Origin of the sequence: Streptomyces sp. NRRL S-244 (assembly GCF_000717915.1) — a bacterium.
Lineage (GTDB): Bacteria > Actinomycetota > Actinomycetes > Streptomycetales > Streptomycetaceae > Streptomyces.
In genome coordinates this window covers 288,142-345,812 of record NZ_JOCX01000004.1, presented here as the reverse complement: position 1 = coordinate 345,812, position 57,671 = coordinate 288,142, and the positions used below count along the sequence as shown (strand labels likewise).

The window sequence follows — 57,671 nt, the reverse complement described above, 5'->3', positions numbered from 1 at the left end:
CGGCGCAGGCTCAGCGGGCGCATGTCCGTCCATACCGCGGCGATGTGGTCCAGGCACTCCTGCCGGGCGCCCTCCGTGCCCTCGGCGTGCCAGCCGGCCGGGAGCTCCCGGTCCGCACGCCAGATGGAGTACTGCTCCTCGTCGTTGCGCACGACCCGGTAGCCGTTCTCGTCGTCGGTCGCGGTCATTGGTCCGGCCCTCCCCTTGTTGTTCGGTCATTCCGTGATGGGTCACAGCGTGCAGCGCCGGGGCGGGCCGCCATAGGGACAAACGCGCAGAAGGACCGGCGGTCGGTGCTGCCGCTCCTTCCCTGGTGGCGCCGGGGTGCGCGGCGGCAGTGTTCGGGGCAGCCAGGGTGGCGACCGAGAGGTACAGCGCCGCCGGCCACGTCACCCCATCAGGCTGGAAGGAGCTCCGCCATGTCGGACACCCCAGAGACCGTGCACCTGCCCACCGGCGGGTGGCGGTTGTGGGAGCACTTCGCACTCCGCGGTCCGGGTTTCCCGGCCGAGGGGGTCCTGCGCATGGCTCCGCCCGGACTCGCCCTCGCCGCCGACAAGTTCGGCCCGGGCGACGTCCTCGCCGGCCCGGACTGGGAGGCGTTCACCGGGGCCTTCGACACCGGCGCGGTCGCCACCGCCGAACTGCTCCAGGACATCGCCGCCTCGCCGCGCTTCCGGGCCGCCGTGGCCTGGCAGAACCCGGCCGTACTGCGCACCGGCATCGCCCCGTTCCTGAACTGGACGCCGACGGCCGCGAGCCGGACCAGCATGCCCCGCCAGCGCGAGGAGCTCGTCGCCCACTACTGGCAGCGGTTCTGCGTCAAGAACGACACCATCGGGTTCTTCGGGCCGGTCGGGTGGGGGCGCTGGGACCTCGCCACCGCTGGGGTGCAGGTCGATCCCGGCACCGGCGGGTTCCTCGCCGACTCGCGGGTCTACTTCGCCAGTTGGGCCATCGACGCCCTCGCCAAGTCGCTGAACGCCGACCCCGCGCTGCGGGCGTGGATACCGCCGCGCCGGGTGTCCTTCGTACGGGCCGAGGGCCTGTCCGTGCACCTGCCGGGCCGGCCGCCGCAGCCCATCGGCCAGACCGCCCGCGCCGTACTGGACCTGTGCGACGGGACCCGGCCGGCGGCCGCGATCGCCGAGGCGCTGGGGATCCCGGTGGCGGAGGCGACCGAGACGGTGCAGTGGCTGGTGGCCAAGCGGTGGGTGCACTGGCGCCTCGACGTGCCGACCGGCACCTACCCGGAGCGGGAGCTGCGGGCCGTCCTGGAGCGGATCGGCGATCCGGCCCTGCGGGAGCCGGCCCTGGAGAAGCTGGCCGTCCTGGAGCGCGGGCGGGACGCCGTCCAGGCGGCCGGCCTCGACGCCGAGGCGCTGACCCCGGCGATCGGCGCCCTGGAGGCGGACTTCGCGGCGCTGACCGCCACCGACGCCCAGCGTTCGAAGGGCGAGCGGACCGCGCCCTGCCGGGGGCTCGTGTACTCCGACGCCCGGCGCGCGGCGACGGCCACCCTCGGCACCGCCCTGCTGGACGAGCTGACCCCGCTCGCGCAGTGCCTGACCGCGGCGCGCTGGATGACGAACCGCTTCGCCGACCGGGTCCGGCCCCGGCTCCGCGAGGTGTACGAGCGGCTGCGCGCGGCCGGCCCGGTGGACCTGGGGGCGATGTGGCTGGGCTGCCTGCCCTCCCCGTACCCCGAGGCGGGCCGCGATCTCGACGCCGTCCAGGCCGAGCTGCGCGCGAAATGGGCGCGGATCCTGGCCGTGCCCGAGGGGGCGCGCCGGGTCCGGGTGTCCTCGGCGGACATCGCGGAGCGGGTGCGCGAGGAGTTCGACGAGCCCGGCGCGGGCTGGTCGCTGGCCCGCTACTTCAGCCCGGACGTACTGCTGCTGGCCGACAGCGCGGACGCCGTCGCCCGCGGGGACTTCGAGATGGTGCTGGGCGAGATGCACAGCGCGCTCAACACGATGGGCGCCTCCCTCTTCGTCCACCAGCACCCCGACCGCGAGGAGCTGATCGCCGAGACCACCCGCGACTTCCCCGGGCCGCGGCTGCTGCCGATGCTGCCCAAGGAACTGCCGCTCAAGTGGTCGACGCGCAGCAGGCCTTCGCTGGACCGGCCGCAGGACTACTACGTCTCGCTGGTCGACGACACCGGGGACCCGCACCGTCCGCGCACCGTCCTGTGCGCCGACGTGACCGTGGAGGACCGGGACGGGCTGCTGATGGCGGTCCTGCCCGACGGGGCCGCGTTCGACCTGCTCGACGTGTACGCGAACACCCTGACGCAGCGCGTCATGGACCGGTTCACGCTGCGTCCCGACGGCGACCACACCCCGCGCATCAGCATCGACAAGATGGTGGTGGCGCGCGAGACGTGGGCCTTCCCCGCCTCCGAACTCGCCTTCGCCGACGAGAAGTCCGAGGCCAAGCGGTACGTGGGGGCCCGGCACTGGAGGCAGGAACACGATCTGCCCCGCTTCGTGTTCGTGGTCTCGCCGACCGAACCCCGGCCGTTCTACGTGGACTTCGACAGCCCGGTGTACCTGACCATCCTGGCGAAGGCCGCGCGCCGGCTGGCCCGCAAGGACCCCGGGGCCAAGCTGAAGGTCAGCGAGATGCTGCCGACGCCGGAGCAGGCCTGGCTGACCGACGACGAGGGCGCCGCGTTCACCTCGGAGCTGCGCTTCGTCGCCGTCGACCAGACCGTCACCGACGTCTCGCGGCCCGCGCAGGAGCCCGCCGCGGACGGGAGCGCGTGATGCGGACCTTCGTCGACGACATCGCCGCGCACGCCGCCCTCGACCCCGGCCGGATCGCGGTGACCACACCGGCCGGCGAGGTGACGTACGGGGAGCTCATCGCCCGCATCGACGCGCTGGCGGCGGTGCTGCGGGCCCGGGGCGCCCGGCCCGAGACGGTGTGCGCGGTGGCCGTGGAGCGCGGGGTGGACGCCGTGGTCGCACCGGCCGCGGTGGTCCGCTCGGGGGCGGCCTTCCTGAGCCTCGACCCCGAGCAGCCGCCGGCCCGGCTGGCGGCGCTCGTCCGCAGCGGCGGCGCCGACATGCTGCTGACCTCCTCGGCCCTCGCCGGCGGGCTCGACCTGCCGGTCCCGGGGACCCCCGTACTGCTCGACCGCCCGGGAAGCCTGACCGGGGAGGGCCCCGGGCCCGGCGGGCCGCCCGGCGGGCGGGCCCTCGCGTACGTCAGCCACACCTCCGGGAGCACCGGCGAGCCCAGCGCCGTCCTGGTCGAACACGCCGGTCTGGACTCGTACTTGCGCTTCGTCGCCCGCGACTACGGGCTCGGTCCGGACACGGTGGCGCTCCAGGTGGCCCCGCTGGGCTACGACGCCTCCCTGCGGGACACCTTCGCCCCGCTGCTGGCGGGCGGGCGGCTGGTCGTGGTGCCGCGTTCGGCGCTGCTGCGGCCCGAGGAGTTCGGCGCCGCCGTACGGGAGCACGCGGTGACCGCGCTGCTGAGCGTGACGCCGTCCTTCCTGGCCTTCCTGGCCGGGCAGCCGGACGCGGACCGACTGCTGGCCGGGGTACGGGTGGTGGTGTCCAGCGGAGAGTCGCTGCGCCCCTTCCTGACGGCCGGCGGCCGGGCCCTGGTGCCGGGCGCGCTGGTCAACCAGTACGGGCCGACCGAGTGCACGATGACCTCGACCCGCCACGCCGTTCCGGCCGAGCCCGACGTCCTGACCGACATCGTGGGCACGCCGATCGACGGGGTCGTGGTCCGGCTGCTGGACGCCGCGCTGTCGCCGGTGCCCGACGGCTCCGTCGGGGAGGTCTGCATCGGCGGGACCGGGGTGGCCCGGGGCTACCGCGGGCGGCCCGCCCGTACGGCCGAGTGCTTCGTACCCGATCCGCTCGGGCCGCCCGGTGCGCGGATGTACCGGACCGGTGACCTCGCGACCCTGGGCCCGAACGGGCTGGAGTACCTGGGGCGCCGGGACCGCCAGGTCAAGATCCGCGGCTACCGGGTGGACCCGGCCGAGGTGGAGGGCGCGCTGCTGGCCCATCCCGGGGTCACCGGGGCGGTCGTCACCCCCGACACCGACGCGCAGGGGCGGGTGTTCCTGGTCGCGCACGTCACCGGGGACCTGACGGAGGTGAAGGACGCGGCGCTGCGCGCCCACCTGGGCGCCACGCTCCCCCCGCACCTGATGCCGCGCCGGTTCGCACGGCTGGCGCAGCTGCCCACCACCCGCGGCGGAAAGGCCGACCGCCGCGCCCTGTCGCAGACCGGAGGCCGGCCGTGACCACCGCACCGAGCGCGCCGCGCGCACCCCGGACGTCCATCGCGCTGCCCGGACCGCGCGCGCCCATGACCCCCAGGGCGCCGGCCTCATCGACCGTATCCGCCGCACCCGCCACACCCGCCACACCCGCCGCATCCGCCAGGGGCGTCCCGCTCGGCCGGTCCGACGTGGAGGCCGCGGCGGCGCGGATCGCCGGCCACGTACGGCGCACCCCGCTGCTCGCGGGGCTGCCCGGGCCCGAGCTGCGCCGGACCGGCCGGGGGCTGCTGCTGAAGGCCGAACACCTCCAGTACGGCGGGTCGTTCAAGCTGCGCGGGGCCGCCAACGCCGTCCTGGCGCTCGGCGCCCGCCGGATCGTGACCGGCTCCTCCGGGAACCACGGCATCGCGCTGGCCCGGCTGGCCGCCCCGCTCGGCGCCGAGGTGACGGTGGTGCTGGCCGGCGGGGCGCATCCCGCGAAGATCGCCGTGATCAAGGCCCTCGGCGGGCGTACGGTCCGCGTACCGGGCGGGGTCGCCGAGCGCGACGCCCGGGCTCGGGAGCTGGCCGAGGAGACGGGCGCGGTGCTCATCCCCTCCTCCGACCACGAACTGGTGGTCGCGGGGCAGGGCACGGTCGGTCTGGAGATCCTCGCCGAGGCGCCCGACACGGAGACCGTGTACGTGCCGACCGGCGGGGGCGGGCTGCTCGCCGGGGTGTGCCTCGCCGCGTACGGGCACCCGGTGCGGGTGGTGGGCGTCGAGCCCGCCGGCACCCCCCGCTACGCCCGGTCCCTGGCCGCGGGGCACCCCGTACGGCTGGCGCCCGGTGACACCGTCGCCGACGGGCTGCGCGGGCAGCAGCCGGGGGCGGTGCCGTATCCGATCGTCCGGGACCGGGTCGACGACCTGGTCACCGTGTCCGACGCGCAGATCCTCGACGCGGCCGCGCTGTTGCGCCGGCGCGGGTTCGAGGCCGAGCCGTCCGGCGCGGTCGCGCTGGCCGGGGCGATCCGCGCGGGCCGCACCACCGGGTGCTCCGTCGCCGTCGTCTCGGGCGGCAACACCAAGGCGGCGCTGATGGCGGCCGCCGCGGCGGCCACCCCTTCCCGTACCCACTGCACCACCTGAACCACCTGAACCACAGACACGACCCGCACCAGCGACGCCACCACCCACACCACACGTCCGCTCCTGGAGGAGAACCCATGACCACGACCGTGAACGAGACCGCGAACCTGACCGCGCAGCTGACCTCCACCGCCCTGACCGAGCTGGTCGTCTCCATCTACCGCGAGACCCTGGGGGTCGCCGAGCTCGACGAGCAGAGCGACTTCTACGAGTGGGGCGGCGACTCGCTGACCGCCTTCCGGATCACCGCACGGCTCGAGGAGGCACTCGGGGCAGAGGTCCCGGTGGCCCTGGTCTTCGCCTACCCCTCGCCCGCGGACCTCGCCGACGTCGTCCACGCCGACTTCGTCCAGGCATGAGGGGCCGGTCATGACGGACACCTACGTACCCGGCGGCCGCTGGCGACTCTGGGAGCAATTCGCCCTGCGCGGCGCGGGATTTCCGGCCGGGGGCGTACTGCGGCTGGCCCCGGACGGGCTGGCCTCGGCCGCCGACAAGTTCGATCCCGGCGAGGGCCCGGCCGCCCTGGCCGGTGAGCGGTGGGGGGAGTTCACCGCCCTGTTCGCCGAAGCCCAGGTGGAGACGGCGCACACGCTCCAGGAGATCGCCCGGATGCCCGCCTTCCGGGAGGCGGTGGCCTGGCAGAACCGCCCGGTGCTCGCCTCCGGGATCACGCCCTTCCTGAACTGGACGCCGACCGCCGCGGGCCGGACCAGCATGCCCCGCCAGCGCGAGGAGCTGGTGGCCCACTACTGGCAGCGGTTCTGCGTCAAGAACGACACCATCGGGTTCTTCGGGCCCGTCGGCTGGGGCCGCTGGGACCTCTCCGCGGACGCGGCGGACGGCGTCCGCGTCGACCCCGGCACCGGCCTGATCGCCGGATCGGAGGTGTACTTCGCCAGCTGGGCCATCGACGCCCTCGCCGCGCGGATCGACGCCGATCCGGCGGTACGGGAGTGGGTGGCGCCCCGGCGCGTGCCGTTCGTCCGCCAGTCCGGGACGGACGTGACGGTGCCGGGCCGGCCGCGCCAGGCCCTCGGCGAGGAGGGGCGCGCCGTGCTCGCGCTCTGCGACGGCGTACGCCCCGCGCGGGAGATCCGCGCCGCGCTGCCGGGCGTGGACGTGTCCGCCGTACTGGCCGACCTGGTCGCCCGCCGGTGGGTGGTGTGGAAGCTGGAGGTGCCCGCCGACGCCCGCCCCGAGCGGCACCTGCGGGCCTGGCTGGACCGGGTCGGGGACGCGGGGCTGCGCGAGCCCGCCCTGGCCGCCCTGGACGCCCTGGAGCGGGGCCGGGACCGGGTGGGCGAGGCGCGGGGGCCCGAGGCGCTGGTGGCCGCGCTGACGGAGCTGGAGGGCGAGTTCGTCGCGCTGACGGAGACCGCCGCCGTACGCGAGAAGGCGGCCGGTACGGCGCCCTGCCGGGCGCTGGTGTACTCCGACTGCCGCCGGGCGGCGACCGCCGCCCTCGGGCGGACCGTGCACGAGGCCCTCGCCCCGCTGGATCCGCTGCTGACCAGCGCCGGATGGCTCACCGCGCGGCTCGCCGACGCCGTGATGGCCCGGGCGCGGGAGGTGTACCGACGGCTGGCCGGGCAGGGTCCGGTCGACCTGGCCGGGTTCTGGTTCGCCTGCATGCCGATCCTGCACGGCGCCGCCCGCGCCGAGTCCGCCGGGCTCCAGCAGGAGTTCCGCAGGCGCTGGGACGCGATCCTGGCGCCGCCGCCGGGCACCCGCCGGGTCAGGCTGCCGCTGGAGGCCGTCGCGGGGCCCGTCGCCGAGCAGTTCGGCGGTCCGGGCGGCGGCTGGACCGCCGCCCGCTACCTCAGCCCCGACATCATGATCGCCGCCTCCGGGGAACAGGCCGTCGCCCGCGGCGACTTCGAACTGGTCCTCGGCGAACTGCACGTCGCCGCCAACACCTTGGGCTCCTCGCTGTTCGTCAACCAGCACCCGGACGCCGGCGAGCTGCTCGGGCTCACCGGCCGTGACCATCCCGGTCCCCGGCTGCTGCCGCTGCTGCCCAAGGAGCACCGCTCCCGGCTCTCCGCGCGGACCCGGCAGGTCCTGGTCCGCCCCGAGGACTACTACGTCGCCCTCGTCGACTTCACCGCCGACCCGGGCCGGCCCCGTACGGTGCTCAGCGCCGACGTGGCGGTGACCGAGCGGGCCGACGGCGAGCTGGCGGTGGTGCTGCCCGACGGGTCCGAGTTCCCGGCGGTGGACGTGTTCTCGCACGTCCTGACCACCCTCGCGATGGACCTGTTCCAGATCCTGCCCGACGGGGCCGACCACTCCCCCCGGGTCACCGTCGACCGGCTGGTGGTGGCCCGCGAGACCTGGCGGCTGCCCCCGTCCGACATGGACTTCGCCGAGGAGAAGGACGAGGCCCGCCGTTTCGTACGGGCCCGGCAGTGGCGGGAGCGGCGCGAACTGCCGCGGTTCGTGTTCGTCGTGCTGCCGACCGAGACCCGGCCGTTCTACGTGGACTTCGACAGCCCGGTCTACGTCAACATCCTCGCCAAGGCCGTCCGCAGGATGGCCCGCAAGGAGCCCGGGGGCCGGGCCGTGTTCACCGAGATGCTGCCGAGCCCCGAACAGGCCTGGCTGACCGACGACCAGGGCGGGGCCTACACCTCCGAGCTGCGCTTCGTGGCGGTGGACGAGGGCTGAACAGGCTGACGGGAGCGGCACGGCCACACCCACGGAGCGACGCGTACCGGCGGCGCGCACGGCAGAGCAACAGGCCGTGCGGGGCCGCCGTTGCGCGTTCTACCCCCCGGCGGCTGCGTGCGCAGCTGCGTCTTCTTCCCTACTGACGGATCTCCGCAGACAGCAGTGTTGAGGAAAACACCGCTTGGAGGCCCACAGTGAAGGTTGTCGCAGCGCACGGCGGACCGGCGAGGCACGGCAGCGAAGCCGGCGACGTCGTACGTGACGGTGACGGAGTGTCGTTCGCGCAGCGGAGGCTGTGGTTCCTCGACCAGCTCAGCGGAGGCTCCGCCGAGTCGCTGCTCCCGCTGGCCCTGCGCATCCGCGGCCCCCTCGACGTCCCGGCCCTGGAGCGCTCGCTGGCCGGCATCGTGGACCGGCACGAGGTGCTGCGCACCCGCTTCACGGCCGTCGACGGGGAGCCCGTACCCGTGGTGGACCCGGCGGGCCGCACCCGGCTGGCGCGGACGGAGGCGGGCAGCACCGAGGAGCTGTTCGACCGGGAGCTGGCGCGCCCGCTGGACCTGGCGAAGGAGCACCCGCTGCGGGCCCTGCTCGCCCGCCTCGGGCCCGACGAGCACGTGCTGCTCCTGGTGGTCCACCACATCGCGGTGGACGGCTGGTCCTGGGACGTGCTGCTGCGCGAACTGGACGCCGGCTACCGGGGCGAGGCCGTGGACGCGCCGCCACTGCAGTACACCGACATCGCCCGGACCGAGGCCGAGCGCCTGAGCGGGCCGCGGATGGAGCGGCTGCTCGGCTACTGGCGGGAGCGGCTGGCCGGGGTCGCCCCGCTCGCGCTGCCCGCCGACCGGCCGCGGCCGGCGTTCTGGGACGGCTCCGGCGACGTGGTCCGCTTCGAGCTGCCGGCCGGGCTGGTCGCCGAGGTGGACCGGGTGGCCCGCGAGCAGCGCGCGACCCGGTACATGCTGCTGCTCGCGGTGTACCAGGCCCTGCTCGGCCGGTACTCCGGCCGCTCCGACATCGCCGTGTGCACCACCCTGGCCGACCGCGGGCGCGCCGAAGTGGCCTCTCTGATCGGCCCGTTCGTGAACACGATCGTGCTGCGCACCGACCTGTCCGGCGATCCGACCTTCGCCGGCCTGCTGGGCCGGGTACGGTCGGGGGCCCTGCGGGACTTCTCGCACTCCGAGGCCCCGTTCGACCGGGTGGTCGGCGAGATGGTCACCGAGCGCGACCTGTCCCGCCACCCGCTCGCGCAGGCCTCCTTCACCCTGCTGAACACCGTCCCGTCGGCGGCCCGACTGGACGATCTGGACGTCGGCCTGGTGCGGACCCCGCTGACGGGCACCCCGCTGGACGTGTTCCTCGACCTGAGCCTGCGCGCCAATGGCGACATCGCGGCGCGGCTCCAGTTCTCCACCGCCCTGTTCGACCGGAGCTCGATGGTCCGCTTCACCGAGGGGTACGTGGAGCTGCTGCGCGCCGTGACGGCCTCGCCGCAGACCCCGGTGGCCGAACTCGCCGGACGCCTGGAGCCGTTGCCCGGCAAGGAGCGGGCCCGCCTGGTCGGGATGGCGGGCTCGGCTCGCCCCGCACCGGCCGCGGAGCCGTTCACCGTGGCGGGCGAGCCGAACGCGGTGGCCCTGGTGTGCGGGGAGAAGATCCTGCGCTACCGCGAGCTGGACGCCCTCGGCGGCGGGCTGGCCACCGCCCTGCGCGCGGCGGGCGTCGGCCCGGGGACCCCGGTCGGCGTGTGCGTCGGGCGCGGGGTCCGGTCCGTGGTCGCGATGACCGCGATCTGGCGGGCCGGCGGGGTCTACGTACCGCTGGATCCGGCGCTCCCCGAGGAGCGGCTGCGGTTCATGGCCGGGGAGGCCGGGCTGGCCTGCGTCCTCGCCGATGGGACGACCGCGGAACTGGCCGGCGCGCTCGGCCCGCAGGTGCTGCGGGTGGAGGACGCCGGATCCGATGCGGGCGCCCCGCACCACACCCCCGACCCGCGGGACCTCGCGTACGTCATCTTCACCTCGGGCTCCACCGGCCGTCCCAAGGCCGTCGGCATCGAGCACGGCGCGATCGACGCGCATGTCGCCGCCGCCCGCGAGGAGTTCGGGATCACCGCCCGGGACCGGGTGCTCGCCTTCTCGTCCTTCTCGTTCGACGCCTCGCTGGACCAGCTGCTGACCGCGCTCGGCTGCGGGGCCACCCTGGTGGTCCGGCCGGACGAGCAGTGGCTGCCCGCGCAGATCCCCCTGGTGGTCGAGCGGTACGGGATCACCGTCTTGAACCTGCCGCCGACGTACTGGGCGGAGCTTGCCTTCTCGCTCACCGACCGCACCGCCGCCTCCCTCGCGTCGCTGCGCCTGCTGATCCTCGGCGGGGAGTCCGTCCCGGCCGCGGCGCTGGCCGCCTGGCAGGCGCGGGCGGCGCACGTACGGGTGCTCAACGCGTACGGCCCGACCGAGACCACGGTGACCGCCCGCCCTCACCGCCCAGAAGTTCATACCCGACCCGTACGGCCAGGACGGCGGACGGCTCTACCGCACCGGCGACCTGGTACGCCGACTGCCCACCGGGGAGCTCGAGTTCCTCGGCCGCACCGACGACCAGGTCAAGATCCGCGGCTTCCGCATCGAACTCGGCGAGGTCGAGGCGGCGTTGGGCGAGTGCCCCGGGGTGGTGGCCGCCGCGGTGGCCGTCGGGGCGGACGCCCAGGGCGGCAAGAGCCTGACCGGCTACGTGGTGGCCGGGCCCGGCGGCCCGGTGGAGCCCGCCGTACTGCGGTCCTTCTGCGCCGGCCGGCTGCCGCACTACGCCGTGCCCGCGGACTTCGTGGCGCTCGACGCGCTGCCGGTGAACGCCTCCGGCAAGCTCGACCGGGCGGCCCTGCCCGCCGCCCGGCCGGACGGAGAGCGGGCGGAGCGGGACCGGGCGGCCGCGGGCGGCGCCGAGTTCATCGCGCCGCGCGACGCCACCGAGCAGGTCGTCGCCGCCATCTGGGCGGAGGTCCTGGGCGTCGACCGGGTCGGCATCGACGACGGGTTCTTCGACCTGGGCGGCCACTCCCTGCTCGCCACCATGGCCGTCTCCCGGATCGCGGAGCGGCTCGGCCGCGAGGTGGAACTGCGCACCCTGTTCGAGAACCCCCGCATCCGCGAGTTCGGCCCGCTGGTGGCCGCGGCCCGGCAGGCGGGCGCCGCCACCGTCGTCCCGGTCGACCGCTCGGGACCGCTGCCGCTGTCCTTCGCGCAGGAGCGGATGTGGTTCCTGGACCGCATGTCCGACGTGGGCGACGAGTACGTGCTCTGGTTCTCGTGGCGGATGCGGGGCGGGCTCGACCGCGACGCCTGGCAGGGCGCCCTCGACGAGGTGGTGGCCCGGCACGAGGCGCTGCGCACCGCTCTGGTCGAGGTGGACGGCCGGCCGGCGCAGCGGGTGGTCGACGGGGTCCGCGTACCGCTGGTGTGGCAGTCGGCCCCGCCCGGGGACGACGAGGCCGTACGGCTGGAGCGGCTGCGCGCGGTGGCCGTCCCGTACGCCACCCGCCGCTTCGACCTGGCCGGGCCACCGCTGCTGCGGGCGGGGGTGTGGGAGCTGGACCCCGAGGACCACGTCGCCGTCATCGCCTTCCACCACGCGGCCACCGACGGCTGGTCCAAGGACGTGATCATCGGCGAGCTCGCCGAGTCGTACGCCGCCCGGGTGGCCGGACGCCCGGCCGAACTGCCGCCGGTCCCGGTCCAGTACGGGGACTTCGCGGTCTGGCAGCGCGACCGGATGGCCGGCGAGGTGCTGGAGCGGCAGCTGGCGTACTGGGAGGAGGCCCTGGCCGGCGTGCCCGTACTGGAGCTGCCGACGGACCGGCCGCGCCCGGCGGGCTGGTCGGGCCGGGGCGGGGCGGTCGAGATCGACCTGCCCAACGAGCTGGAGGCCGCGCTCGGCGAGCTGGCCCGGCGGCACGGGGTGACCCGGTTCACGGTGCTGCTGGCCGTGGTGCAGATCGTGCTGGGCCGCTGGTCGAGGCAGCGGGACGTGGCGGTGGGCACCCCGGTCGCGGGCCGCGGACAGCTGGAACTGGAGCGGCTGGTGGGGCTGCTGGTGAACACGGTGGTGCTGCGCGGGGACCTGTCCGGCGAGCCCTCGTTCACCGAGTTCCTGGGCCGGGTCCGGGAGTCCGTGCTCGGGGCCTTCGACCACCAGGAGGTGCCGTTCGAGCGGCTGGTGGAGCAGCTGCGGCCCGAGCGGGACCCGTCCCGCAACCCCCTGTTCCAGGTGATGTTCGACGTGCAGGAGAGCGCCGCGGGCGGGCCCCGGGTCGAGGGGCTCGACGTGGAGCACTTCGTCCTGCCGTGGGGTTCGGCCAAGTTCGACCTGACCGCCACCTTCCTGCTCTATCCCGACCGGTTCGCGCTGAACGTGGAGTACGCGAGCGACCTCTTCGACGCCGCCACCGTCACCCGGTTCGCCGGGCACGTGGGCCGGGTGCTGGAGTCGGTGGTGGCCGATCCGGAGCAGGCCGTGGGGCGGTTGGAGCTGCTGTCGCCCGCCGAGTACGCGGAACTGGCCGAGGCGGCGGGCTCGGCGGCGGGCTCCGCGGCGGCCGCTGCGGCGGCGCCGTTCACCGTGGCCGGCGCGCCGGAGGCGGTCGCCCTGCTCTGCGGGGACGAGAGCCTGACGTACGGCGAACTGAACGGGCTGACCGGCGGCCTGGCCCGGGCCCTCACGGCCTCCGGGGTACGGCCGGGCACGCCGGTCGGCGTGTGCCTGCGCCGGGGCATCGGCTCGGTCGCCGCGATGGCCGCGATCTGGCGGGCGGGCGGGGTCTACGTACCGCTCGACCCCCGGCTGCCCGAGGACCGGCTGCGGTTCATGTGCGCCGAGGCGGGCGTGCACAGCGTCTTCAGCGACGCCTCGACCCACGCGCTGGCCGCCGCGCTCGGACCGCGGACCGTCCCCGTCGACGCCGTCGTGCCCGACCCGGACGCACCGCGCCACGCCCCCGCTCCCGAGGACCTCGCGTACGTCATCTTCACCTCGGGCTCCACCGGCCGCCCCAAGGCCGTCGGCGTGGAACACCACGCGCTGGGCGCGCACGCCGCCGCGGCCCGCGAGCTGTTCGGCATCACGGCCGACGACCGCGTCCTCGCCTTCGCCTCCTTCTCCTTCGACGCCTCGCTGGAGCAGGTGCTGCCCGCCCTGGGCGCGGGAGCCTCGGTGGTGGTCCGCCCCGACGAGGTGTGGTCGGTGGAGGAGCTCGCCGAGGCCGTCCGCACCCGGGACATCACGGTCATGGAGGCCACACCCGCGTACTGGGAGGAGATCGTCGCCCGCCTCGACACGGTCGCCGGGGACCTCAAGGGCCTGCGGCTGCTGGTCACCGGCGGCGAGGCGCTGCCCTCGGCGCCGCTGGCCCGCTGGTTCGCCCACCTGCCCGACGTACCCGTCGTCAACACGTACGGCCCGACCGAGGCGGTCATCTCCGCCCTCACCGCCCAGAAGTTCATACCCGACCCGTACGGCCAGGACGGCGGACGGCTCTACCGCACCGGCGACCTGGTACGCCGACTGCCCACCGGGGAACTGGAGTTCCTCGGCCGCACCGACGACCAGGTCAAGATCCGCGGCTTCCGCATCGAACCGGCCGAGATCGAGGCGGTCCTCGAACAGCACCCGGACGTGCACGCCGCGACCGTCCTGGTCCGGGAACTGCGGGGCGAGCGCGCCCTCGTCGGCTACGCGGCCGGCCCGGGCCGGGGGCCGGACGCCGAGGCGCTGGCCGCCTGGTGCCGGACCCTGCTGCCCGGCTACATGGTGCCCGCCGCGTTCGTCCTGCTCGACGCCCTGCCCCGGACCGTGCAGGGCAAGGTGGACACCGCCGCGCTGCCCGATCCGCAGCTGCCCGCGCCGGCCGCGTCCGTGGCCCCGCGCACCCCGACCGAGGTGGTGACGGCCCAGATCTGGGCCGAGGTCCTGGGCCTGCCCGAGGTCGGGATCAGGGAGGACTTCTTCGCCCTCGGCGGCCACTCGCTGCGCGCCGTGGCGGCCGCGTCCCGCCTGCGCACCGCGTTCGACTGCCCGATCCAGGTACGCGACCTGTTCGACCACCCGACGGTCGAACTGCTCGCCCTCGAAGTGGAACGACAGCTCATCGACCAGATCTCCTCGATGAGCGACGACGAGATCGACCTGTCCCTGACCTCCGACTTCTGATCGCCGCGGCGATCCGAGCCCCGAACCCAGCCTCGATTGGACGGCACTTGCGATGACCACTGCACAGGTCGAACCCTCCACCACCGCTTCCACGACGCCCGGCGGTCTCTCCCCGGCGGCCCGCCGCCTCCTCGAAATGCGCCTGCGCGGCAAGGCCGCCGCCGCGCCCGCGGGGATCCCCCGCCTCGACCCGCGCCCCGCGCAGTCCCCCCTGTCCGCGGCCCAGCAGCGCCTGTACTTCCTCGACCAGCTCGACCCCGGCGGCGTCGAGTACCTGATGCCCGCCGCCTGGCGGTTCGCCGGCCCCCTGGACACCGCCGCGCTGAGCGCCGCGATCGGGGACCTCGTCGCCCGCCACGAGCAGCTGCGGGTGGTCTTCTCCCACGAGGACGGCGTACCCGCCCAGCGCGTGCTCCCCGCCGGGGCCGCGGCCGGCCTCGACCTGGTCGACCTGCCCCCGGCGGTCCGCGACGGCGGCCCCGAGGCGATCGCCGAGGCCGTACGGGAGGTGGCGCTGCGCCCCTTCGACCTGGCCGCCGCGCCCCCGTTCCGGGCCACCCTGCTGCGGATCGCCGCCGAGGACCACGTACTCGTCCTGGCCATGCACCACATCGTCTCGGACGGCTGGTCGCTGGACGTCCTGACCGGCGACCTGAGCGCCTGCTACCGCGCCAGAGCCCAGGGCCGGACCCCACAGCCCGACCGGCCGCCGGTCGACTACACCGACTACGCGCACTGGCAGCGCGGCGCCGACGAGAGCGCGGACCTGGACTACTGGCGTACGGCGCTGGCCGGCCTGACCCCGCTCGAACTGCCCACCGACCACCCGCGGCCCGCCGTCCGCACCTCCGCCGGCGCCGTGCACGCGGTCGAGCTCCCCGCGGCGCTGACGGCGGCCCTGGCCGAGCTCGGCCGCCGGGCCGACACCACCTCGTACATGACCCTGATGGCGGCCTTCCAGGCGGCGCTCGCCTTCCACAGCGGCCAGGACGACATCGCGATCGGCACCGTCGTCGCCAACCGGGAGCGCCCGGAGATCGAGCAGCTGGTGGGGTTCTTCGTGAACACCCTGGTGATCCGCACCGACCTGTCGGGCGACCCGACCTCGGCGCAGCTCCTCGCCCGGACCCGGGAGAGCGTCCTGGGCGCCCTGTCCCACCAGAGCCTGCCGTTCGAGCGGGTCGTCGACGAGCTGAGCCCCGAGCGGGACCTGTCGCGCAACCCGCTGTTCCAGGTGCTGTTCTCGCACTCGGCCGCCGCGCGGCAGGGTGCGTACGCCCTCGGCGGGGCGCGGGGCACGGCCTTCCCCATCGACCTCACCACCGCGAAGTTCGACCTGACGCTGGACGTCAGCGAGGACGCGGACCGCATCCGCCTCCAGTTCGTCTACCGCCCCGACCTGTTCGACGCGGCGTCGGTGGCCCGGCTGGCCGAGCACACCGTCGCGGTGCTGCGGGCCTTCGCCGAGGCCCCGGACGTGCCGCTCGCCATGGCCGACCTGCTCACCGCGCGGGAGCGGGCCGCGCTGCTCGGCCCCGACGGCCCGGCGAACCGCCTGCCCGCGGGCGCCGCACCCGAGCCGGCCCCCCGGCTCGCGATGGAGCGCCTGGCCGAGCGGATCCGGCTGGCCCCCACCGCCGTGGCCGTCTCCGGCGGCGGCCGCAGCCTGACGTACGCCGAACTCGACGCGGCCTCGCTGGCCCTGGCCCGGCGGCTGCGGGCCGCGGGCATCGGCCCGGAGTCCCTGGTCGGCGTCTGCCTGGGCCGCTCGGTCGACCTGGCCGTCGCGCTGCTCGGCGTCTGGCGGGCGGGCGCGGCGTACCTGCCGCTGGACCCCGCCCACCCGCGGGCCCGGCGGGAGTTCACGGTCGGCGACGCCGGGGTGGAGTGGGTGGTCGCCGACGCCGTCGGCCGCGCCGCGGTGGAGGGGCTGCCGGTGGGCCTGATCCCGCTGGACGAAGCCGCCTGCGGGGCCGCCGACGGCCCCGGCGACGACACCTCCGACGAGAGCGAGGAGCTGCACTGCGCCGTGCTCCCCGGACCGCAGACCCTCGCGTACGTCATCTACACCTCGGGATCGACCGGGCAGCCCAAGGGCGTCGAGATCACCCACTCCAACCTGGCCTGGCTGCTCGGCGCCGCCGACCGCCACTTCGACTTCGGCGCCGACGACGTGTGGACGCTCCTGCACTCCCCCGCGTTCGACTTCTCCGTCTGGGAGCTGTGGGCCCCGCTGACCTCCGGCGGCCGGGTGGTCGTGCTGACCGAGGACGAGGTCCGCGACCCCGCCGCCGTCCACGCCGTCCTGCGCGACGAGCGCGTGACCGTGCTCAACCAGACCCCGGCCGCCTTCAAGGGGCTGCGGGCCCATCTGGCCCAGCAGGGCGAGGAGTTCGGCTCCCTCGCGCTGCGCACGGTGGTCTTCGGCGGAGACGCCTTCGACGCCCGCGACTACCGCGACTGGTTCGCCGTGCCCGAGGGCGAGCGGCCCGCGCTGGTGAACATGTACGGGATCACCGAGACGACCGTGCACGTCACGTACCGGCTGATCACCGAGGAGGACACGCTCTCCGCCGTGTACTCGCCGATCGGCCGCCCCCTGGCCGGCCAGCACGGCTACGTCCTGGACCGGGCGGGCCGCCTGGTGCCGCACGGCACGGTGGGAGAGCTGTACGTGGCCGGCGGCGGCGTCGCCCGCGGCTACCGCAACCGGCCGGAGCTGTCCGCCGAGCGCTTCCCCCTCGACCCGTTCGGTCCGGCCGGGACCCGCATGTACCGCACCGGCGACCTGGTACGGGTGCTGCCCGACGGGCAGTTGGCGTACGCCGGGCGGGCCGACCACCAGGTGAAGATCCGCGGGTTCCGCATCGAGCCCGGTGAGATCGAGACGGCGCTGCGCGCCCTGCCCGGAGTGCGGGACGCCGCGGTGGTGGCCCGGCCCGACGCGCACGGCGGCGCCCGCCTGGTCGCCCACGTGGTGCTGACCGAGGGCCGGCCGCTGGACGCGCCGGACCTGCGCGACCGGCTGCGCCTGACGCTGCCCGAGTACATGGTGCCCGCACTGTTCGTCCGGCACCCGAAGCTGCCGATCACCGCCAACGGCAAGGTGGACCGCAAGTCCCTGGTGGCGGTGGCCGTCGACGGGGCCGGCGCCCCCGCCGGACACGTCCCGCCGGCCGGTCCGGCCGAAGAGGCGCTGGCCCGCATCTGGTCGGACGTGCTGGGCGCCGAGCGGATCAGCCGCACGGCGAACTTCTTCGACCTGGGCGGCGACTCGATGCTGGCCCTGCGCGTGATCGGGCAGGCCCGCAACGCCGGACTGGGCCTCGGCGTCCCGGACCTCTTCCGGGCCCGCACCCTGGGCGATCTCGCCGCGCTGGCGACGCAGGCCGCCGAGGACACCGGCCCCGCGCCCGTGGAGCCCTTCTCCCAGCTCGACCCGGCCGACGCGGCCCGGCTCCCGCAGGGCCTCGACGACGCGTACCCGCTGACCATGCTCCAGGCCGGCATGCTGCACGAGATGCTGGCCGACCCGAGCCGCGGCGCCTACCACAACGTCACCGACCTCAAGATCACCGTGCCGGAGGGCTTCGACCCCGCCGCCTTCCGTACGGCGGTGGACAACGTCGTCCGGGGCCACAGCATCCTGCGGTCCTCCATCGACCTGGTCTCCTTCTCCGAGCCGCTCCAGCTGGTGCACGCCGCCGCCGAACTCCCGGTCGGCTACAGCGATCTGCGCGGACTGCCCCACGAGGAGCAGTGGGCGTCCGTACGGGGCTACGTCGACGCGGAGTTCGCCCGGCGCTTCGACCTGGCGGCCCCGCCGCTGGTCCGCATCCACCTGCACCACCTCACCGACCGGGAGCTGCGGCTGACGCTCACCGACTGCCACGTGGTGCTCGACGGCTGGAGCCTGACCTCGCTGATCGCCGACCTGCTGGACCTGCACCGGCAGGCCGTGGCCCAGGGCCGGACCCCGCAGCTGCCGGCGGCGCCCCCGTACGCCGAGTACGTCGCGCTGGAGCGGGCCGCGCTCGTCGACGAGGAGGGCCTGGAGTACTGGCGCTCGGCGCTGGGCGACCTGAGACCGGTCCGGTTCACCCGGCGCGGTACGGAGGCCTCCGACGGCGGGCAGTTCGTGCACGAGGCGCGCCGCTCGTACGCGGCCCTCGCCGAGCCGATCGGCCGGCTGGCCCGGCTGGCCGGGGTGCCCCGCCGTACCGTCCTGCTGACGGCGTTCCACCACACCATGAGCCTGTTCGCCGAGCGTGACGGCGACGCCGAGGGCCACTCGGTCGGCCTGGTCACCAACGGCCGGCCCGAGGTGCCCGGCTCCGACCGGATGCGCGGGCTGTTCCTCAACACCGTGCCGTTCGGGGTCCGGCGCCCCCGGGGCAGCTGGCTGGAGTACCTGCAGGCGGCGTTCGCCGCCGAGCAGGAGATGCTGCCGTACCGCAGGGTGCCGCTGGCCCGCCTCGCGCAGCTGCGGCCGGGTGAGCCGAGCCTGGCGGACACCCTCTTCAACTACGTCAACTTCCACCGGCTGTCGGGGGACAGCTGGGACGACTCGCTGGAGATCGCCCGCACGGCGTTCCCGCTGATGCTCAACGCGAGCGTGGAGTCCTTCACCCTCGACGTCGACCCGGACTACCTGGCCCCGGCCACCGCCGAGCAGCTCGCCGACCTGATGTGCGGGGTGCTGAAGGCGATGACCGCCCGGCCCGAGGCCGCGGTCACGGCGCCGGCGCTGGCCGGCGAGGCGCGGATGCGGGCGCTGGAGGAGTGGGGCCGCGGCCCCGAGCTGCCGAACACCTCGCTGATGTTCCACGAGTGCGTGGCCGAGCACGCCGTGCTCACGCCCGGCGCGGTGGCCGTCCGGCAGGGTGGGCAGGAGGTCACGTACGCCGAACTGGACGCCTCCGTACACGAGTTGGCGGACCGGCTGCGTGCGCTCGGGGTCGGTCCAGAGGTTCCGGTCGGCATCTGCCTCGACCGGGGTCCGGAAATGGTCCGGGCCGTGCTCGGTGTGCTCCGCTCGGGCGGCGCGTTCCTGCCGCTGGAGTCGCAGCACCCCGCCGACCGGCTGAAGTTCATCGTCGAGGACAGCGGGATGCCGGTGCTGATCACCCAGTCCTCGCTGCTGGGGACGGTGCCGTTCGACGGCCCGACCCTGGTCGTGGACGATCCGGCGTCCTGGGCGGCGCCCGTCGAGGTCCCGGCCCCGGCGCCCGCCGTCACCGCGGACAACGCGGCCTACATCCTCTACACCTCGGGTTCCACGGGCACGCCCAAGGGCGTCACCATCCAGCACCGCAGCCTGACCAACATGCTGGAGGGGCAGCGCGACCTGTTCCCCGTGACCCCCGGCGACCGGGTGCTCCAGTTCGCCTCCCTCAGCTTCGACGTCTCGATCATGGACCTGACCTGGGCCCTGGCGAACGGCGCCCAGCTGTGCACACCGCCCAGGGAAGCGCTGCGCGCGGGCGCCGACCTCGCCGGCACCCTGCTCGACTACGGGATCACCGTCGCGATGCTGGCCCCGAGCGCCCTGGCGGCCCTCGGCGAGGACCGCTTCCCCGCCCTGCGGATCCTCCAGGTGGCCGGCGAGGCCTGCCCGGCCGAACTGGCCCAGAAGTGGGCGCGCGGACGGCGGTTCTACAACGTCTACGGGCTCACCGAGACGGCCGTGTGGTCCGTCTCCACCCTCCTCAAGCCCGACTGCAAGCGCCCGCCGATCGGCTGGCCGATGCGCAACACCCAGGTCTACGTACTCGACGAGGACCTCCAGCCGGTTCCGGTCGGGGTGCAGGGAGAGGTCTACCTCGGCGGGCGGGCCATCGGCCGGGGCTATGTGAACCGCCCCGACCTGACCGCCGCCGCGTTCGTCCCCGACCCGTACGGCGCCCCCGGCGGCCGGCTGTGCCGCACCGGGGACATCGGCGTCCAGCTGCCCGACGGCGCCGTGGAGGTCCTCGGCCGCCGCGACAGCCAGGTGAAGCTGCGCGGGTTCCGCATCGAGCTCGGTGAGATCGAGCACGGGCTGCGGGAACTGCCCGAGGTGCAGCAGGCGGTGGTCCTGCTGCGGCGGGACCTGCCGGAGCCGGCGCTGGTGGCGTACGTGGTGCCCGAGGAGGGCGCAGCGCCCGTCGTCGAGCCCTTCCGCCGGGCGCTGCGGGCCAAGGTGCCCGCGTACATGGTCCCCGCGCGGTTCGTCTTCCTCGACGCGATGCCGGTCAACAGCAGCGGCAAGGTGGACAAGAAGGCCCTGCCGCTGCCCTCGGCCGACCGGCTGGGCAGCGCCACCGACTACGTCGCGCCGGGCACGCCGGCCGAGGTGGTGCTCGCCGAGGTGTGGCGCACGGTCCTCGGCATCGAACAGGTCGGGGTTCAAGACGACTTCTTCGCCCTCGGGGGCAGTTCGCTCTCCACCGTCCGGGTCGCCGCGCAGGCCGCCGCCCGCGGGCTGAGCGTCTCCGTACGGGACCTGCTCGAACTGCCCACGATCGCCCGGCTCGCCGCCCGCGCCACGGAGGCGGCGGCGCAGGCGGCCGGGGCCGCGCAGGCTCCTCCCGGCGCGAAGGCCGTCACCTCGGAGGTCCGCCTGCGCGAGGGCGACGGCGCCCCGTTGTGGTGCGTGCACCCCAGCGGCGGCAGCGGCGCCTGGTACGTGCCGCTCGCCCGGGCCCTGCCGCCCGGTCAGCCGGTCCGCGCCTTCCAGGCCCGCGGCCTGCTCGGCGGGGTGGACCCGACCACGATCGCCGGGATCGCGGCCAACTACGCCGCCGAGATCGCGGCCCACGGCGGGCACGGCCCGCACGACCTGCTGGGCTGGTCCATGGGCGCCAACATCGCCCTGGAGATGGCCACTCAGATGCACGAGGCCGGTCACACCGTCGCACCGCTGACGCTGATCGAGCCGCACCTGCCCCACCCGGCGGCCCGCGAACGTCTCGCGGCGGTCGGTCGGGACATGGAGCGGGGGCTGCGGATGCGCGACCGCGTCCGTACGCTGCCGCCGTCCCCGGAGCGGGACGCGGCCGTGGCCGAGCTCACCGCCCTGCTGCTGGGGGCCGGTATGAGCCCCGGCGAGGCGGCGCTGGTGGAGCAGGCCCCCATCGAGGTCTGGCACTCGCTGCTGACCGCCCTGTCCGACTACGTACTGCGCCCCTACCCCGGCCACGTCCACCTGCTGGTGGGCAGCGCGGCCGCGGAACTGCCCGACGGCGAACCGATGCCCGGGCTGGACGTGGACTTCCGCACCTACATCGAGCGCTGGCGCGAGATCGCGCTCGGCGGGCTGACCGTCCACGTCACCGAAGGCGACCACATGTCCATGATGTCCGAACGGCTGATGCACAAGACCGCTGCTGTGCTCGGCCGGATCCAGTCGGAGGCACGCCGATGACCGTCCTGACCACGAACACGAACACGAACACGACCGCGGACATGTCCCCCCTGGTGTGCCCGGTCACCGGGCAGACCGCCCCGCAGACCGCCCCGCCGGCCGCGGTGACCCGTACGGTCCCGCCGGTTCCGCCGGCCCCGCCGGCCCCGCCGGCCGCCTTCACCGAGCGGTACCTCCTCGACCCCGCCGTCAACGCGGACCCGTACGGGTACCTCAACTCCCTGCGCGACCACGACCCCGTGTACTGGTCCGCCATGCACCGGGCCTGGCTCGTCACCGGGCACGCCCAGCTGATGCACTGCCTGCGCGCCCCCGCCGTCTCCGCCGAGCGGGTGCGCCCGCTGATGGACGCCGTGCCGGAGGGCGCCCGCGAGGACGCCGAGCGGGCCTTCGGGATCCTCTCCCGCTGGATGGTGTTCAACGACGCCCCGCAGCACCGAAGGCTGCGCCAGGTGTTCCAGGAGCAGTTCGCGGCCCGCTCGATCGGCCGCTACCGGGCGTTCGTCGAGCGCGCCACCCGCGCCATGCTCACCCGGCGCGCCGTCCCCGGCCGGATCGGGGACCTGGTCGCCGACATCGCCCGGCCGCTGCCCGCCCTCGTCTTCGCCCGCTGGCTGGGCGTCCCCCAGGCGCACGGCCCGTCCTTCTGGTACTGGAACGCCCGGGTAGGCGACCTCGTCCTCGGGGCCGCCCAGGAGGAGCGCGAGTACCGCACCTCGCTCCAGTCCCTGGTCAACCTGGACGACTACCTCGCCGACCTGGTGCGACAGCGCCGCGCCGACCCCAAGGACGACCTGATCAGCGCCGTGCTGGCGGGCGGCCAGATCGGGAAGTCGGTCAGCGAGGAGGAGTTCGTCGGGATGCTGACGCAGATGGCCTTCGCCGGCGGCGAGACCACCAGCAACCTCATCGTCAACGCCGTACTCGCCCTGCTGGAGCACCCCGAACAGCTGGCCGCCGTAAGGGAGGACCCGGCCCTGGTGTCGATGGCGGTCGAGGAGGCCATGCGCTTCGACGGCCCGTCGAAGATGTCGATCCGCACCGCCGCCCGGGACTTCGACCTCGACGGGCGCTCCGTCCGCGCCGAGGACCGGCTGTTCCTGGTCACGGCGGCCGCCAACCGGGACCCGGCCCGCTTCCCCGACCCGGACGTGTTCAACGTCCGGCGCGGCAGCGCCTCGCACCTCGGGTTCGGCTTCGGCGCGCACTTCTGCATCGGGGCGGCCTTCGCCCGGCTGGTGGCGGGCGCGGTGGTCGACGTACTCGTCCGCGAGTACCCGGGGCTGGAGCTGCTCGACCAGCAGCACACCTGGCAGCCCTCCCTCCTCAACCGCGCGCTGACGTCCCTGCCCGTCCGCTACTGACCACGGCCCCACGGAGGGGATTTCCATGGCTTCCACCCTGGTGGACGCGCGGGAGCGGCTGAGCGCCCCCGCCCGGCTGCCCTCGTTCCGGCTGCTCTGGCTCGGGCAGTCCCTGTCCCTGCTCGGCGACGGGTTCAGCTACATCGCCTTCTCCTGGATCACGCTCGGCCTCACCCAGTCCACGCTGGCCCTCGGCTACGTCCTCGCCTTCCAGGCGGTGCCGCGGGCCCTGCTGACCCTGGTCGGCGGCTCCCTCAGCGACAAGTGGTCCTCGCGGACCCTGATGAAGCTCTCCAGCTGGGCCCGGGCCGCCCTGATGGCGGCCGTGGGCCTGGCCGGCCTCGCCGGATCCCTGACGCTGTGGATGCTGTGCTGCGCCGCCGCGGCCTTCGGCGCGGTCGACGCGTTCTTCCAGCCGGCCCGGGCCTCGATCCTGCCGTCGGTGGTGGACAAGGAGCAGCTCGCCCCGGCCAACGCCCTGCTCGCCGTCGGCACCAAGGTGGCGGCCGTGCTCGGCCCGGCCGTCGGCGGCATGGTGGTGGCCTTCTCCAACGCCCCCGTCGCCTTCCTCGTCGACGGGGTGTGCTTCGCGCTCTGCGGCCTGTGCGTCGCGGGGGTCCGTACGCTGCCCCGCCCCGTCGCCGAGGGGGAGGGCCCGGCGGCGGACGGACCGGCCGACAGCGCGGGTCCGCCCAAGGCCGAGGTCTCGCTGGGCGCCCGGATCCGCGCCGGGCTGCGGTACGCCTTCGAGGACCCGCGGATCCGTACGATCCTGGCCGTCGACGCGGCGGTGACCTTCTGCCAGGCGGGGCCGTTCACCGTCGGCTTCGCCACCCTGGCCAAGGTCGACCTGCACGGCGGCTCGGCCACCCTGGGCCTGCTCAACGGCGCGCTGGCCGGCGGGGCGATGCTGGGGACCCTGGTCGGCGGGGCCGTGGGCAGCCGCCCCCGGATCGGCCTGCTGATCGCCGCGCTGGCGGGCTGGCTGGCGATCGGCACGGGCCTGCTCGGCCTCGTCGGCAACACGGCGGGGGCTCTCGCCACGGTGCTGGCGATGGGCTTCGGGATGGGCTTCCAGGGGGTCTTCGGCCTCAGCTGGATCCAGCGCACGATCGACGGCTCGGTGCTGAGCCGGGTGATCTCGGTGGACATGGTGATCGGCTACGCGGTCGCCCCGCTCTCCCTGATCGTCTGCGGAGCCCTGGCGCAGTCGGGCACCGCCCCGATGTTCGCCGTCTCGGCGGCGGTCCTGGCGGTGACGGCGATCGGCATCCTCAGCTCGCGGACCGTCCGCGAGATGCGGTGACGGGGCAGGCCGGTGCCTCAGGGCGCCGATGCCTCCAGGGACGCCGAGAGTTCGCAGAGCGCGGCCCGGTTGGTGCGGCCCGTCTTGGTGCCGAGGGCCGCGATGTGCTTCTCGACCGTACGGGGCGAGATGTAGAGGCGGTCGGCGATGTCCTTGTTGCCCAGCCGTTCCGCGAGGAGCCGGAAGACCTCGTACTCGCGGACCGTGACGCCCTGCGTGCGCAGGACGTCCGGGATCGTGCTCGACCCCGTACGGCGCTGGCGGCCCGGGGCGCCCATCCGGCGCAGGGCCGCGCGGCAGGCATTGGCGACCGTGGCCACGCCGCCCTGGTGGAAGTACTCCTCGGCCTGGCGCAGCCAGGCCACCGGCTCGCCCCAGCCGTCCTCGTACGCCGCGTCGGCGATCAGCCGAAGGCCCAGGTGGAGGGCGGTGGCGTACGGGGCGGCGACGCGCAGGGCCTCGGCCACGGCGGCCGCGGCCTCCTCGGGGCGGCGTTCGCGCCCCAGCAGGACGGCGCCGGCGAACAGGACGAACTGCCGGTTCCAGCGCATCCGGCCGGGTGCGGTGGCGGCGATCTCCTCGTACGCGGCGCGGTCGGCCTCCCCCGACTGCACGTCCAGGAGCAGCCCGATGCCGTACCGCCCGCTGAGGTAGTACGTACTGGGGTTGGCGTCCTCCAGGTCGGCGACGGCCCGCAGTTCGGCCACGGCGCCGGGCCGGTCCTCCTCCATCAGCGCGCAGAAGGCCCGGGCGAGGCCGAGGGTCAGCGGTTCCTCCTGGGAGCCTGCTCCGTCGCACTCCGCGAAGGTCGCGAGGGCGCCCTCCATCGCGGGCCGGTCGCCCCGGTGGGCGGCCAGCGCGGCCCGCGCCATCAGGACGTACCGGGTGGCCGGGGCCAGCCGCAGCCGCTGTACGACGGCCAGGCACTCCTCGGCGGACTGCTGCGCGGCGGTGAACTCGGCCCGCAGGACGGCGTCCAGGATCATGATGCCGTCGATGGTGTAGACGATGTTGGCCGAGCCGAGCCGCTGGGCCTCGCTCCGGGCGGCCAGCAGGGGGGCGGTGGCGCCCTCGGTGAGCCAGTAGTTGCCGCCGATCCGGGTCAGCGCGTACATGCGCTGGAGCGGGAGCTGGTGCTGTTCGGCGGTCTGCAGGGCCGATTCCAGCAGGGCGGTGGCCTCGTCGAAGTCCCGTTCGCGGGCGAGGGTGGCGAGGAGTTCCAGGGCCTGGCAGGCGACGGTGGCCAGGCCGTGGCGCTGGGCCGCCTGGAGGGCCGAGTTGCCGAGTTTCTCGGCCAGTTGGGTGCGGTCCTGGCCGGGGGTGTCGAGCGCGAGGTAGGCGGCGGTCACGTCGATCGAGGCGGTGGTGCGCTCGTCGGGATGGGCGCCCAGGAGGGATCTGGCCTGGGCTATCTGTCTGTTGCCGTCCTCCCAGCGGCCCGCGGTGTGCGCCACCTTGGCGAGCCGGGTGTGCAGCGCGGCGAGCCGGGTGGCGCTCAGGCCGCTGCCGCCGAGGGTGTGCAGGTTCTCCGCGAAGCCGAAGGCGCGGGCGAAGTCCCCGGCTTCGGCGAGCGCGGGGAGCAGGGCCTCCAGGGCGTCGGTGCGCCCGGCCGGGTCCTGGCTGGCGGCGAGCAGCCGTTCGGCGCGGCTGAGCAGGGTGATCGCGGAGCCGATCGCCCCGGCCGCCAGCGCGCGCAGCCCTGCGTCGGTGAACAGGCGCCCGGCCTCGGCGTCGTCGCCCGCCTGGGAGCGCAGCTCCGCGACCAGGGGGCACCAGTCGCCCTCGAGGTCGGGGTAGAGCGCCTGCACCGCGTCGGCGGCGCGGCCCGACATCTGCGCCCGGTTGCCCGGGGTGAGCTGGGTGTGCAGGGCCTCGGCGGTGAGCGAGTGGCGGAACGCGTACCAGTCGGGGGCGGGTTCGTCGGGGACGACGAGCTGGGCCGCGACGCCGGCGTGCAGATGGCTGAGCAGCCCGCGGTCGTCGATGCCCGTCATCCGCTGGAGCACGGTCAGCGGGAAGCGGCGGCCGATCACGGCGGCCGCGGAGAGCAGGGTCAGCCCCTGCGGGCCGAGCCGGTCGATGCGGCGCAGGATGCCCCGGGCGAGGGCGGTGGACACGTCGCTGCGCAGGTCGCCGACGACCCGCCAGCCGTCCTCGAAGCGGACGAGGGCGCCGCTGCCGATCATTCCCTGGAGCAGTTCCTCGACGAGGAAGGGGCTGCCGGCGCTGTCGTCCCAGAGCCGGTCCAGGGCCGCCTGCGGGACGAGTTCGGGTTCGGTGTCCAGCTGGGCGGCGATGACCGCGCCGACCTCGGGGCGGGTGAGCGGGGCGAGTTCCAGTACGGTCCCCACGCCGCGCCGGCGGGCCGAGTCGGCCATGTCCAGCGCGTCGCAGGGCTCCGTACGGATGGTGGCCAGGAGCACCACGTTGGTGTACTCCAGGTTGTCCACGAGGTACTCGACGACCGCGAGCGTCTCGGGGTCGGCGTCGTGCAGGTCCTCCAGGAGCAGGAGCTGGCCGTGCTCCTTGCCGGTGGCGATGAGCAGCCGCAGGACGGCCTCGCCGAGGATGACCATGGAGCTGTTGTTCTGGGCGTCGCTGCTCCAGTCCGGGATGATCCTGCCGAGCGCGGGCCGGTAGGGGCCCAGCGGCAGGTCGTCCAGGGGTTCGCCGCTGCGGAAGAGCGACATCAGCGCTTCGGTGAGTGGCCGGAAAGGGACGGTGGGGCCGGTCGTGCTGCTCCGCCCGCGCAGGGCCCGCATGCCCATGCCGAAGGCCATGCCCACGGCTTCGGCGGCGAGCCTGGATTTCCCGATCCCGGCCTCGCCGACCAGGAAGACGACCCCGCCGCGGCCTTCTCCCGCGTCGGTCAGTGCCTGCTTGATCTCACGCAGTTGCGGGTCACGACCGACGATGTACCGCGAACGGGAACGCATGTCCGCAATCTAGTTCATGCGATCGGCCGATTGTGCGACGAAAGTTGGCCGTTTCGAACAGAGGCGGGGTGAAGATCCGGGAGAGATCCGGAGAAGATCGGACACGCGGCTACCAGGTGACGTTCGGGGCCGAGACGCTGGTGTCGATCGAGCTCAGGGTGATGACGATGCCGCTGGTGAGCACCACACCGGCCAGAGCACGGGCCCGGGCGCACGCCTTGTTCCGTCCCGACAAGGTGATCCCGCCGGCCGGGTCCTCGGTCCGCGCCTCGGCAGCGGCCGTGGCGGCGGCCTCGTCGGCGGCGATGGACTGGGCGTTGACCTGGGTCTTCTGCATGGTCGTGAGTACCTTTCTCGATGCCTGATGGGGAGTGGTGCTCAGTGCTGAAGTACGGGTGCGCTATGCGGGTTCGAGGAGCAGTACGGACGGGACGCGCTCCGGGAAGCCCAGCCTGAGCAGGGCGTACCCGATGCCGGAGAGCCCCGTGAGGAAACCGGGGGACGGAACGTGGTCGGGGGTGCCGCAGCGCCGGCCGTGATCCTCCAGTCGGCCGAGAACCTCCCCGGCGCGGTGGCCGAGGGCGGCCCGGGCCCCCTCGTGGCCCCGCCCGGCGAGCACGCCCAGCAGTTCCAGGGATCCGAGGGCGCCGCGGTGCAGGCTGAGGTCGGATGACGCGTCGGGCGCGCCCAGCAGGGCGGCGCACCGGTCGAGTTCCGCCGCGAGGGGCGGCTGCCCGGCGGCCCCGGGCGCGTCGGCCCCGAGCCCGTCGGAGCCCGGTACCTCCGAGCCCGGTACGTCGGAGCCCAGTACGTCCGCGGCGGCCAGCGCGGTGCCCGCCAGGCCCGTGTGCCAGCCGAGGTCCGCGGGGCGGAGCAGGGCTTCGGCCAGCGCCGGGCGCAGCAGGGCGGCGCCGGTCCGGGCGTACGCGGCCCCCGGCTCCCCCGCCTCCTCCAGGGCGGCGGCGTAGCGCAGCAGGGCCCAGCCGATGCCCGCGTCGCCGTGGGCGAAGCCGGGGACCGCGGGGCGCTGTCCGGCGAGGCTCTTCCCGGCCCGGACCAGCAGCCGGTCGGCCAGCCGCCGGGCCACCCCCTGCGCCACCGACCCGTACGTGCGCTGCGCGGCGACCGCGGCGGCCAGGGCTCCGGCGAGGCCGTCGGCCAGATCGGCCGGCCCTTCGGCGCCTTCCCCGGCGCCTTCCCCGGTGTCGGCCAGGGCGGCGCGCTCCAGGGCGGCGAGCGCGTCGGGCAGGCAGGCGCCCAAGCCCCCGCCCTCGCCCTCGCCGAGCAGCGGGGCCAGCCGGGCCGCCGTGTAGACGATGCCGCCGATCCCGTGCAGGGCGCCGGGTCCCACCGCGGCCCCCAGCCCGGGGTCGGCGGCGAGCGCGGCGAGCAGCGCGGGCAGCGGCCGTACGGCCTGCCGGGCCAGCGCGGTGTACCGCTCGGCCCCGGTCAGGGCTCCGAGCTGGGCGAGGAAGAGCGCCACTCCGCAGTAGCCCTGGGCGAGCCCGCCGCCCATCGGCAGGACCGCCCAGTGCTCACCGGACACCTGCTCCAGGCCGAGCCAGTTGACGCGGTCGCCGCCGTGCACCGCCCGGGCCGCGATCTCGTCGGCGATCCCGCAGGCCGCGGCCAGCAGCCGGGAGGGCTCGGGGACGACGACCGGCGCCGCGGGGCCGGCCAGGGTCGAACGGGGGCCGCCGACGCTGAGGTTGGCCCCGGTGACGGCGAGCGTCGCCGAGATGATCCACTCCTGGTCGTGGCGGTCCACCTCCCCCATGGCGGCGATCTTGGCGCGGGCGGCGCGCAGGCTCGGGGCCGGCAGCACCCCGTCGAGGCGGGTGCCCCGGGAGGTCCGCAGCGCGGTGTCCGAGGGATGATGGAAGAAGAGCGGTACGTCCCCGGACCACAGGTCGGCGATCTCGTCCTCGATCAGCCGCTGCCGTGCCGGGTCGTAATCGGATTCCGTCCAGAGCACGGCGAATACGGTGTCCCGGGTCAGCGCGTCCCGCAGCAGGTCGGGGTGGGTGGACTCGTCCAGCAGGGTCGTGTAGAGGCGGGTCGAGCGGGCGATCAGACGCCCCGGGCTGGTCGCCCAGCGGGCCAGCAGCCCGCCGTCCCCCCGGCCCCCGCCGTCGCCCCCGCCCTCACCCTCACCCTCACCCTCACCCTCGCCGTCGGCCGTTCCGGTGCCGAGCAGTTCGGCCCGGTGCTCGGTGATCGCGTCGTACCCGGCCCGGAACCCCTCCAGTAACGCCGCGCGGTGGTCGGCATGGCCGGCCGTCCTGCCCTGCGGGCCCGGCCGGTTCTGCCCGGCCTCGGTGGCCACCGGGGCGCGCAGCAGCCGCATTTCGTCCGTTCCGGCCGCCTCCCAGCGCAGTCCGTCGCTGGGGTACGAGCCGCCGTCCCCGCCGCCGAGGGCCGAGATGTCCATGGCGCCGTTCTCGCCGATCAGCAGGCTCGGCAGCAGGCAGGTGCGGTACACCGAGGCGGCCAGGGCGTCCGCCGCCGGGTCGGAGCCGCAGGTCACGGCCTCCGGCAGGCCGGCGTGGAGCAGGGTCTCGGCGTCCACCAGCACCGGCTGGTCACCGCAGGCGATGACGTTCTCGTAGTGCATGTCCACGCCGTCGACCGCGTAGAGCAGGGCGAGCAGCGCGCCCTGGCGCCGGTAGAAGCGGTCCAGTTCGGTGGGCGAGGTGCACCAGCCGTGCTCGATGAACTCCAGCCAGCCGTAGCCCTCGCCGCGCACCGAGCGCGGGGTCCTCAGGCCCAGGCCGGCCACCTTGGCGTTGGCCCAGCCGACCGCCTGGTCCAGCAGTACGTGCTGGTCGAGCGGCCGGGGCTTGTAGACGACGGTCGCGCCGTTCGCGAAGCGCAGCAGGGCCACCGACCGGTTGCCCTGGTGGACGTCGCCCCGGCCGAGGTCCACCCGTACGAGGGCGCCCGGGTCCGTGCCGTGCAGCAGGCCCGCGACGATCTCCGGGCGGTCGGCGGTGAAGCGCTCGAACAGCTCCGCCGTGGCCGAGGCCGCGTGGCCGCAGGCCTGGCCGAGCATCCGCGCCAGCACGGGGTAGCGGGTGAACAACTCCGCGAGGCCCTGCCGGGTGCCGAGCCGGGCGAGGAAGTCCGCGAACCGCTCCCGCGGGGTCTCCCCCGCCAACAGGCCCTCGGTACGGGCCCGGTGGAGTTCGCGGACCAGGGTGCGGGCGGACTGGCGGATGAGCCGGTCGCCGAGCCGCTCCTCGAAGGCCTCCCGCACGGCGGCGAGTTCGCCGTCGGCGAGGTCGAGCTGTGCGGCCGCCTCGGCCCAGGCGGAGCCGATCAGGGGGCGCAGCGCGGGCAGGAACACCGCGGCGCCGTCCGCGTCCTCCGCCGGGAGCCCGGTGGGGAGTTCGACCGGGAGCCCGACCGGGAGCTCGACCGGGGCCCCGGCCACCATCCGCTCGATGGAGCGGGCCCACTGCGGCTCGGCCGTACGGGCGGCCAGCCGGCCGGGGGCCTCCGCCGCGAGGGCGTACGCCACGCCCTCGGTGGTTCCCAGGCTCGCCAGCCGGGCCGCGAATCCGTCCGTGTCCCCCAGGGACCAGGATGCCGGTCGGCTGTGGGGGGCGTCGGCCGGTGCGGGTACCGGGGTACCCGGGGCGGCGAGCCGCTCCCGCAGGTTCAGGGCCCGGGCCCACCAGGAGGGGGCCAGGCCGCCGACCTGGGAGTCTTCGGCGGTGGTGGCGGTGTCAGTCACAGGAGAAAACTCGCAGAGTGCGGGGGCGCGCACATGGGGGCCGATCCCCCATATTCCGTGGGACCGCCCCCATGGGGGCCGCGGGCCCTCCGTACGGGGTGGTGCGGCGGTCGGTGAGGAGGGCCGCGGCGTACGGGTTCCGGCAGGTCGCGGGCGGCTCGGAAGCCTGCCCGCACAGGATCCGGGCCTGCTCGGGCGCCCTTGCGCAAATGTGGGGGCCGGGGCCCGATGCCGCACCGGGTCCCCGACCCGCAGCCTGTGTGCAGTGCCCCTTCCGCCCTGTCCGGCACCCCGGCCGGCGGATGATCATCGGAGGACCTGGTGGGAGTACCCGTCCCTGTAGACGTCGTCGCATTCGACCCCGTGCTGGAAGCCGGAACCAAGAGCACCCTGTTCGCCTGCCCCGAGGTGTCCCTGACCACCCCGGGCGAGGCCCCGCGGGTCGTGGTCATGACCGTGGACCAGGTCGGCCGGCCCGAGCTCGACGTCCTGCGCACCGTCCGCGACACCCCGGCCCGCCCCGATGTGGTGCTGGTGGCGGGCGAGTTGGCGCCCGACGGCGCCCTGCACGCCATCGCGGCCGGCGCCCGAGGGCTGCTGCGCCGCCGCGAGGCGGACGTCACCCGCCTCTCGCGCGCCGTACTGGCCGCCTCCCGCGGCGACTGCACGCTGCCGCCGGACCTCCTGGACCGGCTGCTGGAGCGCTCCGGCGCCGGCGGCCGGGCGGGCGGCGGCGCCGACGGGTCCACGGACCCGTGGGCGGCGGCGGGCCTGAGCGACCGGGAGCGCAGCGTGCTGCGGCTGGTCGCCGACGGCCACGAGACGAACGAGATAGCCAAGCAGCTGTGTTACTCGCCGCGGACCGTGACGAGCGTCGTCCACGACATCACCCAGCGGTTCCGGCTGCGCAACCGCGCGCACGCGGTTGCCTACGCGATGCGGGTGGGTCTGCTGTGAGCGCCGTCGCCGAACTGACTCGCGAGACACGCGAGACACGCGAGATACACGAGACGTATGAGGTGCGAGAGGCGCACGACTTCGCGCCCGTACGGATCCCCTCGGCCCCGGACCGGCTGAGCCTGCTGCGCCAGGCCGGGGACGGCCGGATGCCCTACCCGGCCCTGGTCCGCCTGCTCGGCGCGGCCACCTCCGCCGGAGCCGCCTCCCCCGGAGCCCCCTGCGCGAGCACCCCGGCCGCCCGCACCGCGACGGCCCCGCCGGACGCCCCCCGGCTCACGGCCCGCCAGACCGCGGTGCTCACGCTGATGGCGGAGGGCCACGGAAACGCGGTGATCGCCCGCACCCTGTCCTGCTCGGAGCACACGATCAAGAACGTGATCTACGAGCTCATGTCCCGCCTCCAGGCCCGCAACCGGGCCCACGCCGTCGCCTGTGCCGTCCGCCACAGCCTCATCTAGCGGTCCCCTACACGGAACCGTGACCGGACCGCCGCGCGTCCCCCCGGGCGGCTCCTCCCGGAGCCTGCGGCACGGCCCCGCAGGGCCACGCGTGCCGCACCTCGCCGCGGTTGTGGAGGAGACAGGGTTGCGGGCCACCATGAGAACCGAAGTGGAGAAGATAGCGAACCAGGTCGCCCACGACGTCTTCGTACGGTGGGAGGAGGCCTCGGTGTCCCGGGCCGTCCGCGCCGCCCTCGCAGGCGAACGGGCCGATCTCGTACGGGAAGTGACGGAGAAGACCGGCTTGCTCGCCGCCGAGGCCGCGAAGAAGGCCGCCGGCGAGTCCCAGGAGCGGGTGATCGCCCGCGCCGCCCTGCGCGCGGTCGAGGCCGTGCTCGCCGCCCGCCGCGACAAGGACGAGAGCGTGGTCCGCGCCCTCGCCGCGCAGTCCTCGCGTGACGCGGTGCTGGCCGCGCGGCCGGAGTTCGTGCGTACCGTGCACGAGGAAGTGGCGAAGGTACTCGCCGACTTCACCCCGCCCGTCGTCCACGTGACGCTCCCGGCCCGGCCCACCGTCGAACTCGACGCGGACACCCACCGGGTGCTCCCCGAACTGCTGCTCGCGCTGCACGCGCGGTGCCACGTCCTGCTCGTCGGGCCCGCCGGCACCGGCAAGTCGATGATGGCCACGCACGCGGCGCAGGCCCTCGGCCTCGACCTCCAGGCCCTCTCGCTGGGGCCGACCACCCCCATGAGCAAGGTGTTCGGCTACTTCGACGCGCACGGCCACTACCACGACACCCCGTTCCGCCGGGCGTTCGAGCACGGCGGCGTGATGCTGCTCGACGAACTCGACAACGGCCATCCCGGCCTGCTCGGCGAGCTGAACCAGGCCCTCGCCCTGCGCACCTGCGCCTTCGCCGACGGGATGGTGGCCGCCCACGAGGACTTCCTGCTGATCGCGACGGCCAATACGTACGGCCACGGCGGCGACCACCAGTACGTCGGACGGCAGGCGCTGGACGCCGCCACGCTCGACCGGTTCACGGTGATCGACGTGCCGATCGACACCCGGCTGGAGTACCGGCTGGTGCTGGCGAACGCCCCCTCCCGGCCGGACGACGCGCGCCGGCTCCTCCAGGAGGTCCGCAAGCTGCGGGCCGTCGCGGCGGAGAAGCGGCTGCCGCTGGCGTTCTCGCCGCGCGCCGGGATCGACGGGGCCAAGCTGCTGGAGGCCGGTGCGAGCCTGGACCAGGCGCTGCGGTGGCGGGTGACGCGCGGCCTGTCCGCCGCCCACCGCACGGCGCTGGGCCTGGACGGCCCGGAGGCCGGCCGGGAGTCCGCGTCGTGACGGGGCGCGTGCTCGCGCCGATGCTGTCCTGGCAGGAGTTCCTCGACGCGGCCCAGCTCCCCGAGAGCATCCCGAACGGCTCGGGACGCCACGGCCGGACCGAGTGGGCCGGGGCGACCTGGGAGGAGGCGCTGCGGCTGGCGGTCGACGGATGGCACGTCCCGCTCCAGGAGCAGGAGATCACCGTCGGCGCCCTGCGGGAGCGGGCCGGTCTCGGGACGCCCGTCGTCTCGCTGGAGCCGGTGTGGGACGTGACCGGCAGCGAGGTGGACATCGGCGCCTACCTCGCCGGGGAACCGGAGTGCATGGTGGACTCGGTGCCCCGGCGCGTCTCGCGGCAGGGGAAGGTGGTGACCTTCCTGATCCCGTCCGTGTACGACCACACCACGCCCCACGACCGGATCCGCAACCGGGGGCTGGCGCTCGCGGCCCTGTGCGCGGCCATCGTCGAGGCCGGGCACGGGGTGGAGATCTGGTCGGGCTTCACGACCCGGGTGCGGCGGGACGCCGAGCCGTGCTCCGCGGTGGCCCGGGTGATCTCGTCCGGCGAGCCCCTCGACGTCGGCCGGCTGATCTTCGCCGTCGCCCACCCGGCCATGCTGCGCCGGCTGTGGTTCGCGGTGTGGGACGGCGGGGACGCCGGGACCGCCGCCCTGCTGAAGGCCGCCCAGTACGGCATCCCCCAGCCGTGCCGCCCGTCGGACCTGCCCGACGGGATCACCGACCCGTACGTCTTCCCGTACCTGGAGCCCGACCATCCGCAGTGGCGCGACCTGGACACCGCCCTGGCCTGGTGCCGCGGGATGTTCGCGGACCTCGGCCTGATCCAGCCCCGCGGCGCGGGGTGAACCGGACCGGGGCGGTCCCCGCCGGCGTCAGCCCTCGTCGGGGGTCAGGCGCAGCGAGATGGAGTTGATGCAGTAGCGCTGGTCGGTGGGCGTGGGATAGCCCTCGCCCTCGAACACGTGCCCGAGGTGGGAGCCGCACTTCGCGCAGAGGACCTCGGTGCGGACCATCCCGTGCGAGACGTCCGCCTTCAGCTCGACGGCGTCGGAGTCCTTCGGGTCGTAGAAGGACGGCCAGCCGCAGTGCGACTCGAACTTCTCGGTGGAGCGGAAGAGCTCGGAGCCGCAGGCGCGACAGGAGTAGACGCCCTCCGTCTTGGTGTCGGTGTACTCACCGCGGAAGGCCGGCTCGGTGCCGGCCAGGCGCAGCACCTGGTACTCGGACGGCGTCAGCTCCGCCTGCCACTGCTCGTCCGTCTTCTCGACCTCGTACGACATGACTCTCCCGCTCCCTCGTTCTCAGTCCGTCAGGCGGGCGAGGATCGCCGGACCGAGGTCCGTGACGTCGCCCGCGCCCATGGTGAGAACGAAATCACCGGGCTTCGCCATTCCCGCGATGACGTCGGCGACCTCGGCCTTGTCGTGCTCGGCCGTGACGTCGGCGCCGGCGCTGCGGGCGGCCGCGATGATGATCTCGCTGGTGATGCCGGGGATCGGGTCCTCGCGGGCCGGGTAGATGTCGAGGACCACGGCGGAGTCGGCGAGGGCCAGGGCCTGGCCCATCTCCTTGCCCAGCTCCTGGGTGCGGGAGAAGAGGTGCGGCTGGAAGACGACCAGGATGCGGGAGTCCCCGGCGGCGCCGCGGATGGCCTCCAGGTCGGCGGTCATCTCGGTCGGGTGGTGCGCGTAGGAGTCGATGACCTGCACGCCCGAGGCCTCGCCCTTGAGCTGGAGGCGGCGCTTGACTCCGGTGTACTTGCCGAGGGCGGAGGCCAGGTTGTGCACCGGGATGCCGAGGGCGACGCCGGCGGCGAGCGCGGCGACGGCGTTGTGCGCGTAGTGGCGGCCGGGCACGGAGACGGTGAAGGTGAGCATCCGGCCGTCGATGACCACGGTGACCTCGCTGGTCAGACCGCGCGGGGTGATCTTCGTGATCCGGACGTCGGCGCCCTCCTCCTCGCCGTACGTGACGAGGTTGAGGTCCTCGGTGCCGCGGACCCGGGCGGCGATCTCGGCGGCGCCCTCCTGGCCGTGGGCGACGACCAGGGTGCCGCCGGGCACGATCTTGCCGACGAAGGTCTCGAAGGACTCGTAGATCTCGTCCATCGACGCGTAGTTCGCGTGGTGGTCGAGCTCCGCGTTGAGGATGATCGCGACCTGCGGGGTGTACTTGTGGAAGCTGCGGTCGCTCTCGTCCGCCTCCGCCACGAAGATATCGCCCTCGCCGTGGTGGGCGTTGGAGCCGGGTGCGTCCAGGTCCCCGCCGATGGCGTACGAGGGGTCCAGGCCCAGGGCCGACAGGGACACCGCCAGCATCGAGGTGGTGGTGGTCTTGCCGTGCGTACCGGCGACCGCGATCGGCCGCAGGCCGTCCATCAGGCCGGCCAGGGCGTCGGAGCGGTGCACGACGGGGACGCCGAGCTCGGCGGCGCGCGCCAGCTCCGGGTTGTCGGCGCGGATGGCGCTGGAGACGACGACGCAGGTGGCGTCGGAGGCCAGGTGCTCGGCCGCGTGCCCGATGTGGACCGTGGCGCCGTGGGCGCGCAGCGCCTGGGCGGTCTCGGAGTCCTTGGCGTCGCTGCCGGCGACCTGCGCGCCGCGCTGGGCGAGGATCTTCGCGATGCCGGACATGCCGGCGCCGCCGATGCCGATGAAGTGCGGGCGTTCCATGGCGTTCGGCAGGCCGGGCGGCGTCATACGGGATCTCCCCAGGGTGCGGGTCGGTACGGAGCGGTACGGGTCGGTCGCGTCGGGGGTGCGGGCGGTGCGGACCGTCGTCCGCCGTCGCCCCGGCGCGTGTGTCGGACGCCAGCCTATTCGTTGTGGGCGAAGAGCTTGAGCACCGGAACCCCGACCTTGTGGCGCGCGCGGGAGGCCCAGTCCCGGTGGAAGAACTCCTCGACGAAGTGCGGGGCGGTCAGGACGATCACCTCGTCGGCGTTCGACTCCTCCACGACGGCCTTGAGTTTGTCGAGCGGGTGGTCCTCGATGATCTCCCCGCTGGCCTTGGCGCCCTTCTTGCGCAGGGCCTCCAGGGAGAGGACGAGGGCCTGGTCGGCCGGGCCGCGGGCAGCCCTGCCCTCGGGTACGTCGGCCTCGTGGAGCGCCTCGGGGAGCTCGCCGAGTGCCACGTCGTCGATGGCGCGCAGCAGCCGGTCCTGGTCGCCCCGGGGCTGCATGAGGACGAGGAAGGAGACCGGGTCGTCCCCGTGGAGGCTGGTGACGAAGTCCACGTCGACGCTGGTCAGCGGCTGCTCGATCATCAATACGCTCGTGAACACGGACGCCCTCTCCTTCATGGGCCGGGGCCGGTCGGCCGGCCCCTGCGGAAACCATCCTGCCCCGCTCTCACACGGGGCCCTGCGTGGACATATCTGCCCAGGTATGTGCCCACCGGAAGCTAAGCGGAACAACAAATTCCGCCCCTTGTCAGATCCGACGGTAGCTCGTGTAGAGGAACCCGGCCTCTTCCAGTAGGGAGGCGGGCGCCAGGCGGTGCGGCACGGCCACGGGGGGCCCTCCGGAGATGCGCTGGGCCCCGCCCGCGGCCAGCATCGGCGAGATCGTCAGGCACAGCTCGTCCAGCGCGTCGGCGGCCACGAACTGCCCCAGCAGCCGGGGCCCGCCCTCGGTGAGCTGGCGGCGCAGCCCCCGGGCCGCGAGCTCCGTCACGATCCGGGCCGGATCCACGGTCGCTCCGTCGCCCGCCAGTACGACCTCGGCCCCGGCCGCGGCGGCCGCCGCCACCCGATCGGCGGGTGCGGCCGCGCCGGTCACCACGAGGGTCGGCACGAGGGGGGAGGTGAACAGCGGCAGGGAGAAGTCCAGGTCCAGGCCGGCCGTGACCACCGCGATGGCGGGCGCGGGGCCCTGCCCGGCGGCCGCACGCCGGGCCGCGAAGGCCTCCCGGGCGCGGGCCGGCCGGTACCCCTCCTGGCGAACCGTTTCGGCGCCGACGACCACCACGTCGGCCAGCGCCCGCAGGGTGCCGAAGATCCGCATGTCGGTCTCGCTGGAGATCGGCTGCGAGCGCCCGTCGTGCTGGGCCGCGCCGTCCAGGGTGGAGACCATGTTGGCGCGCAGCCAGTGGCCCTGCGGGCCGAGCGCGGGGTACGCGTACGCCTCCGCCAGCTCGTCCAGCGACCACTCGCGGTCAGTGCGGTCCGCGGGGGCCGATGTCTGGTCGGCCGATGTCTGATCGGTCACAGGGAACAGGCGTCGCATCGGTGCAGTGTGCCACGCCCCGTAGAGTTAAGAGCTGTGTCAACATCACTCTCCACCTCCGGATCCACCTACGGGCGACCCCCGATAGCCGACCCGGCCGACGCCGGCCCGCAGGCCCTGTGCGCTCGCGAGCCGCGGGTGCCCGCCGAGCGGCTGGTGGCCGAGATGGTGCCGCCGCCGCGATTCGACTCGGTGCGCTTCGACACGTACGACCCGGACCCCGGTCAGCCGAGCCAGTCCGAGGCCGTCACCGTGCTCAGCGGCTTCGCCGCCGGGCTGGGCGGATCCCATGCGAGCGGCGGCGGCAAGCGCCGCTGGTTCGCGAAGAAGGCCCCGGTGTCCACCGCCCCGCGCGGGGTCTACCTCGACGGCGGCTACGGCGTCGGCAAGACGCACCTGCTGGCCTCCCTCTGGCACGCCACCCCGGCCGAGCCCGCGCTCAAGGCCTTCGGCACCTTCGTGGAGCTGACCAACCTGGTCGGCGCGCTCGGCTTCCAGCAGACGGTCCAGACCCTGGGCGGCCACCGCCTCCTGTGCATCGACGAGTTCGAACTGGACGACCCGGGCGACACCGTCCTCGTCTCCTCGCTGCTGAGCCGGCTCGTCGAGCAGGGCGTGGCGCTGGCCGCCACTTCCAACACCCTGCCCGGCAAGCTCGGCGAGGGCCGGTTCGCCGCCGCGGACTTCCTGCGCGAGATCCAGGGGCTCTCGGCGCACTTCCGCCCGCTGCGCATCGACGGCCAGGACTACCGCCACCGCGGCCTGCCGGAGGCGCCGGCGCCGTTCTCGGACGAGCAGGTGACGAAGGCCGCGTACGCGACCGAGGGCGCGAGCCTGGACGACTTCCCTGGGCTGCTGGAGCACCTGGCCCGGGTCCACCCCAGCCGGTACGGCGCCCTCACGGACGGCATAGCGGCGGTCTGCCTGACCGACGTCGGCCCGGTCCCGGACCAGTCGACGGCGCTGCGGCTCGTGGTCCTGGCGGACCGGCTGTACGACCGGGAGATACCGGTCCTGGCGTCCGGAGTCCCCTTCGACCGCCTGTTCAGTGAAGAAATGCTGAACGGCGGCTACCGCAAGAAGTACTTCCGGGCCATCTCGAGGCTCACCGCACTGGCACGCGACGCGAAACCCCTGGTGTCCCAGTAGGTTTGGGGACGCCGGCCCGACCCATCACCGGGACGGTCCGGCAGTTCCCCACTTCCTCCGAAGGGATCCACGATGGCCACCACGCGTACCGCGCACACCAACTGGGAAGGCAACCTGCTCAAGGGTTCCGGCGTCGTCACCCTCGACTCCTCGGGTCGGGGTTCGTTCGACGTCTCCTGGCCCTCGCGCGCCGAGGCCGCGAACGGCAAGACCAGCCCGGAAGAGCTCATCGCCGCCGCGCACTCCAGCTGCTACTCGATGGCCCTCTCGCACGGCCTCGACGGCGCCGGCACCCCGCCCACCCGGGTGGAGACCAAGGCGGACGTGACTTTCCAGCCCGGCGAGGGCATCACGGGCATCCACCTGACGGTCCGCGCCGAGGTCCCCGGCCTGGACGCGGAGGGCTTCGCCGCCGCGGCCGAGGACGCGAAGAAGAACTGCCCGGTCAGCCAGGCCCTGACGGGCACGACGATCACCCTGAGCGCGGAGCTGATCTAACGGTTCCCGGGCTCGGCGCGTCCGGGGGAGGGGGGCCGGGGCACGTGGTAACACGGGCCCGTCACCCCCCTCGCCCCGGGAGCCGCCGATGTCCGTCACCCGCCGCACCCTGCTCGCCACCATCGCCTTCAGCGGAACCCTCGGCTCCCTCTTCGCCGGCAGCTCCCGCGCCCTCCCGCCGTCCCGCCGGGGGTACGGCCCGCTGCTCCCCGACCCCCGGGGGCTCCTCGACCTCCCCGCCGGCTTCCGCTACCGCGTGCTCTCCCGCGCCGGCGACCCCCTCCGCTCCGGCGAAGGCCCCGTACCGGCCAACTGCGACGGCATGGCCGCCTTCGACGCGGGCTCCGGCCGTGTCCGTCTCGTCCGCAACCACGAGAACCGCACCACCGCCGCCCTCCGCGTCCCCGCCGTCGACGGCCTCACGTACGACCCCCACGCCCTCGGCGGCTGCACCCTCCTCGACCTCGACCCCGGCGGCGGCGTCACGTCCGAGCGCGTCGCCCTCGCCGGAACCGCCGTCAACTGCGCCGGCGGCCGCACCCCCTGGAACACCTGGCTCAGCTGCGAGGAGACCGAGGACCCGGCCGGGACCTCCGGTTACACCAAGGACCACGGCTACGTCTTCGAGGTCGACCCCGCCGACCCGCACCGCTCCGGCGCCGTCCCGCTCACCGCGATGGGCCGCTTCGCGCACGAGGCCGTCGCCGTCGACCCGTACCGCGGGACCGTCTACGAGACCGAGGACGCCTTCATCGAGCCGTTCGGGCTCTTCTACCGGTTCCTGCCCGCGCGGCCCCTCGCCGGCCCCGGCTCCCTGCGCGCCGGGGGCGCCCTCCACGCCCTGCGCGTCCCGGGACTGCCCGACCTCTCCGTCGTGGACGAGCCCGGCGCCGAGTTCACGGTCGAGTGGGTCCCCGTACCGGACCCCACGGCGAACGGCACCCCCATCCGGTTCCAGGACTTCGGGCCGGGCGGGATCACCCACGCGCAGAAGCTGGAGGGCTGCTACTGGGGCGACGGCGGCGTCCACTTCGTCTCCAGCTACGCCCGCCGCCTCGAAGGCGCGCCCGCCGACCACCACGGCCAGGTCTGGTTCCACGACCCTCGGCGCTCCACGATCCGCCTGGACGTGCTCTTCGGCCCGGCCACCGACATCCGGCTGCCCGGGGACTCCCCCGACAACATCTGCCTGGCCCCGGACGGCGGCCTGATGGTGTGCGAGGACGGCGGAGGGGCCCAGTACGTCTTCGGCGTCACGCCGGGCGGCGGGGTCTACCCGATGGCCCGCAACGCCGACGACATCGGCCGGCCCGGGGCCCCGGAGTGGGGCGAGTTCGCCGGGGTCACCTTCTCCCCCGACGGGCGGACGATGTACGTCAACGCCTACACCCCGGGGACCACCTTCGCCGTGACGGGCCCCTGGCACTGACCCGGCGGCCGTGCCCTCGCGACCCCGTCGGATGTGATGGAGGATCGGAGGGAATCGACCGGATCGGGGTAGGTGGCGGCAGTGGCCAAGGAGAGCGGGAAGAACAAGAACGACAAGAAGAAGGACGTCCCCCTGCGCCCGCTGCTGCGCGCCCCCGCCGGTGAGCGCCTCGACCTCGACGCCTTCGACCCCGCCGCGACCCCCGGCGGCCCGGCCGGCAAGGCCGCCGGCATCGCCGCCACCGCACGGCTGGCCGCGCCGCTCGCCTCCCTCCAGGAACGGCTGTACGCGGCCAGCACCGCCGGCGACCGCCGCCGCGTCCTGCTCGTCCTCCAGGGCATGGACACCAGCGGCAAGGGCGGCACGGTGAAGCACGTGATCGGCCTGTTCAACCCCTCCGGCTGCCGGATCCGGTCGTTCAAGGCCCCCACGCAGGAGGAGCTGGAGCACCCCTTCCTCTGGCGCGTCAGGAGGGCCCTCCCCGTGCCGGGCGAGATCGGCATCTTCGACCGCTCGCACTACGAGGACGTCCTCATCGCCCGCGTCCGCGAGCTGGTGTCGCGCAGTCAGCTGAACCGCCGCTACGCCCAGATCAACCGCTTCGAGCAGTCCCTCGCGGACGACGACGTCACCCTGGTGAAGGTCTTCCTCCACATCAGCTACGAGGGGCAGCGCGAGCGGCTGCTGGCGCGGCTCGACAACCCCGACAAGCACTGGAAGTTCAACTCGGGCGACATCGACGAGCGCGCCCTGTGGCCCGAGTACCGGCACGCGTACGAGCTGGCCCTGGAGCGCTGCTCCATCGACGCCGCGCCCTGGTACGTCGTCCCCGCGGACCGGAAGTGGTACCGCAACTGGGCGATCAGCAAGCTGCTGCTGGAGCATCTGGAGGAGCTGGATCCGCGCTACCCCGCGGCCGGTTTCGACGTGGAGGAGAGCCGCGCCCGGCTGCTGCGGACCTGATGCCCGTCACACGGGCGGGCGATTCGTATGCCCGCCCCGGCGCCGCTGCGGTCCGCTTGGCAGATGGTCATATATTTTGCGTCCGTGACCCTTTCTGTGCGCAATGTGGCGGTCGCGGCCGCCCTCAGTGCCGCTCTCTGCACCGCCCTCGCCGGATGCGGAGGCGGCGGCGGCACCTCCGCATCCGGCTCCGGTTCCGGCAACCAGGCCGCCCGTATGGGCACCCCCGGGGCCTCCGCCCCGCCGTCCTCCGGTGCCTCGGCCGGCACGCCGCAGGCGGCCGGCTCCTCCCCGGCCGCCGCCCCGCCGCCCGCCAAGGCCCCGACCCTGGCACCCGGCCCGAACGGCCTGACCCCGGTCTTCGAGCGGGCGAAGCAGCAAACCGACAAGACCGTCGCGCTGACCTTCGACGCCGACATGACCTCCGACCAGGGGCCGCGCGCCGCGGGCGGGGAGCACTTCGACAACCCCCAGCTCATCGCGACCCTGCGCACGCTCAAGGTGCCCTCGACGATCTTCATGACCGGCCGCTGGGCCGAGGAGTACCCGGACCAGGCCAAGGCCATCGGCACCGACCCGAACTTCGAGATCGCGAACCACTCGTACAGCCACCACGCCTTCACGTCGCCCTGCTACGGGCTCCCCGCGCTCGACGCGGCCGCCGCCCGGGCCGATGTGGACCGGGCCTTCGCCGCCTTCCGTACGGCCGGCGCGGTCAACACGGTCCCGTACTTCCGCTTCCCCGGCGGCTGCTACGACGACCAGGCGCTGCGGGCCGTCTCCACGGCCAAGGTCACGGCCGTCCAGTGGGACGTGGTCAGCGGGGACGCCTTCGCCAAGGACCCGGACGCGGTGGCCGAGCAGGTCCTCGCCGGGGTGAAGCCCGGCTCGGTGGTGGTCATGCACTGCACGCGCAGCGCGGCCCCCGTCACCGAGGAGGCGATCCGGAAGATCGTCCCGGGGCTGCGGGGGCGCGGCTACCGCTTCGTGAAGGTCTCCGAGCTCATCGGGAAGTAGGCGGGGGCGGCGCTGCCTCAGCCGGAGCAGGCCGAGCGCTGCGCGTCCTGCCACTCGCACACCGGGCACAGCACCCGGCCGGGGGTCGCGACCCCGTACTCGGTGGGCTTGCCGCACTCCACGCAGTCCGCGTACGGCGGCCCGGCCACCCGCCCCGCGGGCGCCGCCGGGGCTGGGCAGTACGACTCGGTTCCGGCGGGCGCGTCCACTTCGTCCATGCCTTCGAGCGTACTCAGCCCCGCCGCGCGGCGACGAGGCAGGCCACGGCACCGGCCGCGCAGGCCAGCGCCAGCGCCCCCGCGAAGGCCGCCACCGGCAGCGTCACGGCGTGCGCCCGGGAACCCTCCACCAGCGCCGTCACCGCGCTGCGCGCCGGGGAGCCGGAGACGCCCCAGGCCAGCAGGGAGCCCAGGCCGCCCGCCAGCACCGCGACCCCCGTCGAGCGCAGCAGCGGCCGGCTGCACAGCGCCCCCACGGCCGCGCCGGTCAGCGCACACGCGAGGGCCGCCAGCACCCCGGCGACGGCGGCGGTCTCCGGCTCCACGTGTTCCGCCCGGCCGAAGTCGCCGATCAGCAGCACGGCCGCCGTGCCCGCGGCCCCGGCGAGCAGCGCCCCGCCCAGCGCGGTGAGCAGGGCCGCCGCGTGCACCCGTACGGGACCGGCCGCGGCGGCCGCGCAGTCGCGGGCGGCGTCGGGCTCGTTGGTGACGCAGACCCGGACCAGCCAGGCGGTGATCGGGACCAGCCCGGCGGCCGCGAAGCCCAGCGAGTCCAGCAGCGGGTCGCCCGGCCGCACCCCGGCGGCCAGGAAGGCCGCGTGCAGGAGGAGCGGGGCGATCCACCGCTGGGAGCGCAGCAGCAGCGCGCACTGGTAACGCAGCAGGCCGGTCACGGCAGTTCCTCCACGGCGCGGATGTGCCAGGGCGCGGGCGCGGTGAGCAGTTCGCGCAGCACCGCGTCGGAGCGGGCCGCGGGCACCGTCAGCAGCAGGCCCCCGCCGGGCGCGGGCGCGGCGGCCAGCCCCGGGGGCGGCTCGGCGCCCGGCGGCCCGGCGGCCTCGATCCGTACGTACGCCCCCGCGTCGGCGGGCTCCCGTACGGGAACCAGCGCGGCCCCCTCGACCCGGTGGTGCGCGTCGGCCGCGCCGGCGAGCCGCGCCGGGTCGTGGTCGACGAAGACCACGGTGCCCCCGGCGGCGGTCCGCTCGGCGACGGCCCGGTCCAGTTCGGCGCGGGCGGCGGTGTCGAGCCCGGTCCAGGCCTCGTCGAGGACGAGCAGCCCGGGCTCGGCGAGCAGCGCCTGGGCGACGGCCACCTTCTGGCTGCTGCCCTTGGAGAGTTCGGCCAGCGGGGTGTGCGCGTGGGCGGCGGCCCCGAACCGCTCCAGCCAGTGGGCCGCCGCCCCAGCCGCCTGCGCGCGCCGGAGGCCGTGCACCCGGCCCATGTGGGTCAGGTAAGCCGTCGCGGTCAGCGGCAGCGCCGCCGGGAAGCGCTCGGGCACGTACGCCGTGCGGCGCGGCCGGCCCGTGATGCGGCCCTCGGACGGGGTGTCGATCCCCGCGATGATCCGCAGCAGGGTGGACTTGCCGCCGCCGTTGCGGCCCTCGATGCGGACGAGCGCGCCGGGCGGCAGCTCCAGGGCGACCCCGCGCAGCACCCAGGGCCGCCGCAGCCCGTAGCGCCGGCCCACACGGTCGAGTTTCAGTGGGCCGCCGCCGTCTCGGTCACCTCGCTGGGGCGGACGATGACGAAGCCCTCGCCGCGCAGCATCAGCTGGACGGCCTCGCCGGAGCCGCCGCGGATCATCGAGCCGACCGACTGGGAGCGGTGCAGGCCCGTCTCCAGCTGCGAGCTCCAGCCGACCACCGCGTCGGTGTCCACGTACACGGGGTTCTGGGCGGTGACCGGGATGATGATCGGGTGGCCGTCGCAGACCACGGCGAGCTTGCCGGTGCCGGTGAAGAGGCTGTTGAAGAGGCCGCCGCCGGTCATGCCGGCGCCCTTCAGCATCTTTATCTCGTAGGCGAGCGTGGGGTCGAAGCACAGCACGTTGCGGCCGCTGATGGTCAGGGAGTCGCCGGGCTCGAAGTCGATGATGAAGCAGTGGCCGGCCTGGTGCGCGAACCAGGCCTCGCCCTGCCCGCGTACGGACATCAGCGCGAGGCCCTCACCGGTGACGGCGCGCTTGAGCATGCCGCCTATGCCCTGGCCCTTGCGCTCGAACTGGAGGTTCCCCCGGAAGGCGACCATCGAGCCCTGGCGGGCGAGCATTTCACCGTTGACGGTGTACTTCACGGACTTGGCGTTCTGCAGGGTCATGCCCGGGGCGGCGGCCGGCCGGGCCAGGTTCTCGGACGCAAAAAGGTCGCTCTTCATGACCTCGATCCTCACCCGGCCCGGGCCCCCTCAGCATCATCCTGAAGGCGGAGCCTGGCATCCTTGGCGGGATGAGCAGCCAGCACCGGAACCACACTTCAGACGGCCCCGCAGACATGCACACGCTCGGGGCGGACAGCCCGTTCCGGCAGGAGCGCATCGCGCGCGACGAGGCGCCGCAGTTCGTGCTGCCGCTGGTCGTGCGGATCGAGAAGGCGCAGCCGCCCGCCCGGACGGACGCGCTGGAGACGGCGGCCCGGGCCGTACTGGTCCTGCTGACCGACGAACGGGCGCAGGGCGAGGGCGACGGCGAGGGCGAGTGGGCCGGGGCGGTCCGGGACTGGCAGGACGCACGGATCCGGAAGGTGGTGCGGCGGGCGCGCGGGGCGGAGTGGCGCAAGGCCGGGACCCTGCCCGGTGTCACGGTGCACGGTGACATGGCGGAGGTACGGGTCTTCCCGCCGGTGCCGTTGGACGGCTGGCCCAAGGAGCTCGCCAAGCTCCAGGTCTCGGGGACCGACCTGGACGACCCGGAGCCGGTCGCCGCGGCCGCGCCCGGAATTCCGGTGCTGTGGCTCAACCCGGACCTGGAGATGTCCGCCGGCAAGGCGATGGCCCAGGCCGGACACGCCGCGCAGCTGGCCTGGTGGGAGCTGACCGGCCCGGAGCGCACCGCCTGGCAGGATTCCGGATTCCGGCTGGCGGTACGGACGGCAGCGCGCGAGCGGTGGGCCGAACTGAGCGGGAGCGGGCTGCCGGTGGTCCGGGACGCCGGATTCACCGAGATCGCGCCCGGTTCGGCGACGGTGGTCGCCGACCATCCGGCGCTGCGGGCCCGGCTCGCCGGGGGCGTTTCGCACTGACCCGCCCGGCCTGACGGCGCTGACCTGGAACCTCAAATGTTGCTCTGAACGTCCCTCTCCGCGATTGGCCCGACTCCGTCGGGGCCATCACATCGGCACACGACCGATGAGAGGGGGCGAGGGGACATGGAGACCATGGCGCACCTGGGGGTGGGCATCGGATGGCGGCCGGAGATCGCTGACGCGGTGGAGCGGCTGCCGGGCCTGGACTGGGTCGAGGTGGTGGCCGAGAACATCTGCCCCGGCCACCTGCCCGCCCCGCTGCTGCGGCTGCGCGAGCGCGGGGTGCGCGTCGTACCGCACGGGGTCTCGCTGGGCCTCGGCGGCGCCGACCGGCCCGACGCCGCGAAGCTGGCCGCCCTCGGGGAGCGGGCGGTGGCGCTGGGGGCGCCGCTCGTCACCGAGCACATCGCGTTCGTACGGACCTCCTCGCCGACGCTGGAGGCGGGGCACCTGCTGCCGGTGCAGCGGACGCGGGACGCCCTGGACGTGCTGTGCGAGAACGTCCGGATCGCGCAGGACGCGCTGCCGGTGCCGCTGGCCCTGGAGAACATCGCCGCGCTGATCTCCTGGCCCGGGGAGGAGCTGACGGAGGCGCAGTTCCTGACGGAGCTGGTGGAGCGGACGGGGGTGCGGCTGCTGATCGACGTCGCCAACCTGCACACGAACCGGGTGAACCGGGGCGAGGACCCGTTCGCCGTACTGGACGCGATCCCGCTCGAGGCGCTGGCGTACGTGCACGTCGCCGGGGGCGTGGAGCGGGACGGGGTGTGGCACGACACGCATGCGCATCCGGTGCCGGCGGTGGTGCTGGACCTCCTGGCGGAGCTGCGCAAGCGGGTCGCCCCTGCCGGTGTGCTGCTGGAGCGCGACGACGATTTTCCGGCCGGGGCGGAGCTGGCCGGGGAACTCGCCGCCATCCGGCAGGTGGTGGGCCCTGCGGAGCCGTCCGCTGCCCGCCCTTCCCCCGTTCGCCGGACCCTCCCGCCGGCGCCGCACACGCCGGCGGGGCCGGATCAGCGGGCCCGGACGGGCGTCGGGATGGAGCAGGCCGCGCTGTTGTCTGCGCTCGTGGCCGGGACGCCCGTGCCCGAGGGGTTCGACCGGCGGCGCGTACGGGTGCAGTCGCGGGCGCTGGCCGCCAAGCGGGCCGGGGTCGTCGCGAAGCTGGCGCCCGAGCTGCCCGGGATCCTGGGCGGTGAGGACCCGTACCGCGAGGCCTTCCTCGCGTACGCCCGCAACCGGCCCATGACCGCCGGATACCGCCGGGACGCCCTCGACTTCGCCGAGCACCTGCTGATCCGGGACCTGCCCGCCGACCCCGCCGCCCGGCGCCGGCTCACCTCCTGGTGGCGGGACCGGGTCGGGGCCCGGCCGCCGCGCCGGATCGTGCGCTGGGCCCGGACGCTCGTGGGGCGTGCGGCATGAACGTCCTCGCCTTCGCGATCTGGGTCGCCGTCATCGTCTCCACCCTCCTGCTGTTCCTCGGCGTACGGCGCTCCCGGCCGCGGCCGGTCCGCCCGGCGCCGCGCCTGCACGACCTGTCCGAGGCCGCGTTCATGGCCGGCGGACCCGGCGCGGTCGTGGACAGCGCGCTCGTCTCGCTGCTCGGCGACGGCCGGCTCGTGGCCGGCGGTCCGGGGATCGTGGCGCTGCGGACCGGGGCGCGGGCCGGCGACATCGCCGAGCGGGCCGTGTTCGAAGCCCTGCGGCAGGCGCCGTCCGGCTGGCTCTACCAGGTGCGCTACGCCGCCATGCTCGATCCCGCCATCCAGGAGACCGGAGACGCGCTCGCCGCCCGCGGGCTGCTCGCCGTGCCCGGCTCCGGGCGGCGGTGGCGGCGCTGGGGGCTGGCCCAGGTCGTGGTGTGCGCGGTGTGGGTGGTGGCCTCGCTGCCCCTCACGTTCGTCGCGCTGGCGCTCCAGCCCGGCTCGCAGGTGCCGTTCGTCTTCAAGGTGCTCCCGGCGCTGCTGGGCGGGATCGTCATGGGATGCGTCCTCGCCGCCCGGGCCCGGCAGCGGCTCACCCCGGCGGGGCGGGCCGCGCTGCGCGAGATCCGCACGCACTACATGAACGACCAGACCCCGCACGTGCAGACGGCCCTGTACGGGCTGCGGGGGCTGCGGGACCCGTACCTGCGGGGGCAGTTGGTGCCAGCCGTGCGCGGTACCCGGCTGGCGGCGGCCCAGGCGCGCAACGCGCGGCGCGGCTCGCCGTCGTCCACCTCGTCCTCTTCTTCCTCGTCCTCGTCCTCGTCCTCGGGTGTCTACTGCGGGTCTTCCGCCGAGGTCCTGCCCGTCGTATGGTGCGCGAGCAGTGACGGCGGCTCCTCCTCCGGCAGCTGCGGAAACAGCGGTTCCAGTTGCTCCGGGGGCGGTTCGGGCTGCGGCAGTGGTTCGAGTTGTTCCAGCGGCTCCAGTTGCTCCAGCTCCAGTGGTTCCAGTTGCTCCAGCAGCAGTTCGAGTTGCAGCAGTTCGTCCGGTTCGAGCTGCGGCAGCAGCAGTTCCTGACCGGGCACTTCTACACCTCGTGGGAATCGGCCATGTTCTGGGTCCTGCTCCTCCTGATGGCCTGGGCAGGGGTGCTGGCGTCGTGCACCCTCCTGCTGAGGGCCGCCGCCATGGCCTCGGTGCCGGCGCCCGCGCCGCCCGACGGCGGTGCGGGCGCCGCCCGCAGCCCCGACGAACTGAACCTGTACGAGGCCGCCTATCTCGCCGGCGGCCCCCGGCGGGTCGCCGAGCTGACGCTGCTCTCGATGCAGCGCGGGCGCCGGCTGCTGCTGGCCCACACCGGCTGGGCGACCGTCGTCGACCCGGTGGGGCGGGATCCGCACGAGCGGTCCGTACTCGGCGCGTTCGGGCCGGACGGGCAGGCTCCGGTGGCCGCCGTACGGAGCGCCGCGGCCCGGGACGAGGCCGTACGGGCCCTCGCGGACCGGCTCGACGCGGCGGGGCTCGCGCTGCCGGCCGCCGCCCGCAGCGGTGTGGCCGGCGGGGTCCGGGCCGTGCGGCGGGCCGCCGCCCTGGTGGCCGCGCTGGCGGCGGCCGCGCTGTGCGTTCCGGCGGACGGGGCCACCGCGGCGGTGATCCTGTGCTGGTTCGCACTGCCACTGCTGCTCACGCTGGGGTGCCTGGCCATCGCCCGCTTCGAGACGTACCCGTACTCCGCGTGGGCCTCACCGGCCGGGCAGCGGCTGCTCGTCGCGCTGGACCGGGAGCGCGCCGAGGGGGACTCCCTCACGGCGGTGGCGCTGCGCGGCGCCCGCGTGCTGGCGGATCCCGCCCTACGGGCGGCACTCGCCTAGGCAACGGGGGGATTGCGCCCGACACCGGGCGGCGGTCCTGTACAAGCACCCCGCCCAGAGCATCTGATCACTTCATCCGAAGAGATGAAGGCGGCCCATGATGCTGACTCCGCTCGCCCGCTGCGGAGTCGCGGCGGCGGTCCTCTCCCTCACCCTGTGCATCCCGACCCCCCGTGCCCACGCCACCGCCCCCGGCCCGGACGTCTCCGGCCGCGCGGGCCACGCGGGCCACGCGGGCCACGCAGGCCACGCAGGCCACGCGGCAAGCGAAGCCGCCGCGAACGCGGGCGCGGAACTCGTCGCGGCCCGAGCCGCCGAGGCGGCCCGAGGCACCGGCGGGCCGGCCTTCCGGGCGTGTCCGGCCGTCGAGGAGCTGCCCTCGCCCGTACGGTGCGCGACCCTGCGGGTTCCGCTCGATTACGCGCGGCCCGACGGGCCGCAGATCCCGCTCACCGTCAGCCGGGTCGCCGCGACCCGGCGCGGCGGCGCGGTGCGGCAGGGCGCGCTCCTCTACAACCCCGGCGGCCCCGGCGCCTCCGGGATGTTCTTCCCGCTCATGGCCGGGCTCCCCGAGTGGGAGCGCATCGGCGCCGCCTACGACCTCGTCGGCTACGCCCCGCGCGGAGTCGGCCGCTCCGCACCGCTGTCCTGCGAGGACCCCGCCGGCCGCGCGAAGGGCCCGACCCAGGTGCCGGCGGAGCCCTCCGCCGCGTACAAGCAGCAGCGCGTCGCCGCCGCCCGGGCCTACGCCCTCGGCTGCGCGCAGCGGGCCGGCGCTGCCCTCCCGTACTTCACGACCCTCGACAACGTCCGCGACCTGCACGTGCTGCGCGCCGCGCTCGGCGAGGAGAAGCTGACCTTCCTCGGCGCCTCGTACGGCACCTACCTGGGCGCCGTCTACGCCACCCTCCACCCCGCCCACGTCCGCCGGATGGTCCTCGACTCGGCGGTCAACCCCGACCCGCGCCGCATCTGGTACCTCAACAACCTCGACCAGGCACCGGGGTTCGAGAGGCGCTGGTACGACTTCCGCGCCTGGGCCGCCCGGCACCACGCCGCGTACCGGCTCGGGGCCACCCCGGAGGCGGTACGGGCGAGCTACGAGCGCGTACGGGACGCCGTGGCGCGCACCCCGGCGGGCGGGGCGGTCGGGACCGGCGAGCTCCAGGCCGCCTTCCTCCAGGCGGCGTACTACGACGACGTCTGGCCGGAGCTGGCGGCCGCGCTCAGCGCCTTCCTGGCGGGCGATCCCGGCCCGCTCGCCGAACAGGCCGGTCCGGCCCCGGAGTCGGCGGCCGCGCGCGAGAACGCGCGGGCGGTGTACACGGCGGTGCTGTGCAACGACGCCGCCTGGCCCGCGGAGTGGGAGACCTGGGACCGCGACAACACGGAACTGGCCCGCCGGGCGCCCTTCGAGACCTGGGCCAACGCCTTCCTGAACCTGCCGTGCGCGTACTGGCCGGTCCACGAGCGGCAGCAGCCGGTGGCGGTGGGCGAGCAGCCGGTCCCGGCCGGCGCGCGGCCGGCGGCGCTCCCCCGCACGCTGATCGTCGCCGCGGAGCGGGACGGGGCCACCCCGTACCCGGGGGCGCTGGAGTTGCAGCGGCGGCTCGGCGCCGAGGCCGCGCTGGTCACGGAGGAGGGGGCCGGCGCCCACGGGGTGGTCGGCGGACGCAATGACTGCGTGGACCGTCACGTGGAGCGGTACTTGCTTACGGGTGACACCTCAGGGTGGCGTGTCACGTGTGCGCCGCATCCGGAGCCCGCACCGGTGTCGCTGGACGACCGGGCAGCAAGAGGCCCCGGGAAGGTACCCAGGGCTCTGCTGCCGCCAGTCGTCTGAACTTCCGGGCGGGGTCTCCGGCTGCGTCGTTTCGGGGGTCAGGCCGTCATCCGGACCAGCCTCCCGATCCACCGGAGGCCGCTCCCCAGTCAAGAGAGCAGTCTTCCGGTTCCTTCCCCCCAGGGGAGGTATCAGGCGAGTCCGGCCACCAGATCGGCGACGGACTTGCGGCGTCCGGTGTAGAAGGGCACTTCTTCACGGACGTGCATACGGGCCTCGGAGGCGCGCAGGTGACGCATGAGGTCGACGATGCGGTACAGCTCGTCGGCCTCGAAGGCCAGCATCCACTCGTAGTCGCCCAGCGAGAAGGACGCGACGGTGTTGGCCCGGACGTCAGGGTAGCCGCGGGCCATCTTGCCGTGGTCCGCGAGCATGCGGCGGCGGTCCTCGTCGGGCAGCAGGTACCAGTCGTACGAGCGCACGAAGGGGTAGACGCTGACGTAGTCGCGCGCGACCTCGTCGGCCAGGAAGGCCGGGATGTGCGACTTGTTGAACTCGGCCGGACGGTGCAGGGCCATGTTCGACCACACCGGCTCCAGCGCGCGGCCGAGCTTGGTGCGGCGGAACAGGTTGTACGCGGTCTGCAGCTCGTCCGAGGTCTCGGCGTGCCACCAGATCATGACGTCCGCGTCGGCGCGCAGGCCGGAGACGTCATAGGTGCCGCGGACGGTGATGTCCTTGGCGGCCAGCTGGTCGAACAGCTCCTGGACCTCGTCGGCGTAGCCGGTGCGGTCCTCGGGCAGGACGTCCTTCAGCTTGAAGACGGACCACAGGGTGTAGCGGATGACCTCGTTGAGGTCCTTCGCCTTCTTCCCCGCGTTGGGAATCTTCTCTGGTGCAGTCATGTGTCCATTGTCCCGTGTGCTGATCAGTGGTCTGTGCCAGGGGTCCCCTACGCGGGGAACGTGGCCTTCACCACGTCGGCGGCCTTGCCGGCGCTCGCGATGCACGCCGGGATGCCCACGCCGTCGTACAGCGCGCCGCACACGGCGAGGCCGGGCAGGGCCGCGACGGCGCCGCGGATCCGGTCCACGCGGGCGAGGTGGCCGACCGGGTACTGCGGCAGCCCGCCGTCCCAGCGGGTGACGGTGGAGGCGGCCGGCCGGGCCGCGAGGCCCACGGCCTCGCCGAGGTCGCGCAGCGAGACGTCGACCAGCTCGTGGTCCTCGCGCCCCAGATCGCCCTCGTCGCCGTACCGGCCGACCGAGGTGCGCAGCAGGAAGAGCTCGGGGTCGGCGCCGGCCCAGGCCCACTTGTTGCTGGAGAAGGTGGAGGCCTTGATGGTCCGCCCGTCGACGGGCGGTACGAGGAATCCGCTGGCGCCGCCCCCGGTGATCGCGGCCGGCAGCTCGGAGCGGCGGAAGGCCATCGTCACCAGGGCCATGGAGGCGTACTCGACGGTCCGCAGCTCGGCGGCCGCGGCCGGCGCGACCCCGTCCAGCAGCCGGGCGGCGGGCCCGGCCGGGACGGCCAGGACCACGGCGTCCGCCTCGACGGCCCCGGCGTCGGTGACGACCTTCCAGCCTCCGTCCGTACGCAGGAGCTCGCGCACCGGGGTACCCGTGCTGATCCGCGCCCCGGCGGCCCGGCAGGCCTCGGCCACGGCCTGCGGGAGCCGTCCGATGCCGCCGTCGATCCCGGCGAAGACGGGGCGCCCGGCCTGCTGGGGCTCCTGCGCGGCCGCCCGCTGCTGGAGTTCGCGTACGCCCTCGCCCAGCGAGGCGTGCGTACGGGCGGCCTCGAAGAGCTGCGGGACCGCGGCGCGCATGGAGATGCGGTAGGCGTTGCCGGCGTAGACCCCGCCGAGGAGGGGCTCCACCAGGCGGTCGACGACCTCGTGGCCGAGGCGGGCGGCCACGTACTCGCCGACGGCGACGTCCTCGCCGATCTCGGCGGGCGGCAGTGCGCGTTCGGCTTCGATGCGGGCCAGGCCCTCGGCGGAGAGCACCCCGGAGGCGGCGAGCGGTGCCAGGTCGCCGGGGACGCCCATGACGTGGCCGCGCGGCATGGGCCGCAGCGCGCCGCGGGTCCACAGGTGGGCGGTGGCGGTGGCGGGCGGCTGGAGGGCCTCGGCGAGGCCCACGGCCCGGGCCAGCTCCAGGGCTTCGGGGCGGCGGGCGAGCACGGATTCGGCGCCGAGGTCGACGGGGGCGCCGGCGAGTTCACCGGCGAGCAGCTTGCCGCCGAGGCGCGGCCCGGCCTCCAGGAGCGTGACGCGCAGGCCGTCGGCGAGCAGCCGGTGGGCCGCGGCGAGGCCGGCGATGCCGCCGCCGATGACGACGGCGTGGCGGGGCGGGACTCCGGCCGCCGCCGTGCCGTCCGTACGCATGTCCGTACGCATGTCCGCTTCGTGCATGGACACATCGTCTCAGACCGTTCGGCGGACGATCACCGAGGCCGGACCGTGACCGCATCGGGATCGGCCCGGGACCGCCGGAGCGAAACCCGCGGCGGGACCCTGTACGTCACACCGGCGTACGCCACGACGGCGACATCAGCCGATCCCCGGGGGGACCACCGATGCGCACCATCCGCAGCAGCAGAGGCACCGCTGTACGACACCGCGGCGCGGCCGTCCTGGCCGGCCTGTCCCTGGCCGGGGCGCTCGCGCTCACCGGGTGCGGCGCCGGCCAGGACGGCGCGGGCCCGGCCTCGGCCGACAAGGCCGCGGTCCGGGCCCCGGAGGGCGCGGCCCAGGGCAAGCCGGGGGCGGCGGCTCCCCCGGCGGCGGCCGGGGGAGCCGCCGCCGGGGGATCCGACGCGTCCAAGAACGGGCAGCAGCCGGCCGCCGTACGCCCGCACGTCATCCGTACGGCCACGCTCGCCCTGGAGACGGCGGACCCGCAGAAGGCCCTGGCGGCGGCCCGTACGGCGGCGGAGGGCGCGGGCGGGTACGTCGGCAACGAGTCGACCAAACGCGGCGAGGACGGCCGGATGACCTCGACGCTGACCCTGCGCGTGCCGGGCGACCGCTTCGACGCCGTACTCGGCGCCATGGAGGGCAGCGGCAGGCTTCGCAGCCGCAAGGTCGAGGCGCAGGACGTGACGGAGAAGGTCGCGGACGTCGACAGCCGGGTCAGATCGCAGCAGGCGAGCGTGGCCCGGGTGCGGGACATGATGGACAAGGCCACGGCGCTCGGTGACGTGGTGATGCTGGAGAGCGAGCTGAGCAAGCGCCAGTCGGACCTGGAGTCGCTGCTCGCGCAGCAGACGGCGCTGAAGGACCAGACCTCGATGGGCACGATCACGATGGAGGTCTCGGAGCCGGCCCCGAAGGCGGCGGAGAAGAAGGACGAGGAGACCTCCTTCACGGACGCCCTGCGCGGCGGTTGGAACGTCTTCACGACGATCGTGCGCTACCTGGCCCTGGCGGTGGCCGCGGTGGCGCCGTTCGCGGTGACGGCCGCGCTGGTGCTGCTGTGCCTGCGCGCGTACCGGCGGCTGCGCCCGGCGAAGCCGAGGACGGGTCTGACGCCGGCGAGGATCCCGGCGGCGCGACCCGCGGACTCGACGGAAACGACGGAGGCCTCCGACTGAACGCACGTTCCGCCCGTAGCGTGTTCCCCACGAGACTGCGGTACGCGCGGAGTGGCGGAGTGCGGAGAACGGGGCGGACGATGGCGACGGAACGACTGGTGGTGGTCGGCGGGGACGCGGCGGGGATGTCCGCCGCGTCACAGGCCCGGCGGCTCAAGGGCCCGGCGGAGCTGGAGATCACGGCCTTCGAGCGCGGGCACTTCACCTCGTACTCCGCGTGCGGGATCCCGTACTGGATCGGCGGCCAGGTCCCCGGCCGGGACGACCTGATCGCCCGTACGCCCGAGGAGCACCGCGCCCGGGACATCGACCTGCGCATGCGCACCGAGGTGGTGGAGCTCGACCTCGCCGGGGGCCGGGTCCGCACCCGTGATCTGGATTCCGGGTCCGAGGCCTGGACGGGCTACGACAAGCTCGTCCTGGCCACGGGCGCCCGGCCGGTCCGGCCCCGGCTGCCCGGGATCGGCGCGCACGGGGTGCACGGCGTCCAGACCCTGGACGACGGCCAGCGACTGATGGCTTCTCTGGAACTCGCCGAGGGACTGAAGCGGACGGAGGGTACGGAGGGCCGCAGGGCGGTCGTCGTCGGCGCCGGCTACATCGGCGTGGAGATGGCGGAGGCGCTGGTCGCGCGCGGGTACGAGGTCACGGTCCTGCACCGCGGAGCACAGCCGATGGCCACGCTGGACCCGGACATGGGCGCACTGGTGCACGCCGCGATGAACCGGATGGGGATCCGGACGGTGTCGGGCGCCGAGGTGACGAAGATCCTCACGGACGATCAGGGCGCGGTCCGCGCGGTGGCCACGGCGGCGGGGGACGAGTACCCGGCGGACGTGGTCGTGCTCGGCATCGGCGTGGAGCCCCGTACGGCGCTGGCCCGCGCGGCGGGGCTGCCGCTCGGCGAGTCCGGCGGCATCCTGACGGACCTGTCGATGCGGGTCCGGGGCCACGAGAACATCTGGTCGGGCGGCGACTGCGTGGAGGTCCTGGACCTGGTGGCGGGGCGCATGCGGCACATCCCGCTGGGCACGCACGCCAACAAACACGGCCAGGTGATCGGTTCGGGCGTGGGCGGCGGCTACGCCACGTTCCCGGGGGTGGTCGGCACGGCGGTGAGCAAGGTCTGCGACCTGGAGATCGCCCGTACGGGGCTGCGCGAGCGCGACGCCCTGGCGGCGGGGCTGCGCTTCGTGACGGCCACGATCAACTCGACGACGACGGCGGGCTACTACCCGACGGCCGCGGACATGACGGTGAAGATGCTCGCGGAACTCCGCACGGGCCGGCTCCTGGGCGTCCAGATCGTCGGCGGAGCGGGCTCCGCGAAGCGGGTGGACATCGCGGCGGTGGCCTTGACGGCCGGTATGACGGTGGACCAGGTCGTCTCCCTGGACCTGGGCTACGCCCCGCCCTTCTCCCCGGTCTGGGACCCCGTCCTGGTGGCCGCCCGCAAGGCCGTCTCGGCGGTGCGGGCGGCGGGGTAGGGGCCTAGGCCTGGCGGACCCTAGGCCTGGCGGGCCGTCTTCGTGTGGACGTAGTCGACCAGGCGGGTCAGGGCGTCCGGGGGGGTGGTGGGGAGGACGCCGTGGCCCAGGTTGAAGATGTGGCCCTCCAGGCCCGAGGCCGCCGCGAGGACCTCGTCCGTCTTCGTGCGCACGGCCTCCTCGGTGGAGAAGAGGACCGCCGGGTCCAGGTTGCCCTGGAGCGCCTTGCCGGGGCCGACGCGGCGGGCGGCCTCGTCGAGCGCGACGCGGTAGTCGACGCCCACGACGTCCGCGCCGGCCTCGCCCATCAGGCCGAGCAGCTCGCCCGTGCCCACGCCGAAGTGGATGCGCGGGACTCCGTACGAGGCCACGGACTCCAGGACCTTCGCCGACGCCGGCATCACCGAGCGGCGGTAGTCCGCCGGGGCCAGCGCGCCGACCCAGGAGTCGAAGAGCTGCACCGCGGAGGCGCCGGCCTCGATCTGGACCTTGAGGAAGGCGGAGGTGATCTCCGCGAGGCGGTCCAGCAGGTCGGCCCAGAGCTCCGGGTCGCCGTACATCAGGGCCTTGGTGTGCTCGTGGTTCTTCGACGGGCCGCCCTCGACCAGGTAGCTCGCGAGGGTGAAAGGCGCACCCGCGAAACCGATCAACGGCGTGGACCCGAGTTCACCCGTGAGCATGCCGATCGCCTCGGTGACGTACGAGACGTCCTCCGGGGTGAGGTCGCGCAGCTGTGCGAGGTCCTCGCGGCGGCGGATCGGCTGGGCGACGACGGGGCCGATGCCCGGCTTGATGTCCAGGTCGACGCCGATGGCCTTGAGCGGGACCACGATGTCGGAGAAGAAGATCGCCGCGTCGACGTTGTGGCGGCGGACCGGCTGGAGCGTGATCTCCGTGACCAGGTCGGGCCGCATGCACGACTCCAGCATCTGGGTCCCCTCGCGGACCTTGCGGTACTCGGGGAGCGAGCGCCCGGCCTGCCGCATGAACCACACCGGGGTGTGGGGCACCGGCTCCCGCCGGCACGCCTTCAGGAAGGCGGAATCGTACGTCTGACTCGGCTGGCCCGTGGGGCGTTCGTTGGCGCTCACGCGCCAAATCTTCGCACGTATGAAGAAGTGCCCGGCCCGGCGCGGGTGTCCCTGCGCCGCACGGACGCTCGTTCCGCCTAGTCTTCCCCGCATGGCTGCGGCTCAGGGACGATTTTCAGA

41 protein-coding genes and 1 pseudogene (2 of these 42 only partly in view) are annotated in these 57,671 nt (G+C 74.6%); 27 read left to right on the top strand and 15 right to left on the bottom strand.

What is annotated here, in order from left to right; all coding sequences use genetic code 11:
• Window positions 1-188, bottom strand: the 5' portion of a protein-coding gene (locus IF02_RS0107440) for an MbtH family protein (RefSeq protein WP_030154611.1). The gene continues 19 nt to the left of window position 1, outside the view; only the first 188 of its 207 coding nucleotides appear in the window; it begins with the start codon at window positions 186-188; its stop codon lies beyond the left edge, outside the window.
• 231 nt (window positions 189-419) lie between these two features.
• Here IF02_RS0107440 and IF02_RS0107435 point away from each other — a divergent pair, with 231 nt between their 5' ends.
• The 10 genes and pseudogenes from IF02_RS0107435 (at window position 420) to IF02_RS0107395 (ending at window position 24,343) form a co-directional block, all read left to right on the top strand.
• Entirely contained in the window at window positions 420-2,771 is a 2,352-nt protein-coding gene (locus IF02_RS0107435) for a lantibiotic dehydratase (RefSeq protein WP_030154609.1), read from the top strand.
• Window positions 2,771-4,276 (top strand): amino acid adenylation domain-containing protein, encoded by a 1,506-nt coding sequence (locus IF02_RS0107430; RefSeq protein WP_030154607.1) that lies wholly within the window; start codon window positions 2,771-2,773, stop codon window positions 4,274-4,276. The genes IF02_RS0107435 and IF02_RS0107430 overlap by 1 nt, the downstream gene beginning before the upstream one ends.
• A complete protein-coding gene (locus IF02_RS0107425) occupies window positions 4,273-5,385 on the top strand; it encodes a threonine ammonia-lyase (RefSeq protein ID WP_234318119.1) in 1,113 nt (370 codons plus the stop codon). Before IF02_RS0107430 ends, IF02_RS0107425 begins: the two co-directional genes overlap by 4 nt.
• Window positions 5,386-5,462: 77 nt before the next feature.
• Window positions 5,463-5,744 carry an acyl carrier protein gene (locus tag IF02_RS0107420; RefSeq protein WP_051695926.1) on the top strand — a complete coding sequence of 94 codons (282 nt, stop codon included), beginning with the start codon at window positions 5,463-5,465 and terminating at the stop codon, window positions 5,742-5,744.
• 10 nt (window positions 5,745-5,754) lie between these two features.
• Window positions 5,755-8,055, top strand: a complete 2,301-nt coding sequence (locus IF02_RS0107415) for a lantibiotic dehydratase (protein WP_030154602.1) — start codon at window positions 5,755-5,757, stop codon at window positions 8,053-8,055.
• A 197-nt stretch (window positions 8,056-8,252) separates the two neighbouring features.
• Window positions 8,253-10,496, top strand: a pseudogene (locus IF02_RS35105) (condensation domain-containing protein); the annotation flags it as partial.
• Between the two features lie 220 nt (window positions 10,497-10,716).
• The gene (locus IF02_RS35100; protein ID WP_199809191.1) at window positions 10,717-14,268 is read left to right on the top strand and encodes a condensation domain-containing protein; all 3,552 of its coding nucleotides are present in this window, start codon (window positions 10,717-10,719) and stop codon (window positions 14,266-14,268) included.
• 52 nt (window positions 14,269-14,320) lie between these two features.
• Window positions 14,321-21,673 carry a non-ribosomal peptide synthetase gene (locus tag IF02_RS0107405; protein ID WP_030154600.1) on the top strand — a complete coding sequence of 2,451 codons (7,353 nt, stop codon included), beginning with the start codon at window positions 14,321-14,323 and terminating at the stop codon, window positions 21,671-21,673.
• Window positions 21,670-23,037 carry a cytochrome P450 gene (locus IF02_RS0107400; RefSeq protein ID WP_234318118.1) on the top strand — a complete coding sequence of 456 codons (1,368 nt, stop codon included), beginning with the start codon at window positions 21,670-21,672 and terminating at the stop codon, window positions 23,035-23,037. Before IF02_RS0107405 ends, IF02_RS0107400 begins: the two co-directional genes overlap by 4 nt.
• A 25-nt stretch (window positions 23,038-23,062) precedes the next feature.
• Window positions 23,063-24,343 carry an MFS transporter gene (locus tag IF02_RS0107395; RefSeq protein ID WP_030154596.1) on the top strand — a complete coding sequence of 427 codons (1,281 nt, stop codon included), beginning with the start codon at window positions 23,063-23,065 and terminating at the stop codon, window positions 24,341-24,343.
• A 17-nt stretch (window positions 24,344-24,360) separates the two neighbouring features.
• On the opposite strand, the gene IF02_RS0107390 is transcribed toward IF02_RS0107395, so the two are convergent.
• The 3 genes from IF02_RS0107390 to IF02_RS0107380 form a co-directional block, all read right to left on the bottom strand.
• Window positions 24,361-27,279: a helix-turn-helix transcriptional regulator gene (locus IF02_RS0107390; RefSeq protein WP_030154595.1), complete on the bottom strand. Its 2,919-nt coding sequence runs from the start codon at window positions 27,277-27,279 to the stop codon at window positions 24,361-24,363.
• Window positions 27,280-27,388: 109 nt separating this feature from the next.
• Complete coding sequence (locus tag IF02_RS0107385) at window positions 27,389-27,616, bottom strand: hypothetical protein (protein ID WP_030154593.1); 228 nt, start codon at window positions 27,614-27,616, stop codon at window positions 27,389-27,391.
• 63 nt (window positions 27,617-27,679) lie between these two features.
• Complete coding sequence (locus IF02_RS0107380) at window positions 27,680-31,015, bottom strand: type 2 lanthipeptide synthetase LanM family protein (RefSeq protein WP_051695924.1); 3,336 nt, start codon at window positions 31,013-31,015, stop codon at window positions 27,680-27,682.
• Window positions 31,016-31,336: 321 nt separating this feature from the next.
• On the opposite strand from IF02_RS0107380, the gene IF02_RS0107375 reads away from it, so the two are divergent.
• From IF02_RS0107375 to IF02_RS0107360, 4 genes are all read left to right on the top strand, one after another.
• Window positions 31,337-31,972: a helix-turn-helix transcriptional regulator gene (locus IF02_RS0107375; protein WP_030154590.1), complete on the top strand. Its 636-nt coding sequence runs from the start codon at window positions 31,337-31,339 to the stop codon at window positions 31,970-31,972.
• A 62-nt stretch (window positions 31,973-32,034) separates the two neighbouring features.
• Window positions 32,035-32,433, top strand: coding sequence for a helix-turn-helix transcriptional regulator (locus tag IF02_RS35880; protein ID WP_267880911.1), 399 nt, complete (start codon window positions 32,035-32,037; stop codon window positions 32,431-32,433).
• Window positions 32,434-32,572: 139 nt separating this feature from the next.
• Window positions 32,573-33,766 carry an AAA family ATPase gene (locus IF02_RS0107365; protein ID WP_078621937.1) on the top strand — a complete coding sequence of 398 codons (1,194 nt, stop codon included), beginning with the start codon at window positions 32,573-32,575 and terminating at the stop codon, window positions 33,764-33,766.
• Window positions 33,763-34,614, top strand: a complete 852-nt coding sequence (locus tag IF02_RS0107360; RefSeq protein WP_030154585.1) for a DUF7192 family protein — start codon at window positions 33,763-33,765, stop codon at window positions 34,612-34,614. The genes IF02_RS0107365 and IF02_RS0107360 overlap by 4 nt, the downstream gene beginning before the upstream one ends.
• Before the next feature lie 27 nt (window positions 34,615-34,641).
• Here IF02_RS0107360 and msrB read toward each other — a convergent pair whose 3' ends face one another.
• The 4 genes from msrB to IF02_RS0107340 form a co-directional block, all read right to left on the bottom strand.
• Window positions 34,642-35,049, bottom strand: coding sequence for a peptide-methionine (R)-S-oxide reductase MsrB (gene msrB / locus IF02_RS0107355; RefSeq protein WP_030154583.1), 408 nt, complete (start codon window positions 35,047-35,049; stop codon window positions 34,642-34,644).
• Window positions 35,050-35,070: 21 nt separating this feature from the next.
• Window positions 35,071-36,468, bottom strand: a complete 1,398-nt coding sequence (gene murC / locus IF02_RS0107350) for a UDP-N-acetylmuramate--L-alanine ligase (RefSeq protein ID WP_030154581.1) — start codon at window positions 36,466-36,468, stop codon at window positions 35,071-35,073.
• Between the two features lie 116 nt (window positions 36,469-36,584).
• Window positions 36,585-37,070: an indole-3-glycerol phosphate synthase gene (locus IF02_RS0107345; RefSeq protein ID WP_078621936.1), complete on the bottom strand. Its 486-nt coding sequence runs from the start codon at window positions 37,068-37,070 to the stop codon at window positions 36,585-36,587.
• Window positions 37,071-37,200: 130 nt separating this feature from the next.
• Window positions 37,201-37,995 (bottom strand): pyrimidine reductase family protein, encoded by a 795-nt coding sequence (locus tag IF02_RS0107340; protein ID WP_030154578.1) that lies wholly within the window; start codon window positions 37,993-37,995, stop codon window positions 37,201-37,203.
• Window positions 37,996-38,079: 84 nt separating this feature from the next.
• Here IF02_RS0107340 and zapE point away from each other — a divergent pair, with 84 nt between their 5' ends.
• The 5 genes from zapE to IF02_RS0107315 all read left to right on the top strand — a co-directional run bounded on the left by zapE (window position 38,080) and on the right by IF02_RS0107315 (window position 43,051).
• Entirely contained in the window at window positions 38,080-39,144 is a 1,065-nt protein-coding gene (gene zapE / locus IF02_RS0107335) for a cell division protein ZapE (protein WP_420708108.1), read from the top strand.
• Window positions 39,145-39,216: 72 nt separating this feature from the next.
• Entirely contained in the window at window positions 39,217-39,642 is a 426-nt protein-coding gene (locus IF02_RS0107330) for an OsmC family protein (protein WP_030154574.1), read from the top strand.
• Window positions 39,643-39,730: 88 nt separating this feature from the next.
• Window positions 39,731-41,071, top strand: coding sequence for an alkaline phosphatase PhoX (locus tag IF02_RS0107325; RefSeq protein ID WP_030154572.1), 1,341 nt, complete (start codon window positions 39,731-39,733; stop codon window positions 41,069-41,071).
• Between the two features lie 81 nt (window positions 41,072-41,152).
• Window positions 41,153-42,034, top strand: a complete 882-nt coding sequence (locus IF02_RS0107320; protein WP_030154570.1) for a PPK2 family polyphosphate kinase — start codon at window positions 41,153-41,155, stop codon at window positions 42,032-42,034.
• 84 nt (window positions 42,035-42,118) lie between these two features.
• On the top strand, window positions 42,119-43,051 hold the full coding sequence (locus tag IF02_RS0107315) for a polysaccharide deacetylase family protein (protein WP_030154569.1): 933 nt from the start codon (window positions 42,119-42,121) through the stop codon (window positions 43,049-43,051).
• Between the two features lie 17 nt (window positions 43,052-43,068).
• Here IF02_RS0107315 and IF02_RS0107310 read toward each other — a convergent pair whose 3' ends face one another.
• The 4 genes from IF02_RS0107310 to IF02_RS0107295 are packed head-to-tail and all read right to left on the bottom strand — an operon-like array spanning window position 43,069 to window position 45,426.
• Window positions 43,069-43,269 carry a hypothetical protein gene (locus IF02_RS0107310; RefSeq protein ID WP_030154567.1) on the bottom strand — a complete coding sequence of 67 codons (201 nt, stop codon included), beginning with the start codon at window positions 43,267-43,269 and terminating at the stop codon, window positions 43,069-43,071.
• A gap of 14 nt (window positions 43,270-43,283) precedes the next feature.
• Entirely contained in the window at window positions 43,284-43,943 is a 660-nt protein-coding gene (locus tag IF02_RS0107305; RefSeq protein ID WP_030154565.1) for a hypothetical protein, read from the bottom strand.
• On the bottom strand, window positions 43,940-44,755 hold the full coding sequence (locus tag IF02_RS0107300; RefSeq protein ID WP_030154637.1) for an ABC transporter ATP-binding protein: 816 nt from the start codon (window positions 44,753-44,755) through the stop codon (window positions 43,940-43,942). Before IF02_RS0107300 ends, IF02_RS0107305 begins: the two co-directional genes overlap by 4 nt.
• On the bottom strand, window positions 44,752-45,426 hold the full coding sequence (locus IF02_RS0107295) for an AIM24 family protein (RefSeq protein WP_030154563.1): 675 nt from the start codon (window positions 45,424-45,426) through the stop codon (window positions 44,752-44,754). The genes IF02_RS0107300 and IF02_RS0107295 overlap by 4 nt, the downstream gene beginning before the upstream one ends.
• A 116-nt stretch (window positions 45,427-45,542) precedes the next feature.
• Here IF02_RS0107295 and IF02_RS0107290 point away from each other — a divergent pair, with 116 nt between their 5' ends.
• From IF02_RS0107290 to IF02_RS0107270, 5 genes are all read left to right on the top strand, one after another.
• Entirely contained in the window at window positions 45,543-46,289 is a 747-nt protein-coding gene (locus IF02_RS0107290) for an aminoacyl-tRNA hydrolase (RefSeq protein ID WP_234318126.1), read from the top strand.
• A gap of 126 nt (window positions 46,290-46,415) precedes the next feature.
• Complete coding sequence (locus IF02_RS0107285; RefSeq protein WP_030154560.1) at window positions 46,416-47,717, top strand: DUF692 domain-containing protein; 1,302 nt, start codon at window positions 46,416-46,418, stop codon at window positions 47,715-47,717.
• Window positions 47,714-48,799, top strand: a complete 1,086-nt coding sequence (locus IF02_RS0107280) for a TIGR04222 domain-containing membrane protein (RefSeq protein ID WP_030154558.1) — start codon at window positions 47,714-47,716, stop codon at window positions 48,797-48,799. The genes IF02_RS0107285 and IF02_RS0107280 overlap by 4 nt, the downstream gene beginning before the upstream one ends.
• A 32-nt stretch (window positions 48,800-48,831) precedes the next feature.
• Entirely contained in the window at window positions 48,832-49,593 is a 762-nt protein-coding gene (locus tag IF02_RS0107275) for a TIGR04222 domain-containing membrane protein (protein ID WP_030154556.1), read from the top strand.
• Between the two features lie 97 nt (window positions 49,594-49,690).
• On the top strand, window positions 49,691-51,436 hold the full coding sequence (locus tag IF02_RS0107270; RefSeq protein ID WP_234318116.1) for an alpha/beta fold hydrolase: 1,746 nt from the start codon (window positions 49,691-49,693) through the stop codon (window positions 51,434-51,436).
• A 131-nt stretch (window positions 51,437-51,567) separates the two neighbouring features.
• On the opposite strand, the gene hemQ is transcribed toward IF02_RS0107270, so the two are convergent.
• Together hemQ and hemG are read right to left on the bottom strand one after the other, a co-directional pair.
• Window positions 51,568-52,281, bottom strand: coding sequence for a hydrogen peroxide-dependent heme synthase (gene hemQ / locus IF02_RS0107265; protein WP_030154553.1), 714 nt, complete (start codon window positions 52,279-52,281; stop codon window positions 51,568-51,570).
• 47 nt (window positions 52,282-52,328) lie between these two features.
• On the bottom strand, window positions 52,329-53,765 hold the full coding sequence (gene hemG, locus IF02_RS0107260) for a protoporphyrinogen oxidase (protein WP_051695953.1): 1,437 nt from the start codon (window positions 53,763-53,765) through the stop codon (window positions 52,329-52,331).
• A gap of 191 nt (window positions 53,766-53,956) precedes the next feature.
• Between hemG and IF02_RS0107255 the strand changes: the two genes are divergently transcribed.
• Window positions 53,957-54,973 (top strand): DUF4349 domain-containing protein, encoded by a 1,017-nt coding sequence (locus IF02_RS0107255; protein ID WP_030154550.1) that lies wholly within the window; start codon window positions 53,957-53,959, stop codon window positions 54,971-54,973.
• 80 nt (window positions 54,974-55,053) lie between these two features.
• A complete protein-coding gene (locus IF02_RS0107250; protein ID WP_030154548.1) occupies window positions 55,054-56,460 on the top strand; it encodes an FAD-dependent oxidoreductase in 1,407 nt (468 codons plus the stop codon).
• Window positions 56,461-56,480: 20 nt separating this feature from the next.
• Here the strand turns inward: IF02_RS0107250 and hemE are convergent, their stop codons facing one another.
• Window positions 56,481-57,551 carry a uroporphyrinogen decarboxylase gene (gene hemE / locus IF02_RS0107245; protein WP_030154547.1) on the bottom strand — a complete coding sequence of 357 codons (1,071 nt, stop codon included), beginning with the start codon at window positions 57,549-57,551 and terminating at the stop codon, window positions 56,481-56,483.
• A 91-nt stretch (window positions 57,552-57,642) separates the two neighbouring features.
• Here hemE and IF02_RS0107240 point away from each other — a divergent pair, with 91 nt between their 5' ends.
• On the top strand, window positions 57,643-57,671 hold the 5' portion of the coding sequence (locus IF02_RS0107240) for a DUF3000 domain-containing protein (protein WP_030154545.1). It continues 628 nt past the right edge of the window; only the first 29 of its 657 coding nucleotides appear in the window; it begins with the start codon at window positions 57,643-57,645; its stop codon lies beyond the right edge, outside the window.

Bases quoted from the DNA above. Each gene is read 5' to 3' on its own strand.
- IF02_RS0107275 (WP_030154556.1), top strand. From the start codon at position 48,832: ATGTTCTGGGTCCTGCTCCTCCTGATGGCCTGGGCAGGGGTGCTGGCG.
- IF02_RS0107250 (WP_030154548.1), top strand. From the start codon at position 55,054: ATGGCGACGGAACGACTGGTGGTGGTCGGCGGGGACGCGGCGGGGATG.
- murC (WP_030154581.1), bottom strand. From the start codon at position 36,468: ATGACGCCGCCCGGCCTGCCGAACGCCATGGAACGCCCGCACTTCATC.
- IF02_RS0107365 (WP_078621937.1), top strand. From the start codon at position 32,573: ATGAGAACCGAAGTGGAGAAGATAGCGAACCAGGTCGCCCACGACGTC.
- hemG (WP_051695953.1), bottom strand. From the start codon at position 53,765: ATGCGTACGGACGGCACGGCGGCGGCCGGAGTCCCGCCCCGCCACGCC.
- IF02_RS0107435 (WP_030154609.1), top strand. From the start codon at position 420: ATGTCGGACACCCCAGAGACCGTGCACCTGCCCACCGGCGGGTGGCGG.
- IF02_RS0107385 (WP_030154593.1), bottom strand. From the start codon at position 27,616: ATGCAGAAGACCCAGGTCAACGCCCAGTCCATCGCCGCCGACGAGGCC.
- IF02_RS0107295 (WP_030154563.1), bottom strand. From the start codon at position 45,426: ATGAAGAGCGACCTTTTTGCGTCCGAGAACCTGGCCCGGCCGGCCGCC.
- IF02_RS0107325 (WP_030154572.1), top strand. From the start codon at position 39,731: ATGTCCGTCACCCGCCGCACCCTGCTCGCCACCATCGCCTTCAGCGGA.
- IF02_RS0107285 (WP_030154560.1), top strand. From the start codon at position 46,416: ATGGAGACCATGGCGCACCTGGGGGTGGGCATCGGATGGCGGCCGGAG.
- IF02_RS0107415 (WP_030154602.1), top strand. From the start codon at position 5,755: ATGACGGACACCTACGTACCCGGCGGCCGCTGGCGACTCTGGGAGCAA.
- hemQ (WP_030154553.1), bottom strand. From the start codon at position 52,281: ATGACTGCACCAGAGAAGATTCCCAACGCGGGGAAGAAGGCGAAGGAC.
- IF02_RS0107345 (WP_078621936.1), bottom strand. From the start codon at position 37,070: ATGAAGGAGAGGGCGTCCGTGTTCACGAGCGTATTGATGATCGAGCAG.
- IF02_RS0107255 (WP_030154550.1), top strand. From the start codon at position 53,957: ATGCGCACCATCCGCAGCAGCAGAGGCACCGCTGTACGACACCGCGGC.
- IF02_RS0107390 (WP_030154595.1), bottom strand. From the start codon at position 27,279: ATGCGTTCCCGTTCGCGGTACATCGTCGGTCGTGACCCGCAACTGCGT.
- IF02_RS0107430 (WP_030154607.1), top strand. From the start codon at position 2,771: ATGCGGACCTTCGTCGACGACATCGCCGCGCACGCCGCCCTCGACCCC.
- IF02_RS0107310 (WP_030154567.1), bottom strand. From the start codon at position 43,269: ATGGACGAAGTGGACGCGCCCGCCGGAACCGAGTCGTACTGCCCAGCC.
- IF02_RS0107270 (WP_234318116.1), top strand. From the start codon at position 49,691: ATGATGCTGACTCCGCTCGCCCGCTGCGGAGTCGCGGCGGCGGTCCTC.
- IF02_RS0107290 (WP_234318126.1), top strand. From the start codon at position 45,543: ATGCACACGCTCGGGGCGGACAGCCCGTTCCGGCAGGAGCGCATCGCG.
- IF02_RS0107280 (WP_030154558.1), top strand. From the start codon at position 47,714: ATGAACGTCCTCGCCTTCGCGATCTGGGTCGCCGTCATCGTCTCCACC.
- IF02_RS0107405 (WP_030154600.1), top strand. From the start codon at position 14,321: ATGACCACTGCACAGGTCGAACCCTCCACCACCGCTTCCACGACGCCC.
- IF02_RS0107420 (WP_051695926.1), top strand. From the start codon at position 5,463: ATGACCACGACCGTGAACGAGACCGCGAACCTGACCGCGCAGCTGACC.
- IF02_RS0107395 (WP_030154596.1), top strand. From the start codon at position 23,063: ATGGCTTCCACCCTGGTGGACGCGCGGGAGCGGCTGAGCGCCCCCGCC.
- IF02_RS0107340 (WP_030154578.1), bottom strand. From the start codon at position 37,995: ATGCGACGCCTGTTCCCTGTGACCGATCAGACATCGGCCGACCAGACA.
- IF02_RS0107330 (WP_030154574.1), top strand. From the start codon at position 39,217: ATGGCCACCACGCGTACCGCGCACACCAACTGGGAAGGCAACCTGCTC.
- msrB (WP_030154583.1), bottom strand. From the start codon at position 35,049: ATGTCGTACGAGGTCGAGAAGACGGACGAGCAGTGGCAGGCGGAGCTG.
- IF02_RS0107400 (WP_234318118.1), top strand. From the start codon at position 21,670: ATGACCGTCCTGACCACGAACACGAACACGAACACGACCGCGGACATG.